The organism is Streptomyces yokosukanensis (genome assembly GCF_001514035.1).
Classification (GTDB): domain Bacteria; phylum Actinomycetota; class Actinomycetes; order Streptomycetales; family Streptomycetaceae; genus Streptomyces; species Streptomyces yokosukanensis.
In genome coordinates, this window is record NZ_KQ948233.1 from 1 (window position 1) to 57,671 (window position 57,671).

Annotated in this window: 50 protein-coding genes and 1 pseudogene (1 of these 51 running past the window's edge); 27 read left to right on the top strand and 24 right to left on the bottom strand. The window is 69.5% G+C overall.

The window, feature by feature from the left end; translation table 11 throughout:
- Positions 1-137 precede the first annotated feature (137 nt).
- A complete protein-coding gene (locus AQI95_RS40550) occupies positions 138-1,115 on the top strand; it encodes an MBL fold metallo-hydrolase (RefSeq protein ID WP_067136108.1) in 978 nt (325 codons plus the stop codon).
- A 557-nt stretch (positions 1,116-1,672) separates the two neighbouring features.
- Here AQI95_RS40550 and AQI95_RS40555 read toward each other — a convergent pair.
- The gene (locus AQI95_RS40555; protein WP_067135986.1) at positions 1,673-1,876 is read right to left on the bottom strand and encodes a hypothetical protein; all 204 of its coding nucleotides are present in this window, start codon (positions 1,874-1,876) and stop codon (positions 1,673-1,675) included.
- A 26-nt stretch (positions 1,877-1,902) separates the two neighbouring features.
- Positions 1,903-2,715, bottom strand: a complete 813-nt coding sequence (locus AQI95_RS40560) for an AfsR/SARP family transcriptional regulator (RefSeq protein WP_067135988.1) — start codon at positions 2,713-2,715, stop codon at positions 1,903-1,905.
- A 333-nt stretch (positions 2,716-3,048) separates the two neighbouring features.
- Here AQI95_RS40560 and AQI95_RS40565 point away from each other — a divergent pair, with 333 nt between their 5' ends.
- The 3 genes from AQI95_RS40565 to AQI95_RS40575 are packed head-to-tail and all read left to right on the top strand — an operon-like array spanning position 3,049 to position 5,874.
- Complete coding sequence (locus AQI95_RS40565) at positions 3,049-5,379, top strand: cyanobactin maturation protease PatG family protein (protein WP_067135990.1); 2,331 nt, start codon at positions 3,049-3,051, stop codon at positions 5,377-5,379.
- Positions 5,380-5,400: 21 nt separating this feature from the next.
- Positions 5,401-5,598 (top strand): hypothetical protein, encoded by a 198-nt coding sequence (locus tag AQI95_RS40570; protein WP_067135992.1) that lies wholly within the window; start codon positions 5,401-5,403, stop codon positions 5,596-5,598.
- Positions 5,599-5,640: 42 nt separating this feature from the next.
- Complete coding sequence (locus AQI95_RS40575) at positions 5,641-5,874, top strand: hypothetical protein (protein WP_067135994.1); 234 nt, start codon at positions 5,641-5,643, stop codon at positions 5,872-5,874.
- Here AQI95_RS40575 and AQI95_RS40580 read toward each other — a convergent pair.
- The 3 genes and pseudogenes from AQI95_RS40580 to AQI95_RS40590 form a co-directional block, all read right to left on the bottom strand.
- Complete coding sequence (locus AQI95_RS40580; RefSeq protein WP_079071876.1) at positions 5,860-7,368, bottom strand: patatin-like phospholipase family protein; 1,509 nt, start codon at positions 7,366-7,368, stop codon at positions 5,860-5,862. The two genes, AQI95_RS40575 and AQI95_RS40580, sit on opposite strands and share 15 nt — an antisense overlap.
- Positions 7,369-7,525: 157 nt before the next feature.
- Positions 7,526-8,038, bottom strand: a pseudogene (locus AQI95_RS50475) (patatin-like phospholipase family protein); the annotation flags it as partial.
- Positions 8,039-8,120: 82 nt separating this feature from the next.
- Entirely contained in the window at positions 8,121-8,909 is a 789-nt protein-coding gene (locus AQI95_RS40590; RefSeq protein WP_067135999.1) for an amidohydrolase family protein, read from the bottom strand.
- Positions 8,910-9,011: 102 nt separating this feature from the next.
- On the opposite strand from AQI95_RS40590, the gene AQI95_RS40595 reads away from it, so the two are divergent.
- From AQI95_RS40595 to AQI95_RS40610, 5 genes are all read left to right on the top strand, one after another.
- Entirely contained in the window at positions 9,012-9,404 is a 393-nt protein-coding gene (locus tag AQI95_RS40595; protein WP_067136001.1) for a MerR family transcriptional regulator, read from the top strand.
- Between the two features lie 328 nt (positions 9,405-9,732).
- On the top strand, positions 9,733-10,353 hold the full coding sequence (locus AQI95_RS40600) for an RNA polymerase sigma factor (protein WP_067136003.1): 621 nt from the start codon (positions 9,733-9,735) through the stop codon (positions 10,351-10,353).
- A complete protein-coding gene (locus AQI95_RS40605; protein WP_067136005.1) occupies positions 10,350-11,021 on the top strand; it encodes a hypothetical protein in 672 nt (223 codons plus the stop codon). The genes AQI95_RS40600 and AQI95_RS40605 overlap by 4 nt, the downstream gene beginning before the upstream one ends.
- Positions 11,022-11,125: 104 nt before the next feature.
- Positions 11,126-11,302, top strand: coding sequence for a hypothetical protein (locus AQI95_RS48170; RefSeq protein WP_167361994.1), 177 nt, complete (start codon positions 11,126-11,128; stop codon positions 11,300-11,302).
- Between the two features lie 163 nt (positions 11,303-11,465).
- Positions 11,466-11,957, top strand: coding sequence for a hypothetical protein (locus tag AQI95_RS40610; protein WP_067136007.1), 492 nt, complete (start codon positions 11,466-11,468; stop codon positions 11,955-11,957).
- 54 nt (positions 11,958-12,011) lie between these two features.
- Here the strand turns inward: AQI95_RS40610 and AQI95_RS40615 are convergent, their stop codons facing one another.
- The 4 genes from AQI95_RS40615 to AQI95_RS40630 all read right to left on the bottom strand — a co-directional run bounded on the left by AQI95_RS40615 (position 12,012) and on the right by AQI95_RS40630 (position 16,452).
- A complete protein-coding gene (locus tag AQI95_RS40615; protein WP_067136110.1) occupies positions 12,012-13,091 on the bottom strand; it encodes a sensor histidine kinase in 1,080 nt (359 codons plus the stop codon).
- A complete protein-coding gene (locus tag AQI95_RS40620; protein ID WP_067136009.1) occupies positions 13,084-13,800 on the bottom strand; it encodes a response regulator transcription factor in 717 nt (238 codons plus the stop codon). The genes AQI95_RS40615 and AQI95_RS40620 overlap by 8 nt, the downstream gene beginning before the upstream one ends.
- A gap of 68 nt (positions 13,801-13,868) precedes the next feature.
- Positions 13,869-14,573 (bottom strand): VanZ family protein, encoded by a 705-nt coding sequence (locus AQI95_RS40625; protein ID WP_067136011.1) that lies wholly within the window; start codon positions 14,571-14,573, stop codon positions 13,869-13,871.
- A gap of 1,447 nt (positions 14,574-16,020) precedes the next feature.
- A complete protein-coding gene (locus AQI95_RS40630) occupies positions 16,021-16,452 on the bottom strand; it encodes a hypothetical protein (RefSeq protein ID WP_067136013.1) in 432 nt (143 codons plus the stop codon).
- A 925-nt stretch (positions 16,453-17,377) separates the two neighbouring features.
- Here AQI95_RS40630 and AQI95_RS40635 point away from each other — a divergent pair.
- Positions 17,378-18,064, top strand: a complete 687-nt coding sequence (locus AQI95_RS40635; RefSeq protein WP_067136112.1) for a hypothetical protein — start codon at positions 17,378-17,380, stop codon at positions 18,062-18,064.
- Positions 18,065-18,340: 276 nt separating this feature from the next.
- Here the strand turns inward: AQI95_RS40635 and AQI95_RS40640 are convergent, their stop codons facing one another.
- On the bottom strand, positions 18,341-19,150 hold the full coding sequence (locus tag AQI95_RS40640) for an ATP nucleotide 3'-pyrophosphokinase (RefSeq protein WP_067136015.1): 810 nt from the start codon (positions 19,148-19,150) through the stop codon (positions 18,341-18,343).
- Between the two features lie 573 nt (positions 19,151-19,723).
- On the opposite strand from AQI95_RS40640, the gene AQI95_RS40645 reads away from it, so the two are divergent.
- A complete protein-coding gene (locus AQI95_RS40645) occupies positions 19,724-20,461 on the top strand; it encodes a hypothetical protein (RefSeq protein WP_159056674.1) in 738 nt (245 codons plus the stop codon).
- A gap of 59 nt (positions 20,462-20,520) precedes the next feature.
- Here the strand turns inward: AQI95_RS40645 and AQI95_RS40650 are convergent, their stop codons facing one another.
- The 5 genes from AQI95_RS40650 to AQI95_RS40675 all read right to left on the bottom strand — a co-directional run bounded on the left by AQI95_RS40650 (position 20,521) and on the right by AQI95_RS40675 (position 25,751).
- On the bottom strand, positions 20,521-20,853 hold the full coding sequence (locus tag AQI95_RS40650; protein ID WP_067136019.1) for a helix-turn-helix domain-containing protein: 333 nt from the start codon (positions 20,851-20,853) through the stop codon (positions 20,521-20,523).
- Positions 20,854-21,094: 241 nt separating this feature from the next.
- The gene (locus AQI95_RS40655; RefSeq protein WP_067136021.1) at positions 21,095-21,658 is read right to left on the bottom strand and encodes a GNAT family N-acetyltransferase; all 564 of its coding nucleotides are present in this window, start codon (positions 21,656-21,658) and stop codon (positions 21,095-21,097) included.
- 448 nt (positions 21,659-22,106) lie between these two features.
- Positions 22,107-22,589, bottom strand: coding sequence for a hypothetical protein (locus AQI95_RS40660; RefSeq protein ID WP_425264966.1), 483 nt, complete (start codon positions 22,587-22,589; stop codon positions 22,107-22,109).
- Between the two features lie 154 nt (positions 22,590-22,743).
- The gene (locus AQI95_RS40665; protein ID WP_159056675.1) at positions 22,744-25,260 is read right to left on the bottom strand and encodes a tetratricopeptide repeat protein; all 2,517 of its coding nucleotides are present in this window, start codon (positions 25,258-25,260) and stop codon (positions 22,744-22,746) included.
- Between the two features lie 74 nt (positions 25,261-25,334).
- Positions 25,335-25,751: a hypothetical protein gene (locus AQI95_RS40675; protein ID WP_067136029.1), complete on the bottom strand. Its 417-nt coding sequence runs from the start codon at positions 25,749-25,751 to the stop codon at positions 25,335-25,337.
- Positions 25,752-26,181: 430 nt separating this feature from the next.
- On the opposite strand from AQI95_RS40675, the gene AQI95_RS40680 reads away from it, so the two are divergent.
- The 4 genes from AQI95_RS40680 to AQI95_RS40695 all read left to right on the top strand — a co-directional run bounded on the left by AQI95_RS40680 (position 26,182) and on the right by AQI95_RS40695 (position 31,765).
- Positions 26,182-27,096 (top strand): hypothetical protein, encoded by a 915-nt coding sequence (locus AQI95_RS40680; RefSeq protein ID WP_244189040.1) that lies wholly within the window; start codon positions 26,182-26,184, stop codon positions 27,094-27,096.
- Between the two features lie 186 nt (positions 27,097-27,282).
- Positions 27,283-29,364: a trehalose-6-phosphate synthase gene (locus tag AQI95_RS40685; RefSeq protein WP_067136031.1), complete on the top strand. Its 2,082-nt coding sequence runs from the start codon at positions 27,283-27,285 to the stop codon at positions 29,362-29,364.
- A 161-nt stretch (positions 29,365-29,525) separates the two neighbouring features.
- Positions 29,526-30,980 carry an AprD4 family radical SAM diol-dehydratase gene (locus AQI95_RS40690; protein ID WP_067136034.1) on the top strand — a complete coding sequence of 485 codons (1,455 nt, stop codon included), beginning with the start codon at positions 29,526-29,528 and terminating at the stop codon, positions 30,978-30,980.
- Positions 30,977-31,765, top strand: coding sequence for an SDR family NAD(P)-dependent oxidoreductase (locus AQI95_RS40695; protein ID WP_067136036.1), 789 nt, complete (start codon positions 30,977-30,979; stop codon positions 31,763-31,765). The genes AQI95_RS40690 and AQI95_RS40695 overlap by 4 nt, the downstream gene beginning before the upstream one ends.
- A 668-nt stretch (positions 31,766-32,433) precedes the next feature.
- Here the strand turns inward: AQI95_RS40695 and AQI95_RS40700 are convergent.
- Positions 32,434-32,871, bottom strand: a complete 438-nt coding sequence (locus AQI95_RS40700) for a hypothetical protein (protein ID WP_067136038.1) — start codon at positions 32,869-32,871, stop codon at positions 32,434-32,436.
- 268 nt (positions 32,872-33,139) lie between these two features.
- Here AQI95_RS40700 and AQI95_RS40705 point away from each other — a divergent pair, with 268 nt between their 5' ends.
- Together AQI95_RS40705 and AQI95_RS40710 are read left to right on the top strand one after the other, a co-directional pair.
- Positions 33,140-36,919: an nSTAND1 domain-containing NTPase gene (locus AQI95_RS40705; RefSeq protein WP_067136041.1), complete on the top strand. Its 3,780-nt coding sequence runs from the start codon at positions 33,140-33,142 to the stop codon at positions 36,917-36,919.
- Positions 36,920-37,340: 421 nt separating this feature from the next.
- A complete protein-coding gene (locus tag AQI95_RS40710) occupies positions 37,341-38,393 on the top strand; it encodes an aldo/keto reductase (RefSeq protein ID WP_067136043.1) in 1,053 nt (350 codons plus the stop codon).
- 444 nt (positions 38,394-38,837) lie between these two features.
- Here AQI95_RS40710 and pyrF read toward each other — a convergent pair whose 3' ends face one another.
- From pyrF to AQI95_RS48530, 3 genes are all read right to left on the bottom strand, one after another.
- Positions 38,838-39,533, bottom strand: coding sequence for an orotidine-5'-phosphate decarboxylase (gene pyrF, locus AQI95_RS40715; RefSeq protein ID WP_079071884.1), 696 nt, complete (start codon positions 39,531-39,533; stop codon positions 38,838-38,840).
- A gap of 312 nt (positions 39,534-39,845) precedes the next feature.
- Positions 39,846-40,223, bottom strand: coding sequence for a fic family toxin-antitoxin system, toxin component (locus AQI95_RS40720; protein WP_067136045.1), 378 nt, complete (start codon positions 40,221-40,223; stop codon positions 39,846-39,848).
- On the bottom strand, positions 40,220-40,468 hold the full coding sequence (locus tag AQI95_RS48530; protein ID WP_067136047.1) for a plasmid mobilization protein: 249 nt from the start codon (positions 40,466-40,468) through the stop codon (positions 40,220-40,222). The genes AQI95_RS40720 and AQI95_RS48530 overlap by 4 nt, the downstream gene beginning before the upstream one ends.
- A gap of 403 nt (positions 40,469-40,871) precedes the next feature.
- Between AQI95_RS48530 and AQI95_RS40730 the strand changes: the two genes are divergently transcribed.
- From AQI95_RS40730 to AQI95_RS40760, 7 genes are all read left to right on the top strand, one after another.
- A complete protein-coding gene (locus AQI95_RS40730; RefSeq protein WP_067136049.1) occupies positions 40,872-41,432 on the top strand; it encodes a cysteine hydrolase family protein in 561 nt (186 codons plus the stop codon).
- Between the two features lie 208 nt (positions 41,433-41,640).
- Positions 41,641-42,690 carry an NAD(P)/FAD-dependent oxidoreductase gene (locus AQI95_RS45770; protein WP_079071886.1) on the top strand — a complete coding sequence of 350 codons (1,050 nt, stop codon included), beginning with the start codon at positions 41,641-41,643 and terminating at the stop codon, positions 42,688-42,690.
- Positions 42,691-42,795: 105 nt separating this feature from the next.
- Positions 42,796-43,572 (top strand): aminoglycoside phosphotransferase family protein, encoded by a 777-nt coding sequence (locus AQI95_RS40735; RefSeq protein ID WP_067136118.1) that lies wholly within the window; start codon positions 42,796-42,798, stop codon positions 43,570-43,572.
- A 908-nt stretch (positions 43,573-44,480) separates the two neighbouring features.
- Positions 44,481-45,641, top strand: coding sequence for a glycoside hydrolase family 16 protein (locus tag AQI95_RS40745; protein ID WP_079071887.1), 1,161 nt, complete (start codon positions 44,481-44,483; stop codon positions 45,639-45,641).
- A 348-nt stretch (positions 45,642-45,989) separates the two neighbouring features.
- On the top strand, positions 45,990-46,223 hold the full coding sequence (locus AQI95_RS45780; RefSeq protein ID WP_079071892.1) for a hypothetical protein: 234 nt from the start codon (positions 45,990-45,992) through the stop codon (positions 46,221-46,223).
- The gene (locus AQI95_RS40755) at positions 46,186-47,577 is read left to right on the top strand and encodes an amidase (protein WP_067136056.1); all 1,392 of its coding nucleotides are present in this window, start codon (positions 46,186-46,188) and stop codon (positions 47,575-47,577) included. Before AQI95_RS45780 ends, AQI95_RS40755 begins: the two co-directional genes overlap by 38 nt.
- Before the next feature lie 690 nt (positions 47,578-48,267).
- Entirely contained in the window at positions 48,268-48,903 is a 636-nt protein-coding gene (locus tag AQI95_RS40760; RefSeq protein WP_067136059.1) for a GNAT family N-acetyltransferase, read from the top strand.
- A 935-nt stretch (positions 48,904-49,838) separates the two neighbouring features.
- On the opposite strand, the gene AQI95_RS40770 is transcribed toward AQI95_RS40760, so the two are convergent.
- Together AQI95_RS40770 and AQI95_RS40775 are read right to left on the bottom strand one after the other, a co-directional pair.
- Positions 49,839-51,161, bottom strand: coding sequence for a hypothetical protein (locus AQI95_RS40770; protein ID WP_067136064.1), 1,323 nt, complete (start codon positions 51,159-51,161; stop codon positions 49,839-49,841).
- 1,074 nt (positions 51,162-52,235) lie between these two features.
- Positions 52,236-52,787 (bottom strand): TetR/AcrR family transcriptional regulator, encoded by a 552-nt coding sequence (locus AQI95_RS40775; RefSeq protein ID WP_067136066.1) that lies wholly within the window; start codon positions 52,785-52,787, stop codon positions 52,236-52,238.
- 178 nt (positions 52,788-52,965) lie between these two features.
- Here AQI95_RS40775 and AQI95_RS40780 point away from each other — a divergent pair, with 178 nt between their 5' ends.
- From AQI95_RS40780 to AQI95_RS40790, 3 genes are all read left to right on the top strand, one after another.
- Positions 52,966-53,619 carry a CatB-related O-acetyltransferase gene (locus AQI95_RS40780; RefSeq protein WP_067136068.1) on the top strand — a complete coding sequence of 218 codons (654 nt, stop codon included), beginning with the start codon at positions 52,966-52,968 and terminating at the stop codon, positions 53,617-53,619.
- Entirely contained in the window at positions 53,616-54,470 is an 855-nt protein-coding gene (locus tag AQI95_RS40785) for an alpha/beta fold hydrolase (protein ID WP_067136070.1), read from the top strand. The genes AQI95_RS40780 and AQI95_RS40785 overlap by 4 nt, the downstream gene beginning before the upstream one ends.
- Positions 54,471-54,835: 365 nt before the next feature.
- Positions 54,836-55,753 carry a LysR family transcriptional regulator gene (locus tag AQI95_RS40790; protein ID WP_067136072.1) on the top strand — a complete coding sequence of 306 codons (918 nt, stop codon included), beginning with the start codon at positions 54,836-54,838 and terminating at the stop codon, positions 55,751-55,753.
- 37 nt (positions 55,754-55,790) lie between these two features.
- Here the strand turns inward: AQI95_RS40790 and AQI95_RS40795 are convergent, their stop codons facing one another.
- The 3 genes in view from AQI95_RS40795 to AQI95_RS40805 are tightly spaced (at most 31 nt apart) and all read right to left on the bottom strand, a layout consistent with a single transcriptional unit that may run on beyond the window.
- On the bottom strand, positions 55,791-56,384 hold the full coding sequence (locus tag AQI95_RS40795) for a TIGR03086 family metal-binding protein (protein ID WP_107121897.1): 594 nt from the start codon (positions 56,382-56,384) through the stop codon (positions 55,791-55,793).
- A 21-nt stretch (positions 56,385-56,405) separates the two neighbouring features.
- Positions 56,406-56,810, bottom strand: a complete 405-nt coding sequence (gene paaI / locus AQI95_RS40800) for a hydroxyphenylacetyl-CoA thioesterase PaaI (RefSeq protein WP_244189041.1) — start codon at positions 56,808-56,810, stop codon at positions 56,406-56,408.
- A gap of 31 nt (positions 56,811-56,841) precedes the next feature.
- Positions 56,842-57,671 carry the 3' portion of a flavin monoamine oxidase family protein gene (locus tag AQI95_RS40805; protein WP_067136078.1) on the bottom strand. It continues 496 nt past the right edge of the window, so 830 of the gene's 1,326 nt are visible here — the last part of the coding sequence; its start codon lies beyond the right edge, outside the window; it ends in the stop codon at positions 56,842-56,844.

Here is a 57,671-nt window from a genome sequence, read left to right on the forward strand (position 1 = left end):
TCTTCACTCCCGAAGCAGAGAAGTTCGAGAGGGAACGGCCGATGGACGCGACGACGCCGGCGGCCTTCCTGCCGGTGGAACGCCCGGCCGGCCGAGGAACCCGTCCCGCTCCACCCGACACGGACCCGAAGGAGAGCATGTACGTGGCTCCGTCCCTGCCGTCCTGGCTGACGTGGTGGCAGCGGCCCTTCCCCGACGCCAACACCCTCCTGCTGCCCGGACGGCAACCGGCCCTGGTCGACACCGGCTTCGTCGGACACGCCGAGGAGACCGCCGCCTGGGCCCGCGCGCACGCCGGGAACGTCGACCTGGTCGTCAACACCCACTGGCACTGCGACCACGTCGGCGGCAACGCCCTCCTCCAGGCCCGGGGCGCCGCCGTCGCCGCCGGAACGCCGGAGGCCGAGGCGATCACCCGCCGCGACGCCGGCTGCTGCGCGGCCGAGTACCTCGACCAGCCGGTCGCCCCGTACACGGTCGACCTCCCGCTCGACGACGGGCAGGTCCTCCGCCTCGGGGACAGCGACTGGGAAGTCGTACGAACCCCCGGGCACACGCCGGGCCACCTCGCACTGTGGCAGCCGGAGGAACGGCTTCTCGTCGTCGGGGACGCGCTGTCGGCCTACGACGTCGGCTGGGTCAACCTGGCCCTCGACGGCCTCGACGCGGCCGCCACCGCGCTCGCCTCCCTCAAGCGGATGGCCGACCTCGTCCCGCGCGTGGTCCTTCCCTCCCACGGCCCGGTCCCCGCCGACCCGGCCGCCGCCTTCGCCGCCGCACTGCGTCGTGCCCAGCGCCTCGTCGACGACCCCGGCGCAGCGGTCTGGTACGGCGCCCGCCGGATCCTCGCCTTCGCCCTGATGATCCGCGACGGCATCCTCGCCGAGGAGATCGAGCCGTACCTCCACGCCCGGACCTGGCTGACCGACGCGGCCCGGCTACTGGACCTCACGCCCGAAGCCCTGGCCGACGAGCTGGTCACCACCATGCTCCGCAGCGGCGCCGTCGTCCTGCGCGACGGGCGGCTGCACGCCGCCGCGGACCACACCCCCGTGGCGGCCGAGACGCTGCGCGTGCCGTACCCGCGGGCTTGGCCGGGCGCGGGGCCGCGCTGAGCGAAGGAAGCAGGGCATCCGGTCTCAGTCGGGCAAGCCCCAGTGATTCCTTCGCTGGGTGGCGCGGCAGTGTCCAGGGTGCGCCTCGGGAAGGCCCAGGGGCTTGAACGCTCGTGCGGGACAACGGGGACGTGACGTCCACCGGAGAGCGCGCCGCCTGCTGGCGGGTTCCCGGGCTTCCACCGGAGGTCATGGACGCCCGCTTCGAGCGGTACGCGTCCCCGATGCACGCCCACGACACGTACTCCTTCGGCGTCCCCGACGAGGGCGCGCACTCCATCGGCCGCGAAGTCCCGGGCGGCGTCCGGCTCCACCGCGTTCCCCACCATGCCCACCGCGCGGCGGAGTTCGGGATTCCCGGGGTGAACGCAGCCCTGGGACGGCCGTCTTCGAGTGCGGTGGCGGCCGAACCGCCCACAGCGGCACGGCCGTCCTCGGTGGTCGCCCCAGACGACAACGGCACGAGCCCGAACAGGGCCCGTGCCGTTGTCCGCCGTGTGGCGCCGGCCTCGGCGAGCGCCGGCTGGGCCGCCCTCGACGGCCGGCCGGGGCAAGCCTCAGAGCATGCCCAGCGCAACCGGTCCGACGGTCTTGGCGACATCGGCGAGCGTGCTCCAGAAACTGCTCGCCTCGACACCCGGCGTGTCACCGTACGCCGCGCACGCCACGACCGCCGTACGGTCCACCGGCGGCGCCTGCTGCGGCATGGCCAGGCCGGACGGCCTGCGCGCGCCCGTCTCACGGTCGACTCGGGTCTCCATGGGGCTCTCCCTTCTCTGAGATGGCGCTACCACCCTCGCCCCTGGCCGTCGTTCCGGTGTGGAAAGGGGCGTGGAGAGACCGTCGCTGCCGCGTCTCGCGGACGTGAGCCGTTGGCCTGGAGGTGCACTGTGCCGGGGGCGGATGCCGGTACGTGCGTGGGCGCGCTGCGTGGCTGCCTGCACCGATCCCCCTGGACACAGGGCAGGCCCTGCAGCAGCGCCTCCATCTGCGGCGACGGGCCGACCCCCAGCTCCCGCTGCAGGTAGGCCTCGTAGTGCTGGTAACACCGGACCGCGCTGGCAACGTTGCCTTCGGCGAGACGGATCTCGACGATGATGCGGTAGGCGCTCTCCCGGATCGGATCGATGGACGTGGCGGCCAGCGCGGCCTGGAGGGCGGGCAGGTACTGCTGGGCGGTGAGCAACCGCTGGGCCAGGCCCTCCAGGGAGTACAGGCGCATCTGCTCCCAGCGCTCGCGGTCCAGGTGCAGCCACTCGTCGGGCCAGCCCGGCAGCAGCTCCCGGGTGAGCTTCTCTATGAGCGCCTCGCTGTCGGAAGACGACGGCGTGAGCCCGTCGACGATCTGCCGGGCCAAGTCGCGTATCCACAGCACGTCCACCCGGACCGCGGGCGACAGCCGCAGGCGCTGCCCCACGGCGTCGATCAGGGGGACGTGGCAGGCGCGCCGCCCCTGGCACAGTGCGGAGCGCAGATTGGCCGCGGCCCGGTGGGACGGGTAGTCGGGCCACAGCTGCTCCGCCGCCGCGCCGCGATGGACACCGTCGGGCCTGAGGCCGAGGAACGCCAGCAGCCGCTGAGCCCCAAGAGGTACGGGCACCCTGCCACCACCGCAGGTGAGTTCGAATGCACCCAGCAGTTCGAGCGGTACCTCGTTCGAAGCTTCGTTCCCAGACACAATCACCACTTTGCAGCTGGCATGTGCCATGCGCATCTGGTTGCTCGGCCGATCGCCGCAGGTGACAGCTCGGTGGGCCCCGTGCCCGTGCTCCTTTCGGGCACCTCCACCAGCCGCCGCTTCCTGCGGCGATGACATGCCGTCGATGTGCGAGCGACGCCCGCTCAACGCATGTTGCACCCCGCGGCCCACGTCGCCCGAACAGCGGCGACGGATGCTCGCCGGGATAAAACAGTGAGCGCGACGGAGGAGCGGATGGAAGCACGGTCGGTTCTTCAGGGACTGAGGGCTCCTCAGGAGGAGCTTCTCGGTGCCCCCGAGGTGTGTGTCGCGGTGCTGGACGGTCCCGTGGACCTGTCCCACCCCTGCTTCGCGGGTGCCGACCTGACGAGAATCGACACGCTGGTGTCCCAGCCCGCCGGCCCCGGCCCGATGTCATCGCACGGTACCCATGTCACGAGCCTGATCTTCGGTCGCCAGGGGACCGTCGTGAACGGCATCGCCCCCCACTGCCGCGGGCTGATCCTGCCGGTGTTCCAGGACGCCGACGAAGCCCGGGTTCCCCAGCTGGACCTCGCCCGCGCCATCGAGCGCGCCGTGCAGGAGGGGGCCCACATCATCAACATCAGCGGCGGCGAACGAGTCCCGGACGGACAGCCGGACGCGCTGCTGCGCCGTGCGCTACGCCTGTGCGACGACAACGGAGTCCTCGTGGTCGCCGCCGCGGGCAATGACGGATGCGACTGCCTGCAGGTCCCGGCCGCCGTACCCGGCGTACTGGCGGTGGGCGCGACCCGAACCGACGGGACTCCCCTGGAGATCAGCAACTGGGGGTCCGCCTACGCGACCAATGGCGTGGTCGCGCCCGGCAAGGCCGTCGTGGGCGCTGCCCCCGGCGGGGGCCGGGCGGCCGCCACCGGCAGCAGCTTCGCCGCCCCCCTGGTGTCCGGGGTGGCCGCCCTGCTGGTGGCCGCCCAGCTGCGCGCCGGACGGCCCGCCGACCCGAAGGAGGCCGGCCGCATCCTCCTCGCCACCGCCTCCCCCTCCTCGTGCACCCCCGCGGACGCACCGGCCTGCCGCCGCTACCTCGCCGGAAGCCTGGACGTCCCGCACGCCTACGCCGTCGTCGGCAGGACTGGAGACTCAGCCATGACGAACCCTGAAGCACCCGCGCTCGCCCCGGACCCCGACCCGGGTGGTGAAGGACCGGGGACGCAGACCCCCGCACATCCGGGCGCCGCCCCCTCCGGCGGCCTCACGGCGGCCGACCAGCCCGTGTCATTCGCCGGGGCCCCGCCCATGCCGGCCACCCCGCCTGCCGCGCCCGCACCGACGGCACCGCCACCGGCCGCCACGTCCGCGCCCCGGACGCCCGCCCCGGCGCCACCTCAGCCCGGCGTGACAGCGCAGGGGACGCCCGCGCCGCCACCAGCCATGGCGGCCACCACGTCGCCCGGGGCCACCCCGCCCCCCGCCGACTCCGGCCCGGGCGTACGTCCGTCGTGCTCCTGCGAAGGAAGCTCCCCGTCGGCCTGCACCTGCGGCTCCGGCAGCGGCACCCGCCGCCCGCTGATCTACGCGATCGGCACGCTCGGCTTCGACTTCCTCACCGAAGCCCGCCGGGACAGCTTCCGCCAGCAGATGCCCAGCCACGTCGTCACGGAGCACGGCCACGACGTCGAACGTCCGCCCAACCCCTATGACGCGTACCAGCTCGCCGACTACCTCGCCAAGAACCCCTGGGCCTCCGACAAGGTCACATGGACCCTGAACATAGACGCCACCCCCGTGTACGCCCTGGAGGCGGAGACACCGGTGGGCATGGACTGGAACGAGCCCATCGAGGTCCCGGACCAGGCCGAGGGGGCCTACAAGAACGCGGCGGCCGACCTCAGGAAGCTGCTGGAGAACCTCTCCCACCCGCCGGTGTCGGTCATCTACCGCAAGTTGCGTGACGCGCTGCGCGGCCAGTTCCTGAAGACCACCGATTCGGAGTACGTCTCCCGGGTGTCCGTGCCGGGTGTCCTGACGGGCCGCACCGTACGCCTCTACTCCGGTCAGCGCGTCCCCGTCGTCGAGGTCAAGAGCCGTGGCGTCTACGCCTGGAACGAGGCACGACTGGTCGAATCGATCATCGAAGGCATCCGGGACGCCGCCGCGGCGGACCGCCTCAAGCCCCTGCCCGACGACGAGGTCCGCCAGCACGTCAGGGCATTCCTGGACAAGGTCTACTACCAGTTCCGCAACCTCGGCCAGAGCTCCGCGGACCGTGCGCTGAACTTCGCCGCGACCAACGGCTTCCTGCTCGGCAGCACCCTCAAGGAGGGCCTGCTGGCGCCGGGCGTCACCCAACGGCCCAGGAAGGCCGACGGCACGGTCGAGCAGCCGAGGCTGGGCGCGCTGGACACCATCAGCGTCTCCAAGAGCCCCTACTGCCGTCCCGGCTCGGACTGCCAGGACGTCACGGTGTCCTTCTTCGACCCGGAGAACGACCAGCGCGCGAAGACCGTGTACCAGTTCACCTTCGACGTCAGCGACGAGCTGCCCGTCAGCCTGGCGCCCGTGCACCAGTTCCTGGACAGGTAGCCGCACACCTGAGGAGCACCCATGACAGACCAAGCCATCGCACACGCCCCGGGACTCGCACTGCCGGTCCAGGCCCACCCGGTGATTCGGGAGGTGAACGCACAATCGCCGGCCGGACCCGTCCACGACGGCGTGGAGGCGTCCAAGACCCAGTGCGCCGACATGACCGGCCCCGAACGCCAGATGTGCTACGCGCACCTGTACGGCATCTCCACCTGACACGGTCCCCGCCGGGGCCGACAATAGAGAAGGAGAAACCCCATGACCGAAAAGCCCGCTCCCACCCCCGAGCGGGGACGCCACCCCTCCGGCTCGTCCCCGGCCCTCGTCGACATGCCTCACCAGGCACTTCCGGTCACCCGGTCCGGTGCCCCGGGCGCTGTGCCCGACGGCACTCCCGGCGTAGAGGCGAGCTTCCTCTTCAACGACATCCTCGGCAAGCTGCCCGGCTTCCCCGGGGTCGTGCCCCCGCCGATCGTGTCAAGCATCTTCTGATGCGCTTCCACCGTCGAGAGCGAGAGGACCATGCGACTCGACCTGCCCGTCCAGGGGGCCGTCGATCGCCGTGTCGGCTTCGAGTTCCCCTTGATCGTGCTTCACGAGGTAAGGGATAAGGACACCAACGAGCTGCTCACGGTGATCGAAGGACTCACCCAGGGCAGCTACGGTTCCGACCCCGGCGACCCCCCGGCCGTCCTGGACCTGGACCGCCGCGGTTGGAACTGCCCCCTGGGCGCGCCATGCACCTGGGCAGGGCTGATCTGACAGAGAGCACCGAGAGTCCGGGAACGACATGCTCCCGGACTCCGTACGCCGTCTCGTCAGGCCAGGCCATAGGTCACGCCGGCGACGACGACCGCGAAGGCCGGCAGCAACGCGGCCAACGTCAGGAGCGCGGCGTTCTTCGTACGTCTCAGCACGGTGCGCGGGTCGTCCAGGCAGGCGTCCCAGGCCGCTCTTCCGACGCCACGGCTCGGGAACCGCAGCCAGACATGTCTCGAGGACGTCCTGGGGGCGCCACCGATCGACCCGCGCGCCGCGCAGCGCGGACACGTGCGCGGCGACGGCTCGTCGGACGATGGAGGCGAGCTGCGTCGGCACCTGCAGATCGTCGAAGGCCTGCTGGAGAAGGTCGGCGGCGACGTCGTCCGACACACCGCCGCCCAAGGGTTTCAGCACCTGCAGGTGTGCGTCCACCGCGTCGAACACCGCCAGGGTCCTGTTGAGCAGGTCGGTGATGCACGCGGCCCCGTGGATCAGCCTTTCGCGCCGCTCCGGAGGCAGGTCGCGGTGGTCGCCGTACAGTTCGTGGAGATCACTTGCCAGGCATTGCAGCACGCGCTCGCATGTGATCAGGCCCCAACGCCATACCTCGCGGGATCCGGCCGGTTTGCAGCTTCCGGCGGGCGGCAGCCAGTTGGGGGCCTGTCCGGCGAGGATCCTGTCGATCTCGGTGATGCCCGTCTCCGGCGCTGCGACGAGAGGCGTCACCGACTCGGTGTCCGCGATCCGCCGACGCACAGCGAACAGGACGGCGCGGGCGTGACTGAAGAGGTCGAACTGAGTGTCCCGGATGGTCGTCTTCAAGCGCGCGTCCAACTCCTCCACGTGGGAGCGGAAGTCGCCCTCCGTCGGATAGCGGAGCGCGCTCGCCGCGACGCCCGGCCAGCGCCGCTGCTCGCACGGAAGCCGGCTCGCACGGTCCCTCAGCCGTCCCGAAGAGGGGACGATGAACACCACCACCCGCTCGCGCACGGGGGCGTCCAGTCTGCGCTCGGTGATGGACTCGAGCACGGGCAGGAACGGGGCATTGTCCAGGACACCACCGTCCATGACACAACTCGTCCGGTCATCGTGGATCAGCTTCGGCAGCACCCGGTTGGCCATCAGCGACTCTTCGCTCACGGGTGGGAAGGCGCCGGGAAAGCCGGCGGTGGCGCGGGCGGCCTCCACCAGGGCCGCGGTGTCGGCCGAGCTGCGAAGTCCCAGCCGTCGCGCGTCCGCTTGTACTCGACCGACTGATCGCGGCGGAACCGGTAGAGCCGGCGGTGGTCACGCACATCGAAACGGTTGTCGAGCCGTCGGTGAACGCCTCTCCGCTGAGCAGACTGGTGGGTGACGCGGGTTCCTGCAGTTCGCTCAGCGAGGCGGACCTGTCCCACAGGTCCCGAAGGTCGGGCAGCTGCGCTCGGCGGCCCAGGGCGGTGGCGAGAACCATGCCGTTGATCCCGCCGGCCGAGATGCCCGCGACGATGTCGACGACCACCCGGGTGTCCACCGTGGCAGCCAGCTCTCTCCGGACTCCGAAGACGGCCGCGTCCCGGTCGCCGACCGGAAGGGCCTCGGGTGCGTCGGCGAAGGCCCGGCACAGCAGATCCAACTCGTGAGCGACTCCGCCCATCCACACCGCGAGGCTCACGCCGCCGTTCATCACCAGTGCGAGGCGGGTCTCCGAGCGGATCACCTGGTTTGCCGCGGTGGGCGGGGAAGTACTCGCCACAGGGGGGAAGACAGGTCGGGGGACATGGACGTGCATCCGAGCCGAGCCTCCACTGCACCGTCCGGCCCAACGTCCCAGAACAGCCGGGCCCGGAGGCAGGCCGGGCATGTGACAGGTACGGAACTCGGCCGACAGCGCCCGCCTGCGGAGAACCGGCATTCCCAGGGCCTCCCCGCACCGCCGGCTCCAGTCGTCGTAGCGGTGCAGGAACCCGGGTCTTGACGTCGGGAAGGGTGTCGGTTCAGAGGATGCCCAGGAGGTTGCCCAGGGTTGCTCCGAGCACCCGGTCACGTACCTCGCCAGGAGAGGTGACCCGTTCGATGGTGGTGCGGGCGAGCACGGGATCACCGTAGGGGGCGTCCGAGCCGAGCAACGTCCGCTCGGGGATCTCACGGATCGCCAGCCGCACGGCGAAGACGATGTTGGCCGTGGACAGTTCCAGGTACATGCTCGGCGTGTCCCGCACCAGTTCGACGGCCTCCATCCAGTTCATCCCACCGAGCTGGCCGACCACCAGCGGAACCGCCGGGTATCGCGCAGCGAGACGGGACAGGGTGCGCAGGTCCTCGGCAGTGGTGGGGGCGAAACCATGGACCACGACAGGCAGCCCGCCGTGGTCGTGCGCCGCCGCGAGCACGGGCTCGATCCGGGCGGCTTGCCCCGCGGGAGGCGTGAGTTCCCCGATGCCGTGCAGCCCGCGCCCCACCACCTCGCGGTCGATCAGGTCCGCGATGTCCTCCTCGGGCAGGTCCAGCGGCACGGAGCCGAACCCGATGAACCGGTCCGGGTGCGCGGCCAGGGCCTCGTGCAGCTCCGCCCAGGCGGTGCGGTAGCCGTCGACGGTGTTGCCACGACCTGCCAGCGCATGGTCGAGGACGCTCATCTCGCGACGCAGTGATGCGAGATCGACGGCCCGTTCCGGATGCGGGCGGGTCCCGAAGAGCACCGCGCGATCCACCCCCGCGTCGTCCAGGGCCGCGAGGTGGCTTCCGACCGGGTCGTGGACATGGCTGTGGGCATCAATGATCACAGGTTCCTCCTGAGGAGAGCGGGCCGGCGGAATGCGGCGGCGCGGACCCACTGTTGCTCCTTGACACCGTGGGAAGGTCAACCTGAGAGGAAGAGGCAGACGGTGCTCATCGGAGAACTGGCCAAGCGGACCGGGACCAGCGAACGCCTCCTGCGCTACTACGAACGCGTGGAACTGCTCCGGCCCGAACGCCGGCCCAACGGGTACCGGACCTACGACGAGACCGCCCCCTCGGCGGTCCTGCGGATCCGGGCCCTGCTCGCGGCGGGACTGCCGACCCGCGTCATCCGCCAGGTCCTTCCCTGCACCGACGCCGAGGCCGCCGTACGGCCGTGTCCCGGCGTCCTGGACGCGCTCCGCGCCCAACTGCGCACCCTCGACGAGCGATCGGCCGAGATCAGCGCGGCCAGGGATGTGCTGCTGCAGACCATCACCACCGCCGAGACCGCCGCCGCGGTCGCCGCGTCCCGAGCCCCGGCGACGGGCACGCCGTGAGCCCGTCGTACACACGCCGGGCGGCGGGCCTGGTGTGACGCAGAACACGGCAGGGATGCGCAGGCCTGTTCGTCAGTTCACTCGCCGGGATCATGCCTGGCCGTAACGCCACCGAGGGTGACTAGCAGTGCTTGTTGAAGGTTGCACGGCGCCGTTGTGTCGGTCCCCTCGGTGATTTTTCTCCGGTGGCCATGAGTGATCCGCCCGCTGAATCACTTAGGTAGGTGTCAGGCCCGACGGGCCCTCGGCGCACACGAGTTGGTGCCGGTCCCAGCCACCCCGCAACGGAGAGGAAGCCTCGCATGTGCCTGACCGACGGGAGGCCCACGTGAGTCACGACGACGCCCTGGAGGGCGCTCCGCCCCCTGCCCAGGGTGCCGGACTGTCGCAGTCCATGTACCTGCCGCTGGACCTGCCGCTGGACTTCGAGGCCTTCTACCTCGGTCACCAGGAGGTGTTCCACGCCTACGCGGAGGTCCACTTCGGTACCCGCGAGACGGCCGAAGAGGTCATACACGAGGTGTTCCTGCAGATCCATGCCGGTTGGATGGAGCTGCTGAGCGCGGGCAACCTCGAGCAGGGCACCTGGGCGATCGTCCGGCGGGCCGTGCACGACCGGCTCGACCGGGAGGGACGGGCGCCGGCCTTCGTCATCAACGGGCCCATAGCCCAGGCGATGGACAAGGCACTGGCCACGGCCCGGGACAAGCTGCACAAGATGGAGTCCAGCAGCGGCCTGTACGAGGCGATCGCGGAACTGCCCAACCGGCAGTTCGAGGTGATCGTACTGCGCTACATCCTCGGCTACCCCACCTCCAAGGTCGCCTGGTACGTGGGCATCGACGAACGCACCGTCGGCCACCACCTGCGCCGCGGCAAGGAGCGCCTGCGCATCAAGCTCGGCCTGCCCGACGAGCGCAAGAAGCCCAAGCAGAGGAGAGAAGCGTGACGACCACCCTCGACGCCCTGCTGGACGGAGCCCGGCTGCCCGTGAGCGCGCCGCGCCGCTTCGACGTCGCCGCCGGCCTGCGCCGCCTCGCCGCCGACGCCTCCCGCCGCACCCCCACCGCGGAGATCGCCCGCGCCGCCCAGGCCGGGCAGCGCCTGGGCGTGGTGTGCCGGTGGGTGCTCAACGAACCGGCCGCCGCCGACCATGTCGCCAAGATCGCCGAGGACCCGGACCGCGGCGCGCTGACCGAAGACCGCATGGACGTCGACGGCGCCCTGGTCTTCGCCTGCCTGCTCCACCTGACGGGGCATCCGGTGTCCGCCCAGTTCTGGTGGCAGCTCGCCGCGGGCGCCGGCAGCCGCGCCGCCGCCTACTGCCTTCACCTGCACCACCTGGTCGCCGGTGAGTCCAGGCGGGCCTGGCACTGGTTCCACCAGCTCACCCACTCCATGGCCGACACCGCCCCGCCCGACGCCGCGTTCCTGGAGGCACTGGAGATCTTCGCGCGCTACGTCCGTGCCAACGGATCCCGCGCACTGCCCCCCACCGGCCGGCTGGAGAACGAAGTGGACCGCCTCGCGGCACGCACGCCCGGCTCGTCCGTCATCGTCGCCCGGCCCGACCGCCAACTGGTCACCCACCTCCAGGAGTTCAGCGCAGGCCGCTGACCGGGACCGAGACGAAGCGGAGAGTCCGGCCCCAGCCACCGGTTCCGGGGCCACCGGCCGGCCGGGCTCCCCACCAAGACGCCGTTCGGAAAGGGACGTCTCCCGTGAACCCTCGTTTCCGCCCGCCTCGCGCAGGCACGCATCGCCGCACCGCCGCCCGCGCGTGGCTCGTCCGTCATCGGCGCGCCGCGCTGGCCCAGATGCTGCGCGGCGCCTGCTACGGAATCGGCACCGGAGCCATCGGCCTCGTCTTCATGTGGGTGGAGCAGCGGTTTCGGTGACCGGGGCAGGCTCCCTGCCGGAGCCTGCGAACGCCGCGCCGGCGGATCGCCTGCGCCAAGTGGCGGTTGTCACCGTCCCGTCACAGCCGGCGATCGGTGAAACCCCTGCCCGCGGTCCGCTATCTCCCTCGGTGTCAGCAGATCTTCGTAGCAGAGGATGCTCATGAACCACCGTTACGTCTCCGGCGCCATCGTCCTCGCCTCCGCCGCCGCGCTCCTCGCCGCCGCGGGCGGGTCCTCCAGCGCCAGCCCGAACGCGGCGGCACGCGCCACGGCCGTGTCCACCAAGGCCCCTTCGGCCGCCGCCACCGGCGCCACGGCCTGGAAGCCGTGCCACCTGCCCGCGGGATACAAGCACTTCTTCAAGCTGGACTCCGCCAAGCACCTCAGCGGCAGGACCGTCGTGCGCGTCACGCCGGAGACATGCAAGGTGAACACGGAGAACGACGAGGACGTCGTCTACACCCCGAGTGGAGCGCCTCGGTCGCTCGTCTTCGCTTCGGGCGCCTCCGTCGAGGTCCTCAGGGACACCACGACCGTGAAGGTCGCCCCGAAGTGGCTGGTGAACCACAAGCTCGCCAACAGCCCGTACTTCTACTACCGCGTCAACGGCCACGGCCAGATCACCGCCATGCAGGAGATCTACCACCCGTAGCGGCACCCGTAGCAGCTCCCTAGCGGAGGAGCGGCTCCCGCTCGGGGACGATGCCTACGGCGTGCCCGGCAGCCGGACCGTGACGAGGAGACCGCCGGCAGGGCGGGGGACGAGGTCGAGTGTGCCGTCGTGGGCGCGGACGACGCTGCGCACGATGGCCAGGCCGAGGCCGACACCGGCGTGCTCGTCGGTACGGATGCGTTCCGTTCCGCGCTGGAAGGGTTCGGTGAGGGTCGCCACCAGTTCCGGTGGGAGGCGCCGGCCCGTGTTCTCGACCCGCAGCACGCTCGTGTCGCCCTCCGCCTCGGTGCGGACCGTCACGGTGCCGCCGACGGGGAGGTTGTGGACGACGGCGTTCTGGACGAGGTTCGTCACCATCCGCAGCAGGAGTTCCGCGGAGCCGCTGGTCCGGGCCGCCCCGCCGGTGACGTCGAGCGCGATCCGGCGCTTCTCGGCGGCGGGAAGCAGAGTCTCGGCGGCCTCTTCGGCGATGAGGGAGAGGTCGACGCTCTCGCGGGTGAAGTTTCCGCGATCGCCGCGGCTGAGCAGCAGGAGGGCCTCGGTGAGGTCGATCGCCCGCGTGTTGGCCGTGTACAGGCGTTCGACGAGTTCGCCCAGGTCCCGCGTGGGGTCGTTGCGGGCGACGTCGAGGAGGGTCTTCGAGATCGCCAGCGGGGTGCGCAGTTCGTGGGAGGCGTTCGCCGCGAACCTCTGCTGCTCGGCGACGTGGGACTCGAGTTGTTCGAGCATCGAGTCGAACGCGTCGGAGAGTTCCCGGAATTCGTCCTGGCGGCCCTTCATACGGATCCGGTGGGACAGCGAACCGCTCCCGGCCGTCCGTGCCGCATCCGTGATCCGGGTGAGTGGTGCGAGCATCCGGCCGGCGAGGATCCATCCCCCGACGAGGCCGAACACGAGCAGGAAGACCATCGCCACGGCCGCGGCGGGGGCGAAGGTGTGCACCAGGAGGTAGCGGTTGGGCGAGATCCCGAGAAGGCCCTTGGGGTTGTCGGGTACGTAGCGCAGCAGATACATCCACACCACGGCCAGCAGCAGAGCGCCGGCGACGGCGAGGAATCCGGCGTAGCTGAGGGCGAGCTTCAGCCGGACGCTGAGCCCTGGACGTCTATGCATGCGCACTGCCGGGGTCGGTGGTGTCCCTGCCGGAGGCGGTGGTGTCCGTACCGGTGTCGATCCGGTAGCCGACGCCGGGCACCGTGGCGATGATCCATGGTTCGCCGAGCCGTTTGCGCAGTGCGGACACGGTGATGCGCACGGCGTTGGTGAGGGGGTCGGCGTTCTCGTCCCACGCTCGTTCCAGCAGCTTTTCGGCGCTGACGACCCCGCCCTCCGCGGCGACGAGGACTTCCAGCACCGCGAACTGTTTGCGGGTGAGCGCGACGTAGCGTCCGTCGCGGAAGACCTCCCGGCGGAAGGGGTCGAGCCGCAGGCCCGCGATCTCGCGGACCGGTGGCCGTGCGTAGGCGCGCCTGCGGTCGAGCGCCCTCAGCCGCAGGACGAGTTCCCGCAGCTCGAAGGGTTTGGTGAGGTAGTCGTCGGCGCCCAGCTCGAACCCGGAGGCCTTGTCGTCGATCCGGTCGGCGGCGGTGAGCATGAGGATCGGGATGCCGCTGCCGGAGGCGACGACGTGCCGGGCGACCTCGTCGCCGGAGGGGCCGGGGATGTCGCGGTCGAGGACCACGAGGTCGTAGGAGTTGACGCCGAGCAGTTCCAGGGCGGAGTCGCCGTCGCCGGCGATGTCGGCGGCGATCGCCGCCAGCCGCAGACCGTCACGGACGGCTTCGGCCAGGTGGGGCTCGTCCTCCACGATCAGTACGCGCATGTCCGAAGCCTAAGCAGCACGACATGTCGCCGACGTATGCGAAGACGTGTACACACCGGACACGCGGCTCACCCTGCCGACGCGGGCACGGGGCGAGGCCGGTCCGCCGGCGCTTGCGCCGTGGCGCGCCACCAGCGGCGCGACGCCAGCCCGGCCAGCACGGCGCCGACGGCGTTGACCAGTACGTCGTCCACGGAGGACACCCGGTCCAGCCGCAGGACGTACTGCGCGGTCTCGACCAGGACCGAGCAACCCGCCCCGAGCGCCAGGATCCGCGGCACCGACGCCAGCGCCGCGAACCGCATCGGGGCGAAGAACCCCAGCGCCGCGAAGACCAGCAGGTTGCCGACGATCCCGGCCGCCCCCATCGTGACCAGGTCCCGCAGCGGTACGAGGCTCACCCGGCCGGGGACGGTGCCGGCCCCGGCGCCCGGCATCATGGTCATCCACAGGAACGGCACCGTCCCGTGGACCATGCCCACCTCCGCCAGCGACATCCGCCACGCCGCCGGGACACCGGCGGCACGCCGACGGCGCGCCAGCGCCCACACCACCAGCGCGGCCAACGGCAGCCCGACCAACGTCATGAGCACCACACCGTTGAACGTGTCGAAGCAGCCGTGCCACCGCCCGGCCATGCACATCGGAGCGGACATCATGAGCGGCCGCCGCACGACGAACGCGGCGCTCGCCGTCCCGAGGATCGCCAGGCCGAGGAGGACGATCGTGCGCGTGCGGCGGGGAGGTGCTGACAGGGATGTGTCGTGGTCCATCCCCCCATGGGAGACGGAGGGACGTTGCGGTGGCGTATGCGGTTTTCGATACGCCCGCGATACACGGAATCGGGCCGCGGTTGCGCCGGGAGCGCGGAGTCCGCTGACACCGGTTCGCCGATGTCCCGCCCGCGGGCACCGAATCAGTCCGTCTGCGTCCCGGATTCGGCCCGCTGCGCGGAAAGGCCGCGCGGCAGGCCATCGTCACCGACTGGACCACCGCGCTCGGCCGGCTCGGTCCCGGCTGACAGGCGGATCGCAAGGTGCTTACGGCGTTCCGCGGCACGACGACGGTTGAGGACCAGTCCGAGGGGCGGAGTTCCTCGTGGGGTTGCCGAATGAACCCAGCAGGTCACCGGGAAGCGGCTGCCGGAGACCGGCGCCCTGGTCGTCGTACCGACCCGGCACCTGCTCGCCTACCCCCCCCGATCGGCGACTGCTCGGTGGTCGAGGCCGTCAAGGCCCTTGCCTCGTATGCCCTCGGCGCCATGAGGGCGGGCCGGGCAGCCAGTCGCCGCGGGTGTACTGGTGGCGCCGAGGCGGCCTCACCTCCCTCACCGCCATCGCCGACGACACCCGTACCTTCTCCATCCAGCTGCCGCCGGAGCTGCTCGGCCTGATGAAGGGCCTGATCGGCCTCGACCGCGCCGCGCGCCCGGGTGCCGCTCGGGCTCCTCGCGCTGGCCGGCATGGCCTACGACTACGATTTCCCCGTCGACACCGAGCGGCCCTACCTGCCCACGTACCTGCTCAACCGTCAGCGGATCGAGACCATCCCCGACTGAGCCCGCCCGCAGGCGCGCTCCGGTGACTGCGCCGCCTGTGAAGGCGCAAAGCGCGTCCCAGGGCGATACCCACGCTCGCGGTACTGGATACTCGATCCGTCACATGATCGGTTCGTAGCTCGGCGAACGCCGTCGCGCCCACCTCAGAAGGCAGCTCCCAGCGTGTTCCAGGAAACCCCGATATTCAACCGTCTTGTCGCAGAACGTGGTGATGTGCCGGCCCAGGCTCGTGGAGAAGCCGACCGTGTACGCCACGAACTGGCGCGGGTCTTGCCCTCCGCTCCCTGGCCCGTCGCCCGCACGGCCCGGCAGCAGCCTCAACTGCCCGGTGGAAGTGGCGTCTTTCCGGCCGCCATGTGAGACACGCAGGCGTCTGCGCACGCCTGTCGCACACGAGACAGGTTCACCTACGACCACGTCCTGAAGGTCTGATGTGAAGGTCTGACGGAACTACCCCGTATGTGTGCTTCCGGGCGGCAGGCACGCGCCGGTGGCCGGCCGCCGGGCCCCCTCCCCGCCGGCACCCTCTGTCGTCCGCCCCGCCAGCCCGCCGCACGGCTGACTGGCGGGAGCCCTTGACGGCGGGTTGGGCGCGATTTCGCCGGGCGTGTGCCTGATCGGCGCGGTGCGCTGTACGCGCCCGCAGGCGCGGCCGAGGAATTCTAGTTGTACCAGGCGCTGCCGGTTTGGGTGGTCCCGTTGGAAATGGAAATGGCGACCTGGTGTTCGAAGTCATGGTAGTAAGGCGAGCCGGCCGTGCCGGTCGAGCCCCCCTGGACACTGAAGCCCTGCGAGATCGGCGGCTTGCCGGTCGTGGTGTTCCGGTCCCAGAACGTCAGCCAGCAGGTGGGGCCCAGGGACTGCACCGAAGCGGTGGCCCAGTTGGACGAGCCGCCACCGTTCAGGTTCAGCAGGCCCACGCAGCCGGGAACGCTGATACGCACCGTCCCGGTCGAACCCGCGTACGCAGTGCCCCCCATTCCCACGACAGCCAGCAGGCCGGCGCCGGCCGTCAGTGCCGCAGCCCTCTTCAGACCGGCGGGCAGGGATGCCGCAACGGCTGCCGAGACGGTGAGTGCCTTCTTGAAACTCATAGGTACCTTCCGGTGTCGAAGCTTTCGCGCAGTTCGCGAGAACGCTGAGCGTGAGTGCCGGGGGAGTCGGCCCTGTCGCTTCCCCCCGTCGGCGGGTTTCCGGTGCCGATCGTCCGTAGCCCTCCACGGCGGTGACCAGGCAGAACAGCCGGAAGAAACACCGGCAGTTCTCCCGGCAGACGCCCAATGACGTACTCACCTGCCCAGGTCCTCTCCGGTGAGGTGTACGCGGGCGCAGGTGCGGAAGGCCGCCACGAGGGGGCGATGAGGTCGAGCATGTCCTCGAAAGCCTCGACGAGGGGTCCGTTGACGGGTCGTCACCGTGGCGCGGGGGTGGCGAGCGGAAGAAAGACCTCGCCCGCCTGTGTGAGGTGGTTTCCGTGCGACGTGCGCTCGAACAGGAGGGTTTCGAAGAAATCTCTCTCTACGGACCCGATAATGCCCAAGTGCCCCTGTGATCAGGCCGATACGCGCGGTGCATCGGCCCATGCAGGACATTCAATAGACCTGATACGTCAGGCGTTCGCACAGTGGAATCGCCGGCAGGCCGGTATCCGGTCCTGTCGGCAGGCCGGCCCTCAGCTGCGCTGCCTCAGGCGTAGAGGCCTGTTTCGCCAACGCCGGAACGTTCGACTTCAACTTGTGCGGGCCCGACACCTGTTTGGCTCGATGCCTTTTCGACGGGCAACAACGTCGTGCAGTACGAGTCGGACGGCAACTGGTAACCCGGTCCGGGCGAAATGATCCGCAGGAAATGCCTGGCGCGACGCCCAGTTCCCTTGTTACCAAGTGCGGACAGAACCCGGCGAACAACTTCTGCACGGTGGCCATCTGACCAGGTGTAGCGAACAACAGTTGCGGCCGGTCGCCCTGCGGGGGCAGGCGGAGGTTCCGCATCCTGACACACCATGGGGGATTTTCGATGATGACCACTCGCCGTGCTCGCCGTACCGTCCGCTCCGCCGGCCTGGTGGCCGTCGCCGCCGCCGCGGCGTTCTCGTTGACGGCCTGCCAGGGAGGGGACAAGAACGGCGCCGCCCCGGAGAAGAAGGTCTCCAGCTCCGCCTCCCCCTCCACCGGTGACGGCACAGCGCTCAGCGGCTCCAAGACCGGCGCGGGCAAGGCCCCGACCGACGCGCGGACCCAGGCGCTCGCCACGCACCACACCACCGCACCGGCGACCACGGCCAAGGCGGCATCCCCGGTCCGCACCCAGACCCTGGCGGACGGCAGCAAGGCCGAGATCCAGCAGCTCGGCGCCCAGCACTACCTCGCCAAGATCGTCCACGGGGGTTCGGTCCTGGCCACGTTGGAGACGAAGCAGCACGACGCCGGGCTCGACGCCAACGACATGTTCGTCGTGCTCACGCTGGATGGCCAGGTCCACTCGTGGATGGGCGGCGGACACACCGGACCGGGCACCTTCAAGCTCGCGGGCGGTTGGACGGCGAAGGTCACGAAGATCGGCGACCTCCGGTACCGCGCGCAGATCCTCGGCAACGACGGGTCGGTGGACGCCACGCTGGAGACGAACCAGCAGGACGTCGGGCTCGACGCGAACGGCGTGTACATCGTGCTCAGCACCGGCGGCGTGATCAGCGCCCACCAGTGAACACCTGACCTGCAGCAGCTCCTCCAGCCGCGCACCGGTGTGCCGGAGCGTCTCGATGACGGCCCGGGCTCAGCACGCCTGGTCCTCGTCACGGGTGACGTCGAACCGCTCCGCCCTGGCCGGATCCTCGATCAGTACCGTCTCCGGCCGGTACGGGAAATCGCTTCAGCGGTCGGCCCTCCCGGCGCCTGAGGCGGCGATGACGCCGGCTTTCGTAGTCGAAGATCCGCGGGGAGGGCAGCCCCCGGCAGGCGGCCGGGGGCTGCGCAGTGGGCGTCAGGCTGCCGACGCCGGACGAGCGGTGGGTGAAGAGAGAGCGGGAGCGCCGTCCGGGACGGGTACTGCGGCGAAGATTGCGTCCTGCTGATGCTGCAGCTCCTTCTTGCGCTCGGGGCTGGTCGACGGCAGCCGCTGCTCCTCGTACAGCTTGTGCGTCGCCTCCTGGGCGAACTTGCTCGCCGGGGTGTGGAACTGCACCTCGAACAGCTGCCGCGAACCGGGCGCGCGCCAGCCCGTGTTGAGACCCTTGTAGCCCTTCTCGCGGCCCCAGGTGTTGGACCACTTCGTGGTGTCGTTGCCCCAGCCGGACAGCACCGTCGAGGCGATGGTGACACCCTTGACGTAACGGCCGTCGGGCCATTGGAGGGTGTAGCGCACCGCGTCACCCAAGCGCGCCAAGACATCGTCGGTGTTGCGTTCCGGATGTTCCTTGAGGTCGGTGGCGACCTTCCGCTTGAGGGAGTCGGGGGACTTGAGGCGGTAGTCGAAGCCGACGAGTTCGGCCTTGCTGAGAACGGCGGCAGCCCGTACCTCATGGCTGATCGACGGCTCCGCCGCGCGGGCACGGGCAAGGTACGCGTCGACCTTGCGGTTGTCCGCGGCGTTCAGGCACAGTCCGTCGCCCTCCCAGCCGTCCGGGGCGTCGTCGCACTGCCCCGCACCGCCATCGCTGCGCATGGCGGTGGCGCGCTTGCCCGTCGTGTCGTAGGGGTCGGCGGCGTACGCGGTGAGCCCGGTAGTGGCCGTGGCCAGGGTGAGAGCGGCGGCCAGTACGGCGGCCGCCCGGCCCAGGTGGTGCGTGCTCATACGGCGGGAGTGTCCCTTCTTGGCGCGTGGCACCGCCTGCACCGGATGAACGGGGCGGGCGCTGATCGTCGCCGGGGACAACAGGAGGAAGGACGGAGAAGTACCGCGAAGCAGCCCCAAGTATGGGGTATTGGCGTGAAGGCACCGTCCGGCGGCGGAATCGTGCCGCGGGGCGGTGTTGCCAGCCGCCCGCCGAGCCGGTGACCGTCTCGGCGGACCTTGGACGCCCGAGCGCGGCAGCCGCGCGCCGACCTGCAGCGGGACCGGCCAAAGTCCGGTGAGATCGGTCAAAGTTCGGTGAGACGGGTCGGCGTGACACGCTGGCCAATTATCGCTCGAAGTGACGGCGTGGTGTCACGTTGGCTGACATCATCGACTCCACTCGCGGCAGCTCTGGAGGACGGGTCGGCGGCGAGAGGGCTGAGCGCTGGCGTGCGAGGTGAGCCGAGAGGGAGGCCTTGTGTCCTCCGCACGCTGATGGCGACTGAGGCCTGTCCGTGGAACGTCTTGGGGGCGCCGTCGATGAGTTGGTCTCACCACACCTGGTTGGTCGATTACGTGTTACCCGCCGGCGTGAGTGCGGCCATCGCATGGGTGGGCCTGGCACGCGAGTTCTCCGGCAAGGGACGGTTGCTGGGCAGCTGGGCGTCGTCGTCCCTGATGCTGCTCGTGCTGGCGCTGATGGGCGCGGTGGCGGCCGGCGCGGTGGTGCTGCTGCCGCACGCGGCGTCGATCCCCCCGGTGATCGCGGGCGCCGCGACGGGAGCCACCGCGCTGCCGAGACGGAAACAGGACGAGACGGTGCAGCCGTACGTCAAGTTCATGACCCTGGGCATCGCGCTGGTCAGGGAGCGGCTGGTGCAGCGTGTGCATCTCGACGCCTGTACCTGGTCGGACCGATTCCTTTCCGGCATCGAAACGTCCGCCCAGCTCAGGGTGTTCGTCCACGATCTCAAGCTGTACCTGCTGGAGCGGCATCCGCTCGCCGCCGAGACGAAGACGATCAACGCCGTCTACGCGGAGGTCCAGACGGCGATCGACGTGGCGCTGGACGTCCAGACGAGAATCGACGAAACGTGCCGACAGGACGAGCGCGGCCCCACCGGGGACGAACTCGTCGCCCGGCGCCAGGCGTTCGGCACCGCACTCGCGCACTGCGGACACCTGCTGCGCTACGCCTACGTGCACGGCCGCCGCAGCGAGAACGAAGAACTCACGACCCTTCGGGCGAAGGCGATGTCCAACGACGCCTTCCACAGCCCGGCACTGCCACCGCAACGCCGCTGGCTCGACCGCTGGCTCACCCGCTGAAGGTACGCGGGCAGGCGATGAAGGGGATGACTCGGCGCCGCATGTGCCGCTCGCGCGGTTCAGCGCCCGGCCGGGAGTTCGCTGCCCCTGAGGGGTGTCGCGTCCATGTCGGCGCAGGCTCTGGCGTCCGTCGACTGTCCCCGGGCACAGAACGTGATCTGGATGTCCGCATCCAGCGCCTCCGCCACGGCGGCGAGTGTCCGCACGGTCAGGTTCGCATCGCCGGACATGATCTGGCTGACACGGCCCGGGCTGACGCCCATGGCCGCCGCAAGGTCGGAGCGGGTCTTGCCCTGCCCCGCCAGCAGGCCGGCCAGGGAGGCCGTCGCCTGCCGCCCTATCCTGGAAGCCGCCAAGGTGGTACGGCTCTCGTCACGGGCAAAGATGCCCATGATTCACCCCCAACTCATGGAGAGACAACCCTCGTTGCCACTCCATCAGCATGCCACCTTTAGCTAGAGCTAAAAACTCGGTTGGTGGAAAAAGTACACCCGAAACCTCCGTCCAAGGGCGTTGACCTGCGGTGGCCCACAGCGAAACTGACGCAAAGTCACCCTGTCGGGTCACTGACGGAGCCGAGGAAGCGGTCGGGTGACGCGAGCGTCGGCGATCATCACCTGGTACCAGTCGCCGTCAGGGCGTCGTCCCGCTCCCGTCATGATGCCGCCCGGGTAGGGGTGCCCAGTCCTGCTTGGCCAGGCACATCTGCAGCGCCGACCAGGACTGTCCCTCCACCTGCTCCACGTCGGGCAGTACTCGCTCCACCTGGAACCCGAGGCGTTCATAGAGCCGGACCGCGCTGTCGTTGTGGCTGAAGACGCCCAGTTCCACGCGCTCCAGACCCAGGGAGCCGAAGGACACCGCCAGCACGTGCGTCAACATTGCGGCCCCCATCCCGCACCCACGCGCCTCCGGGGCGATCAACACCCTCCCCAGCCGCCCTGCGGCGCCGTCGGCGTTCATGCGTACCGAGGCATGACCCACCACCTGCCCGGTCCGCGAGTTGACGCCCATCCAGCTCCGACGTCTTCGTGTCATGGACTCGGCCGCATACGCGGCGATCTGCAGTTTGTCCAGCGGCCAGGTGAACGTCGGTCCGGCCCAGGTCATCAGCTCGACCGGACCGGCGATCCACGACGTGAGAAAGGAGCCGTCGGCGCGGGTGAACATGCGCAGCTCAACAGCAGCACCGGACATGCCCCGACCTCCGCGAGCGATCCTTGGCGATCCCGACCGACTGAAAGACACGGCGTGCATCGCTCACCAGACGTCGACCGATGACGCTGCTGAGGCCGCCAAGCGGGCAGCGTTCCCCGTCGACGAGAGCCAAGGGCGCTGCCTTCACCGACCTCTCCCCTCCAGAGAACGCTGCACGGCCGCCGATGCCCCCGTGCCGGCGCCGGCCCGTGCACCTGAGCATTTCCCGTCGCCTCGCCGCTTGGCAACGGGCGAACGCGCCAGCGCGCCTGCCTGCGCCCCGCACCTACGTCGCCGGCCGCGAACGACCGGCTCCAGTTCAAGGCCGTACTGGCCAACTGCCCCTGGATCGCGCCCTGGACGCCGTCACCGCCAGACTCTCGCAGCCGTGGAACTCCGGATGCCTCGAAGGCCACGCCAACCGAAGCATTCTGCGGAGTCGGCAGTGTCAGGCCGTCCGCTTGTGCATCACGTCGAGGTAGTACCGATCACGGTGCGGCACGTGGTTGTCCCGTCCCGGCAGGCTGAAGACCGCGGTGACGTCGGCGGGTCGGGTGATGAGGCTCGCCTGCCGGCCGAAGGTGAGCGTGCTGTTGACCGCATGCCGGCAGCCTGCGTCGTCCAGGGCGGCGATCAGCTCCTCACGGAGGACGGTGGCGTCGAATGGCTCGGAGTCAGGCAGGACGAGCGGCGGAAGTCTCGCGGTCGAACCGGGCCAGAGGTCGATCCAGATCCCGCTGACGGCCCGCTCAGTGACCACCAGCCGCAGCCCGTCCCAGGAGTACGGGTAGCCGTCGATATCGGGCCCCTTCATGATGTGGGCGGGGTGCGGGCGTCCTGGGCCGAGGAGGTTTTCCGCCTCAGCCAGAGTCATTCCGCAGTTCAGGGGCCCGATCCGGCCAGTGCGGGAGAAGTCGACGAGTGCGTCCATCAAGGCCACGACAGTGACTGTGACACTCTCCCGAGGCAGCTCGCACTCCGATATCAGCCTGCCGCCGGGCCTGCGCCGGCTTGCCGGGGTGCGGGTGACGATTTCCGCCCATTTGGGCCGCCCGATGGCTCTGGCAGACCCCGCCGGCAGGCGGTCATTCTTCAGGGGGTGGGACGTCCTCGGCGATGAACGTGAAGTTGGTCGTCGGGTCGGCCTGGAAGCGGCGGGCGAGGCGGATCTCCATAGCACTGAACACGTCGGGTACCTCGCGGGCGTTGCTGAACTGGATGGGGTCAGTGCGGCGTCGGTCGAACCATTGCCCGGCACGCTCCGCGGCTTCCGGCGTGAGGATGTAACCCTCGGAGGCACTTCTGCGGCGCAGCACCTCGACGAGTTCGTCGGTGCTGTACGGAGGAAACTCCACACGCTCCGTGAAGCGGGAGGCCATGCTGCTGTTGCTGAGCAAAAACGCGTCCATCGTACGCGGGTCGCCGGCGGCAATCACCACAAGTCGGTCGTTCCAGTACTCCATCTCCCCGATCAAGGAGTCGACAGCCTCACTGCTCCTCAGGGCGTAGGCCTCGTCGATGAAGAGCACCCCGTCGAGGGCCTGATGCACAACTGCGCGGACCTTGGACGCGCTCTGGCCGACACACTCGGCAGCCAAGTCAGCGCACGTGACCTCCAGCACGTGGCCCTTGCGTAGCAGTCCCAAGGACTGGAGCCATTCGCCGACATGCCGTGCCACAGTGGTCTTGCCGGTCCCGGGTGGCCCCACGAACAGCAGCGCGGGCAGGCTCTTCCCGCGGGCGTGGTGGAGCCGAATGCGGTTCTTGAGCTCTGTGAGGGCATCGCGCACCGTGCCAAGGCCGGCCATGTCGTCCAACGCAGTCACCAGGGTGCCGTCTCTGATGAGAGTGTCGGGGCGTTCGGAACTGAGCAGCCGTTCACGATCGGCCAGTACCTGCTTTTGCAGGGTGACGGCTTCCCGCATCTGCCCCGTCTGCCAGTAGGAGTGGGCGAGGTTGTGGCGGGCGGTGAGAGTGTCGGGGTGTTCGGAACCGAGTAGCTGTTCACGTTCGGCCAGCACCTGCTCCAGCAGGACGATGGCCTCGTGTGTCCTCCCTGCCTGTGCGTGAGAAAGGGCGAGGTTGTGGCGGGCGGTGAGAGTGTCGGGGTGTTCGGAACCGAGTAGCTGTTCACGTTCGGCCAGCACCTGCTCCAGCAGAGCGATGGCCTCGTGTGTCCGCCCTGCCTGCCCGTAAGAAAGGGCGAGGTTGTGGCGGGCGGTGAGAGTGTCAGGGTGCTCAGAGCCCAAGGTTTCCACACGCTGTGCGAGCACAGCTGTCCGCAGGGGTATAGCATGACCGTCGCGCCCCGGCTGATACAGGTGCTGAGCTGCCGCTTCGTAAGCATCGACGGTGTCGGTGGACGGTGGACTGTGCTCAGGGGCCGAGTCCGCAACCGCCATGAAGTGGGGCAGGAGCCGATGCCATTCCGTGGCGGCAGCCCCTGCAGCAGGAGTGGCCTGCTGGATGAGGCGCTCTGCCTCTTCTCTGCCCGGTCGGTACGCGCCAGGGGCGGTGGTGCCCCTGTGGCGGAGAACCGTCTGCACGAGACGGTGGACATGAAGGCTCTGCTCGGCGCCGTAGGCGATCATGCTGTAGGCGCGGAGTACGCCTAGAGCCTCATCCAGGGCGGCTGGTTCCGGGCATAGGGGAGCGAGCAAGGCCCGGGGGATGTCGGCGGGGGCAAACCAGGCAATCGCGCTCAGCACCGTGACCGACTGCGGATTGCGGGTTTCGACAGCGACGAGACTGTGGTCCCAGATTCGGCCGATGGTGCGTTCGGAGTCGATCCCGCCCGCGTCCGAATCGATGACCTGGCCGAGCAGAGTGCGGTAGTCGGCCAGTGCCATACCGGTCTCGTGAAGGTAGGCACCCGCCTGCTCCAGCGCCAGGGGCAGGTAGCCCAACTCGGCTGCCAGCGCTTCCGCATCCTCTCGCGTCCCCGGCGGGAGCGCGTGCTCGTCTCCGAAAGCGAGGATGCACAACAGCGTGACGGCCGCATCAGGGTCGAGGAGGCCGAGGGGCATAGTGGGAGCGATGCTGTGCCAGCCGGTAGAGATACGGCTGGTAGCCAGGAAATGACCGCCTTGAAGCGTCCCCAGGTAATGATTCAGCTCGCGGGGATCCTCGACGTTGTCGAAGATCAGCAGCCACCCGGGATGGATCTGGAGCCATGAGATGGCCCATGCAGCCCGCGCGTCGGTGCCTGCAGTCACGGCCCACTGCGGGCACAGCCGCATGGCCAGGGCAGCCAGGCCGGACAGGATGTTGTCGGTACCGTCTCCGGTCGAAGCTGCGTCGATCCACCACACCAACGTGTACGCGCTGCGATAGCGGTGTGCGTACCGGGCCGCGAGCGTGGACTTGCCGATACCGCCCAGTCCGTGGATCGCCCGGGTCCCGGACTCCTGCGTGACCGCCGCCCCACCTCCATCCGTCAGATGTCGCCGCAGTTCAGCGAGTTCATCTTCACGCCCGACGAACACACCTGCGGCGGACCGCGGAAGATTCCCGGTGCCCGGCGGCGCCTCGACCTCCTGGACCCAGCACACAGCCTCTGGTGGCAGATGCACGATCCGATTGTTGTCGCCGGTGATCGCCACACCGACCGTCTCCGCGGCAACGGACCGGTCACCTGACGCTTGCGGGCCCTTCGACTCAGGCACGGCCGCTCCCGTTAACGCTGAACCGTGTTGTTGTCTCCGGTGATCGCCACACCGACCGTCTTCGCTGCGACAGCTCTCGTACCAGAGGCCGTCACCTGCACCGGCTCTCCAGTCGGCAATAGGCCGGCCAGCTCCGTCCGCAGGCCGGCGTCGTCCTGCAGCGCCCACTTGATCTGCTGCCGCATCGCACCGACCGCATCGGTGTCATCCGGCGCTTCCGCCACGTCCTGAACGGCGGCCTCCAACTCGGCCTGCCCCCGCTCGTCCCGCCTGCCCCAGACCGCCTGCAACATGCGTCGACCGGTATTCGCCGTCGCGTCCACCGCAGCGTCCTCGGCCCGCTGGAACACCGCCACCCCGTACGCTCCCACGGCACTCGCCACGTAGGGCCACACTTGCTCAACCCACTGCGCGATCTCGGCACTCACCCGTACGCCCCCTCGAATCCAGCCGACGTCCTTGGCTCCAGAGCCTGTGTTGCATCCTGGCAGCTTCGAGAGCAGGCCTTCCTGAAGTGCATGATGCCCCCACCGTCCGCCACCGATGCTGAGGACGGACGGCGCAAGTCGTGGGACCTCGGCGAAGCTGCCCACCACGCGCCATGCTGGTCGCCAGCCACCACGGCTCGAAGATCGAGTGACCACCCCACCTTTGATGATCAAGCCCGACGTTGAGGAACAAGCTGAACCCACTGGTGGGATCGGCTCCGCGAGCGGCGGCTGAGTTCGGCGGCGTGCTGGGCGCGGGTGCCGCCTGCTGCCGCGCGTGGCTGGTTCTCTTCTCGCCTTGTTCCCATAACCCGTTGGAATCGCTGACTCTGGCAAGACGGTACGCCTGGGCTGCGTGAGGAGAACCCGGATGAGCGGTGCGCGGAACACGGGCATGGGAGCATCGGCCGCCGGCGACGCGCGGACGTCGGGGACCCGTGCCCCAGAGGGCATGACGTCGTTCGACCACATCTACGATCAGCCGGATCCGCGGGCCTACTTCCGGGCGTTGGGCCCACTGGAGTACCAGGCGCCCCACCACGGGCAGAACATCTTCCGGCGGGCACTCACGGCCTGCGGGCAGACAGTCCGCCCGGCAGAACCGGTGACAGTGCTGGACATCTGCTGCTCGTACGGCATCAACGCCGCCCTCATCAACCATGAGGTGACACTGGACGACCTCTACTCCCACTACACGTCGCCGCAGGCCACCGAGCTCACCACAGCCGAGCTGATCGAGTGGGACCGCAGCTACTACGCGGCTCGTCGACGCCCTGACGCGGCCCGGGTGCTCGGACTCGACATGGCCGCGAACGCCATCTCCTATGCACGCGCGGTCGGCCTGCTGGACGAAGGGTTCGCCGAAAATCTCGAAACCGCGCCTCCTTCTCCGCCCTTGCGCCGCGCCGCGCAGCACACCCGGCTGATCACGATCACCGGAGGGACGACCTTCCTGTCTCCCCGCACCTTCCAGCGGCTCCTGGCCTGCGTCCACGCCCCAGTGTGGGTTGCGGCCCTCGTACTGCGCACCACCTCGTACACGTCCATCGCGGCATGCCTGGCTGCACACGGCCTGGTCACCGAGAAGGCCACCACGCACACCTTCCTGCAACGACGTTTCACGGACGCGGTCGAACAGCAATACGCCGTCCAAGCGGTGACCGCAGGCGGCGAGGACCCGTACGGAAAGGAGACCGACGGCTACTTCCACACCGCGCTGCACCTGTCGCGCCCCTTCGAGGACGTGAGGGCGTTTCCGCTGACCGATCTGATGCCGAGTCGGTGAGACCGGTCGGACACGCACTACAGGTGAACGGGCGATTACTTCTGGTTGCCGGTGGAGAGGCTTGCTGTCTCAGTCGGTCAGCGGTGACAGGGGGGTGCGGTGTCTGGATCAGCCAGGTGCGGCGAGGAGGGCGGCAGGCCGGGGGACGGGCCGGACAGTCGTTCAAGAACCCCGGATTCGTCACGGGTGCTGGTCACTGATCTGGACGGCACGCTGCTCGGCGGTGCTGCCGGGCAACGCCGGGAGCTCCGCGAGGCGTTGGACCGCCATCCGGAGATCACGGTCGTCTTCGCCACCGGCCGTTCTGTGCCCTCCGTCCGTGAGGTGCTGCGGGAACCGTTCGTGCCGACCCCGCGCTGGATCATCGCCGATGTCGGGGCCAGTGTCGTCGACGGCGACGATCTCACCCCTGAGGCCGTTCTGCAGGAGTGTCTGCGCAGCGGGTGGCCGGGAGCCGGAAGGGTCCGTGCCGCGCTCAGGGGCTTCACGGCGCTCACCTATCAGCGGGTGCCTCAGGAAGGGCGGTGCTCCTTCTACCTCCAGCCGCAGCATCTGACGGCCGAACTGGGTGCGGCGGTGGAGGAGCTGGGCTGTTCCTGGGTGTACTCGGACGGCCGGTACTTCGATGTTCTGCCTCCGAGAGCGGGCAAGGGCAGTGCGCTGGCGCTGCTGGCAGCCAAGCAGGGCTGGCCGATGGAGTCCCTCCTAGTCGCGGGTGACTCACTCAACGACGTGTCCCTGCTCAGGATCGGCGCGCACGCGGTCGTGGTGGGCAACGCCGAGCCGGCCTTGCGTGAACGAGTACCCTCCGGCGCCAGGGTGCAGCACACCCATGAGGAGGGCGCGGGCGGCATCCTCGCAGCCTTGCGCCGCCTCGGCTGGGTGAGCGGCGTCAACCGGCTGGTGATCGGATACCACCGCCCTCCTGCCCAGTGGACCACGGACGGCTGGCTGCCCCCGGTGAGTCCCAACGGCATTCTGCCCGTCCTGCGCCGCGTTGCCGCCGGCACCGCTGACGCCGTGTGGGCGGCCGCCGCGGTCACCGGTGACGCCACCGGCCGAACGGTCCCGCTGGACGGCCGTGGGACGGGACTGCCACTGGCCCTGCTGCCGCTCTCTCCTGCCGACTGGGGCGCCTATTTCCACCGGGCGTGCAAGGAGGTCTTATGGCCTGTCCTGATGTCCCGGCCCGATCTGATGCGTTTCGACGAGTCCTCCTGGGGCCGCTACGAGGAGGTCAACGCCCGTTTCGCCCACCACGTCGCGGCCCACGCCGCGCACGGCGCCACGGTCTGGCTCCACGACTACAACCTGTGGCTCGCCCCCGCTCTGCTTCGCCGGGACCGTCCCGACCTGCGGATCGGACTGTTCCACCACACCCCTTTCCCCTCCCCGGACGTCTTTGCCACGCTGCCCACCGCCACACGGATCCGCGCATCGTTGTCGGCCCTCGACTGGGCGGGCTTTCACACGGACGCATTCGCCGCCAACTTCCGCCGTACCATGGCCGGCTCCTCGCGCATCCCGTGCACCGGCGTCCATCCGCTCGGCATCGACCGCCCCGCGGTCGAGGACCTCGCCCGCGCCCGTACCGCGGCCCACCGGGGCGGGCGCACACCTTCCGGTCCTCTCGTCCTGTCGGTCGAACGACTCGACTACGCCAAGGCGCCGGTGGAGAAGGCCGAAGCCCTGCACCGGCTTCTCTCCCGCCACCCTCACCTGCGGGGCCGACTGCGCTTCCGGCTCGTATGCCCCCCGCCCGAACCCGGCATCCGCGCCTACGACACCACCCGCCGCCTCCTCGAACAGCGCATCGCCGCGGTCAACAGCATGTGGGGCACTGCTGAGTGGCGACCCATCGACTACCGCCCCTGGTCCGTGCCGTTCACCGAGGTGGTCGACCACTTTCTGCAAGCCGATGTCCTGTGGGTGACCTCTCACTCGGACGGCATGAACCTGACCGCAAAGGAGTACGTCGCCGCCCGCCATGCCGTCGGCATGCCCGGGGTCCTGGTTCTGTCACGGCATACGGGCGCCGCAGCCCAATTCGGCGCGGCGGCCCTGCTCACCGACCCCCACGACGGCGACGACCTGGCCCGCACCCTGCACCGGGCGCTCACCCTCCCGCTTGCCCGACAACACGCTCACCTGGAACGCCTCGCCGCCCTCCTCGATCGCCGCACCCCGGTCGAATGGGCCGCAGGGGTCGTCGCCGACATCCGACGCGCCCCCTCCGCCTCGCCCCTTGCGAGCCCTGCCTCCGCCTGAACGACGCCGGCGTCGTCGAGAAGACGCACGGGAAGCCGGCGAATCCGCGATCTGTGGCCGGATCCCGGCCGTTTCGGTGCCTGCGCCGATAGGTAGGGATTGACGCTGACGAACGCAAGCACCTCCTGTATCCGACAGCGGTCCGGCAGAAGGAGATTGCCTTGGCGGATGACACAGAGGCGGCGGGCCGCGAAGCCGCCCAGAGAGTCCTTCTCGTCAGTCCCAAGACGTCGTTCGGGCCCAAGCTCCAGCGCACGTACGCGGGCGGCCTCGGAACCGTCAACCCCGGTGAGCGCAACGTCCTGCCGCCCCTGGATCTGCTCCGTATCGCCGGAGTCCTGCGGGCTGCGGGATGTGTGCCGCGCATCGTGGACGAAGAGGTGGACGGCCCCCTCCCGCCGCTTGCGGATGCGCGAGGGGGACGGGGCGAGGCGGACATGGTGATCTGCCAGGTGTCACTGGCGGCCATGCGCGAGGACGTCCGCAGGCTGACCGAGTTCGCCGCGGCCGGACTGCGGACTTTCGCCTACAGCAGCATCCGCGGACACGACCAGTGGCAGGAGATCCTGACCACCAGCGGCTGCGAAGCTGTGATCCTGCCCGAGGCGATACCGAGCCTGGGACACCTCGTCGAAGCCCGAGCAACCGGTGCCCTTGCGATCCCCGGACTGATCACCGCGGGCACCGCACGCGACCCCGGCCGCCTGCCGCACGTCTACGGCGATCTGGCTGACGAACCGCTGCCGGCTCGAGATCTCGTCGATCACCGCCGATACGTGTTCCCGGCACTTCCCGGAGAACGCATCACCACGATGAACGCCAGCTTCGGCTGCCCCTACCCTTGCGGCTTCTACTGCCCTTACCCCCTGGGCGAGGGCAAGAAGGTCAGGGCGTACCCCGTCGAACGGATCGCTGCCGAGTTCGAGCAGTGCGCGCAACTCGGTATCACGGCCGTGGTCTTCCGCGACCCTGTCTTCACTTTCGAGCGGCGGCGCACGGTGGCCCTGTGCGAAGCAGTCAAAAAGGCCGGGTCAGGCATCCGATGGTGGTGCGAGACCCGGATCGACCGGCTCGACGAGGAACTGATCCGTGTCATGGTCGACGCCGGCTGTGTGGGCGTGGAGGTGGGGGTCGAGAGCGGGGACACGCGCATGCACGACACCGCGGTCCGAAAGCGACTCGGCCTGGACACCGTCAGAGCGTTCCACCGTACGGCGCGGCAGACCGGCCTGAACATGCTCTTCCTCCTGCTCTTCGGTCTGCCCGGCGAGACGCGGCAGTCCATTGCCAACACACTCGAATTCATCCTGGAACTGGGACTGGCGTCCGAGGAATTCAACGTCGGAGTGATCACCCCGTACCCCGGGACGGCTCTGCACGCGCTGGCCCTGGACCGCGGCTGGATCCGCGGCGACCAGGACCAGTTCACCAGTTTCGACGTGGTGATGCGCACGGACGAACTGACCGAGGACGATCTGACCGAAGCACTCGCGCTGACCGAGGAACTGCACCGGATCAATGGTGGCTGTGCCCCGGCCGAGGCCCTGGCCGCCTACCGCAGCCGCGTTCGAAACTGGGCCGGCACGACGCCGGCACCCCACGGGCGCTCGGCATGACCGGCGCCCCCGCGCACGGCGACGCACCTGGCCGGGCCCAACCCGGCTCTGGACCGAACCGCACACGGTACGTCCTGATCACCGGGGCCAACCGCGGCCTGGGCCGCGCAGCCGCCGAACTGCTCGCCGAACAGGGCTGGGTCGTCCTCGCCGGTCACCGCAGGGCCCAGACCACGGACCCGCTTGTGGCCACCGTGGCCGCGCGCGGTGGCCGAGCCGTCCCCGTCCCCCTGGACGTCACCGACCCGGCCGGCCTTCAGACGGCCGCCGAGCGGATCGCCGACCGTACGGGAGGCACCCTTCACGCCCTGATCAACAACGCGGGCGTCTTCCTTCCCGAGGACGCGCGCCTCACCTCTCTCACCCCCGAAGCCTGCCGGACGACCCTGCTCACCAACGTCTGCGGCCCTGTGCTGACCACGCTGGCCTTCCTCCCGCTGTTGCGTGCGGCCGGCGGCGCCAGCATCGTCAACGTCAGCAGCGCAGAAGCCCGAACGGAACGCGCGAACGGACAGTACACCTGCTACCGCGCTTCGAAGGCCGCGCTGGAACTCGCAACAGTCAACCTGTCGCTGGCGCTCCGGCCGGCACACATTGTGGTCAACGCCGTCGAGCCCGGCTGGATACCGACCGACATGGGCGGACCGGACGCCCCCGACTGCCTGCACACCGCAGCCCGCCTCATCGCCTGGACCGCGAGCCTCGCGCATCTGCACCAAGCCGCGTCGGGCGAGGTCTTCTCCGTACATGCTCTGCCGCCCGCCTTGGCCGCACAAGCACAGTGAGGCGTCCCCGGAGTGTGGACACGAGGGTCCACGCCGCGAGTGTGGGCTTACGTGCTCCCCGCCGTGGCGCGGTCCCCGCCGAGACCATGGCCCGCGTGGACCAGGCGCTGCGCGCCGTCCTCGACCTGTAGCGGCACCCCGCCCCTGTCGCAGGGCAGCGGGGCACTCTGCCACGAGGGCCGGGAGGGTCTTCCCCGGTTGGTCCGCGACCATGATCTCCCGCATGCCCGTCAGGAACCGCCGAACGGCACCGGCACCGGCCGGGTCCCGCTCTTGAGATTGCCGGCCGGCACAGACGTCGATCGGGTGGAAGGTGGCTGGGCCGCCGGCCCGACAGAAGCGACCTGTGGCCGTCCCACGTGGGGCGCAAGCGGGTCGGGCGGTTGATGGGCGAGGCCGAGGACGCGGGGATCAGCCCGCGCCGGAGCGGCTTCACGCGCCGTGCCCAAGGCGGGGCTCCATCGGCCCTAGGACGAGGAACAAGGTGAGGACCAAGTCGTAGTCCCTCGGACGAAGGGCCCCGGCGGCACGGATTCGCAGCGTGGCCAAGATGCGGGGTGATGTCATGGTCGCGGTGAACGGCCTGTGTATGCCGGGTGACCTGACGGTTCAAGACGAAGACCCCCGCGGTGCGTTTCCCGACACCGTGGGGGTCTTCGACCGTTCGGTCAGAACGTGCGCGAGGTGGCCCAGGTCGCCTGACTGGAGGGATTGTTGAGGTCGAACGTGGTCCCGGACAGACGCCTGTCCGCGCCCCGAACGCCGGTGTAGCGGCCCACGGCCCCGTTCGACCAACTGATGGTGAAGTAGATGTTCTGGCCGTCCACGGCGCCGTTCAGGAGGGTGCCGACCATGTCGCCCTGGACTGCGGAGCCGTAGAGGTTCCCGCTGCCGTCCTGCGTCAGGTTGACCGTCAAGAAGGCGTTGCTCTGGTAGATGTCCCACACCCCGCCGGCGTAGAACCCGGCGGACCGCACGGAGACGGTCCTGGATGCGGTGACGGTCGTCGCGCTCGCGGGGGCGGCGGCGGCGACCCCGGCGGCGGAGAGGAGAACCGCGACGGCCGTCGCGGTGAGGAGCCTGGGCGTGCGGCGTGATGCGGACATGAGCCCTCCAGAGGAGGTCGGATCGGACGTGGGCAGCGGTGCCGTGGGGACCGCCGGTGAACCCGTGGAGCCACCGCCGACCGCGAGCGCGGTGGTCGCCGGAAGCAGCTTCAGTCTTTTCGCAGCTCTCATGCTTCCCTCCCCCTGGCCATTGCGCGGTTGCGCTGGCTCATGTCTAGCCGCCGAGGGTTGTCCGGCGCCGAGACGTGGACGCCGGACATCAACAACTGGACAATTGCCAGGTATCGCAGCCGCGGAAAGGACGTCCATGCCACGTGCCGAACGCCCGCTCGACCCGGACACCGGTCCGCTGACGCGGTTCGCGGCCGACTTGCGGAAACTGCGTGAAGCGGCGGGACGGCCGACCTATCGGGAACTGGCCAAAAGGGCACACTATTCGTCCACGACACTGTCCGAGGCCGCGGGCGGGCGCACCTTTCCGAGCCTTGGTGTCACGCTGGCGTATGTCGAGGCGTGCCAAGGTGTTTGCCACGAATGGGAAGCCCGGTGGCACGAGGCCGCCGCCGAGATTGCCGCGAGTGCACGTTGCGACGAGCCCGGGGAGAACAGCTCGCAGGGCGCACCGTACGCCGGGCTGTCGGCGTTCCAGCCGGAAGACGCCGACCGCTTCTTCGGGCGCGAGCGGCTGACCGGCGAGGTGCTGGCGAAGGTCCGTGACCGCCGGTTCGTGACGGTCTTCGGGCCGTCCGGATCGGGCAAATCCTCGGTGCTGCGGGCGGGACTCGTCGCCCGCGCGCGGGCATCGGCGTGGCCGGTACTGCTGTTCACGCCGGGTCCGCACCCCGTGGAGGAGTGCGCGATCCGCCTCGCCGCGATGACGGGAGAGGCCCCCGGCCCACTGGTGACCGAATTGCTGGACGATCCTGCGGCGCTGCACCTGCGGATCCGGCAGGCCACGATCGACCGGACGCCGGACACCGACGCGCTGATCGTGGTCGACCAGTTCGAGGAGGTGTTCACCCTCTGCCAGGATCAGGGTGAACAGGACGCGTTCATCGCCATGTTGATCGCTGCCACCACCGCGGCGAGCAGTCGGACCCGAGTGGTACTCGGCGTGCGCGCCGATTTCTACGGCCACTGCTTCCAGGATCCCCGGCTGGTCGAGGCGATGCGCGACGCGCAGATCCCGGTCGGTCCGATGAGCAGCGAGGAGTTGCGCGACGCCGTCACGCGGCCGGCCGTGCTCGCCGGTTGCACGGTGGCCGGACCGCTGCTGGCGGCCGTGGTCGCGGACGCAACCGGTCAGCCAGGCGCGTTGCCCCTGGTCTCGCACGCGATGGTCGAGACCTGGCGCCGGCGTAGCGGAAGCCGCCTGACCCTGGACGGGTACCTGGGGGCCGGTGGAATCCAGCACGCGCTCGCGCAGACCGCGGAAGCCGCCTACGGGGCGTTGTCGCCGGTGCAGCAGGACCTCGCCAGATCGCTGTTCCTCCGGCTGACCGCGCTGGGCGACGGTACCGAGGACACCAGGCGGCGGATGACCAGGGACGAGCTGGACCCGGGCCCTGACACCGCCTTCGTGCTCGAATCCCTTGCCCGGCAACGGCTGGTGACGCTGGGCGAGGACTGCATCGAGATCACTCACGAGGCGATCATCCGGTGCTGGCCGAGGCTGCGCGGCTGGCTCACCGAGGACCGGGACCGGCTGCTCCTGCACCGGCAGCTCACCGAGGCGACCGCCGGCTGGGAGGCGCAGGACCGCGACCCGCACTCCGTGTACCGGGGTGCCCGTCTGGCCGCGGCGCTGGACCTGGCTGCGACCGACGGCAGCCGGCTGACGTCCAGGGAACGGAGCTTCCTTGACGCGAGCCGTGACGCCGAGGCCGGCGAGATGGCGGCGGTCAGGAGACGGGCGGTCCGCCTGCGACAGCTGGTCACGCTTCTCACGGTGCTGGTGGTCATCGCGGCCACCGCGTGCGTGCTGGCCGTCGGTTCACGCAGCTCGGCCATCCGGCAGCGCAACGTGGCCATTGCGCGTAAGGCCGCCGCCGAGGCGGTTGGGTTACAGCAGCGCAACCCCTCGCTCGCCGCGCAGCTGAGCCTCGCCGCATACCGGCTGGCACCCACCGGCGACGTCCGCGATCAGCTGATGAGCGCGTTCGCGACGCCGTACACGAGCCGGCTCACCGGCCATACCTCGGATGTGGTCTCGATCTCCTTCGCCCCGGCGAGCCCGGTCCTGGCCACCGCGAGCTGGGACCGCACGGTCCGGCTGTGGGACGTCGGCAACACCCACCACCCGCTGCAGCTGGCCGTGCTGAATCAGCCGGAGCGGCTGATGTCGGTGGCGTTCGGGCACGGCGGCCGTGTCCTGGCAACGGCGGGCGAACGATCTGTCCGACTGTGGGACGTGGCGAACCGGCGCGCGCCCATCGAGCTGAGCACCCTGCCGGATCAGCGGGCCGCGCCGACGTGGGTGGCGTTCCGGCCGGGCGGCGACATCGTCGCCTCCGGCCACGCCGACGGCGCGGCGCGGCTGTGGAACGTGAACGATCCGCGGCATCCGCGGCTGCTGGCCACCCTGCCGGGCCACACCGACACGGTCACTTCGGTGGCGTTCGCCCCCGACGGCCGCACACTGGCGACCACCGGGGACACCACCGCCAGGCTGTGGGACGTCACCGACCCCGCGAAGCCGCGCCTGCTCGATGTGCTGCGCGGACACACCGACACAGTGACCTCGGCGGCGTTCAGCCCTGACGGCCGAACCGTGGCGACCGGTAGTTGGGATCACACCGCACGGGTCTGGGACATCAGCGGCAGCCCGCGAGCGCGGCGGCCGGCCGTCCTGCTCGGCCATCCGGCGATCGTCTGGTCGGTGGCGTTCAGTCCGGACGGCCGGACGCTCGTCTCGGTCGGCGGGTCCACTCTGTTCTGGGATGTCACCGAACCGGCAAACCCGAAGCGCGTCAGCGTACTTGCCGGTGGGGCCTACCAGGCCGCGTTCAGCCCCGACGGCCGCGTGTTCGCCGACTCCGACCGGCTGTTGGACCTGGGGGACCTGGTGCTCGGGACCCACGACGACGTGGTCACGTCCCTGGCGTTCGCCCCGGGCGGCCACGTGCTGGCCAGCGCCAGCTGGGACGGCACCGCACGGCTGTGGCAGGTCACCGGCGGCAGGGCTCTGTGGCCGCTGGCGGTCCTGCACGGGCACACCAAGTTCGTCCGGTCCGTGGCGTTCAGCCCGGACGGGCGCACCCTCGTCACCGCCAGCGAGGACACCACCGTCCGCGTCTGGGACGTGACCGATCCACGAAGACCGCGGCTCACGTCGGTCCTCACCCCCGACGCCGGCGAAGTCGCGGGCGCCTGCTTCGGCCCGGGCGGCCACCTCCTGGCCGTGTGGGCGCAACACGGGGCCGGATTATGGGACCTGACCGATCCCGGCAAGCCCCAGCCGATGAGCCGGATCGCCGAGGGCGGGCCGGACGTCACGATGGCCTCGTTCCGGCCGGACGGCCGCACGCTGGTGACGAGCACCGGCGAGTCCGGATCGCTGCGGTTCTGGGACATCAGCGATCCGCGCAGCCCCCGCGAACTGCCGTCCCCGTTCCGGTCCGACCCACTGACCGACGGCGTGTTCAGCCCCGACAACCGGATCCTGGCCGCCGTCCACCGAACGGACAAGGCGGTCTGGCTGATCGACGTCACCGACATGGGCCGCCCGGCGAAGGTGACGCACCTACCGGCGTCCGGCTCCTGGCTGTACGCGCTGGCCTTTTCCGCGGACGGCCACCGGCTGGCCGCCGGCGCGGCGGACGGTAAGGCCCTGCTGTGGGATGTGCGCGATCCGACCGATCCTGCCGCCCTGACCGGCCACTCGAACCCGGTACCCGCCGTGGCGTTCAGCCCGGACAGCCACACCCTGGCCACCGGTGGCAACGACTTCACGATCCGGCTGTGGGACACCGGTCTGAACGCGGTCGTCACCCGCGTCTGCGACAGCGCGTACCCCCGGATCACCAGAGCCGAATGGGCACAGTACTTCCCGACAGTCGGCTTCAACCCACCCTGCCCGGCTACCTGACAGCCGCTTGCCCGGCACGGAGCGGGACGGCACCACGTGGGACGGGCCGGCGGGTGCTCGGGCCGCGTGAGGGGTTCGTACGCGTGTGCGCCCGGAGTTGGAGATGGGCTGCCGAACCTGGCGGCCGAGTCGGTGGCACTGCCCTCGAATTCGTTCCATGCGCCCCGAGACCAGGGCATTCACCCCGATCCCGAAGCGCGGGCCGGTCGAGCGGGCCTTGTGGGACTCGGAAAGTCATCGCCGCAGGGCTGCCTCCGCAACCACCGCAGGCAAAGGCGGTGAAACCCGGTCGATGTCTCTCCCCGGGCGAGCCCCCTCTGGTATCAACGCCGCCAACTCCCCACCCCCACAGCGCCCTTGCCTTCGTGCGCGCTCCAGCACCTACCGTCATGGCTACGACTTGTTCGAGGAGGAAACCACCGTGCGTTACACACTGTTCGGCAGGACCGGGCTGCGCGTCAGCGAGCTGAGCCTCGGAGCCATGACCATCGGCGATGACATGGGCTGGGGCGCCGACAAGGAGACCAGCGCCCGGATCCTCGATGCCTACGCGGACGCCGGCGGCAACTTCATCGACACGGCGAACATCTACACCCACGGCAGTTCGGAGCGCATCCTCGGCGAACTCCTCGAAGGGCGCCGCGAGGAGTTCGTACTGGCCAGCAAGTACACCTGCGGGTTCCCCGGAGGTGACGTCAACGCGGCGGGCAACCACCGCAAGAACCTCGTGCAGTCCGTCGAGGCCAGCCTGGAGCGGCTGCGCACCGACCGGCTCGACATCCTGTGGGTGCACGCCCGTGACAACTTCACCCCGGTCGACGAGGTGATGCGCGCCCTCGACGATCTCGTACGTACCGGAAAGGTGTTGTACGTAGGCGTGTCCGACTGGCCCGCCTGGGAGATCGCGCAGGCCAACACCCTTGCAGAGCTGCGTGGTTGGACCGCGTTCGCGGGATCGCAGCTGCGCTACAACCTGCTGGAGCGCACACCCGAACGCGACCTGCTGCCGCAGGCTCGGGCGTTCGACCTGGCCGTCCTCGCGTGGGCGCCGCTGGCGGCCGGGAAGCTCACCGGCAAGTACCGCCGGGGTGAGGCGGGCCGCCTTGATGCCTGGGGCGACAAGCCGAATGCGCAGGAGGAAGACGTCATCACCGCAGTCCTGGAGATCGCCGAGCAGGGCGGCTGGAGCGCGGCCCAGGTGGCTCTGGCCTGGCTGCTCGGCCGCCCCGGCAACGTCGTTCCGATCGTCGCGGCCACCAAGGAGAGTCAGCTCGCCGACAACCTCGGCTGCCTCGATGTCCGACTCGACGCCGACGCGGTCGCCCGTCTCGACAAGGTCAGCGCCGTATCGCTCGGCTTCCCTCACGACTTCGTACGGGAGCCGTCCGTGCTCACCAACATCTACGGCGAGTACTGGCCCAAGATCGATGACCGGCGCTCCGCCTACCGCCGCACGGTCACCGACGTTCGCTAGTGCCGGATTCCTCAAAGGATGCACAGGCAGCGGGGGGGCGTAGGCGGGTGGCGCGGGTCTGCCCCAGGTCCAGGGCCGTGGCACGGTACGGGACCGAGCGAGGCTCCTCGGACAATGCGCGGTGCGTAGAGAACACCGCCGCAACGACCAGGAACCTCGTCTCATCACCCCAGCCAACAGTCCTTCATCGCCTGGGCGGCGTCGTGGACGCAGCGGCTCCGGGGCATCCGCCGTCCGTGGCGCGCCGCGCGCTCTCGAAGGTCCACCACACGCGTGCGCCAGCCGTACGAGCCGAACCATCCCTCCGGTGCGTTCGGACACCCGGCCTCGACCAGCCTCTTGAGGTGGTCGGCCGCCGGTGCCTGATTCTGTGGGTGCTGTCCCGGGCCGCTGGCGGGGTCGGCCACTCGCCAACCCGGCCTGAACCCTCGGAAGATGCGTCGACTACACAACCAGGCCGGCGTGGACGAGACGGAGTGCGGCGGCCGGATCCTGGGCACGTGTGACTGTTCGCCCTACGACGACATGTGAGGCACCTGCGGCGAGGGCAGCCCGAGGTGTCCCGGGGCGGGCATGGTCGAACGGGGTTCCACCAGGCAGTGCGACTCCGCAAGTGACGATGAGAGCATTGCTGCCCAGTGTGCCGCGCAAGGCCGAGACGTCCTGGGGCGAGGCGATCACGCCGTGGCAGCCGGCCTTGCCCGCCAGGCGGGCCAACCGGAGTACCTGCTCCTCGGTCGAGTCGCTGACGCCGATGTCGGCAAGATCCTCGTCGGTCATGCTGGTGACCACGGTCAAGGCAAGGATTCGCAGGTCGGGGAAGTCGCGGGCGGCATCGACAGCAGCAGCCATGATGCCCGTACCGCCCATGCTGTGCACGGTCACCATGGAAACGCCCAAAGCCCCTGCGGCGCGGACTGCCCCAGCGACCGAGTTGGGGATCTCGAAGAGCTTGAGGTCCAGGAAGACCTCCTTGCCCCGCGAGACAAGATGCCTGACGAAATCGGGGCCGGCCGCGGTGAGAAGCTCAAGGCCGACCTTGTAGAAGCGGCACTCGTCGCCCAGCCGGTCGACGAGGTCTTCAGCGGTCGGTCCGTTGCCGTAGTCCAGGGCGACGATGATCTCGTTGTTCGGATCCACGATGGCATTGTGCCCGCCACAGCGAACCGCTGATCGTTTCCGGTCACGGCACCAGGCACTGCCCGGTGGGTCGTCACCGGATCCGCTGCCCCATTCCGGCCTTACGAGATCATCGGCTGAACGGGGCGTCTCACGGCGTGGTGCGGACCGGGCGTGAGGGTCGGCGGTGAACCATGCCAGCGGCCCCCCAGGGCTCCGCTGTCTTGTCGATGACTCGATCACGGTGAAGGCCTCCGGCGCGGTGGATCTGCCGAAAGAGGGGGATCAGCTGCGGGCATCACTCCACTGAACGTCTCCGTCGGACACGGCCCCTCAGCCCTGCGACACCCAGCTCTTGATCTCCTCGGCGACCAGTCGTACGTCCAGCTGTTCGCGAGCGATCCGCTCGGCGAGGTCCCCTGCGTCCTTGTAGTCGACCGTCACCACGGCGCCGGACACCGTCAGGTACGAGGCGGCGCAGATGGCGCCGAACAACTCGTTGGCGTACTCCAGCGCCGGGACGCGGATGAGCTGGTGCATGAGCGCGGCCGCCCGATGATGCGGCTTCGGGTACACGTACCTGTCCATCACCTTGTCGGTGTGCCGGGCCACCGCGGCCTGGAGACTGCCGAAGTCGACCACGTCCGGGTCACCGGGCACGTACCGGTGGGCGACGTCCAGCAGCCACGCTCGATCGACAGCGAGGATCACGCAGCCCGCCCGTCCGCCTGGCCCTTGGCGGGCGCGGGGTGTCCGAACCGCTCGGCGAAGTGGGGTCCCCACTCCTGCGCGAAGTGCGCGGCGGCACCGAGGAACCGGTGCCGCAGGTCGTTGCCCTCGTCGGCGAGGACCTGGCGGGCGTAGTCGGGCACGTCCATGCCGGCCGCCTTGGCGCGTTCCTCGATCGTGGCGTACACGTCGTCGTCCACGCGGACGTTGATCTGCTTCTTCGCCATGAGACAACCGTAGCCGTATGTACGGGCCGCTACACCCGGTTGCGCCAATCCCCGCCTCTTCACGCTCCATGAACAACCGACAGCCGTCCGGCCTGAACCCATCAGCACAGGCTTGCCCAACCGCCGCCCGATCTCCCGAAGGAAGCCGCAGAAGACATCAAGTCGCTCCTGCCCCCGCAACTCCCGCAGGTCAACGTCGAAGTCGACTTCATCGTCACCGTGGAAACAGAAGATGGCCAACACATCCGCAGTCGGCCAGACCCGCAGGTCCGCCACTCGGACTGCCGCCGGTCATCGGCGGCGCACTGCGGCGCGACGCTGATGACGACGTCCGAACTTCCGCCGCAGCTCGGTTGATCCGCCAGACTTGATCTTGTTTCCCGACGGAGCAGGGACGGTAGGCATGGCGAACAGCGCACTTCTGGTGATGGACGTCCAACGGGACATCGTGGCCATCGCCGACGACGGTTCCGGCTATCTGTCGCGCTTGCGCAGGGCGATCGACGGTGCCCGGGCTGCCGGCATCCCCGTGATCTACGTGGTGATCGGGTTGCGGCCGGGCGATCCAGTGAGCCCCCGCAACAGGGTGATGGCACATGCCGTGCGGGCCGGCCTGTTCACCGAGGGCGACCCTGGCACCGAGATCCATCACGAGGTCGCGCCCCAGCAGGGCGACGTCGTGGTCACCAAGAGGCGGGGAAGCGCGTTCTCGGGCAGCGACCTCGACCTGGTGCTCAGGGCTCGCAATATCGACAGCCTTGTTCTCACCGGCATCGCCACCAGCGCCGTAGTGCTGTCCACCTTGTGGCACGCCATCGATCTGGACTTCGGACTCACCGTCCTGGCCGACGGCTGCCTCGACACCGACCCCGAGGTCCACACGATGCTCACCGAAAGGCTGTTCCCACAGTGGGCAGATGTCGTCGCCGTCGAGGACTGGCTCAAAGCCATCGCACCGCAATAGCGGGAGGCGATGCCATCCCGACCCTCGCCCTTGCGCGACCGTCGTCGACGGCCTGACCTTCCAGGGCGCGATCATCCAGACCGGTACCGAATCCTGTCGGCTCGCACCTACCAAGGCCCAGACTGAACGAGCCGAGGCCCGCTGAGCAGGAAGAGCCGGACCCAAATTCTGTAGTCTGAGGGATCATTGGCCTGGCGAAGAGGCGCTGATGTCAGCCGTTGTTGTCGTCGGGGCGGGCATCGTCGGCGCCTCTGTGGGCTACCACCTGGCACGCCAGGGCGTCCCTGTGACCCTGCTCGACCAGGGGCCGTCACCGGCTACGGGAGCGACGGGCGACTCTTTCGCCTGGATCGGTGGCTGTGGAGGGGACTGGCCCGGCGGAGCGCAGGACCTGCGCGGATCCGTACTTGCGGACTACCGGCGATTGGAGACCGAGCTGCCTGACGTCTCCGTCCGCTGGACAGGCTCGCTGACGTGGGCCGACGCCCAGGCCAAGCGCGACTCTCCGTTGGGACCCGGCCGGTTCTGGGTCGGAGGAAGTGACATCGCGGCGCTGGAGCCCAACCTGCGAAACCCTCCCGAGCAGGCCATCCATGCTCCAGGCGATGGAGGCGTCGATCCGACAGCGACGACCGACGCACTCGTGGATGCTGCTCGTGCCCACGGAGCAACAGTGATCCACAACTCGGTCGTGACTTCTCTTGAAATGACAGGAGAACGCGTCGAGGGCGTACGGTCTTCCACCGGTTTCCACGCGGCCGTAATGGTTGTGCTCGCCGCTGGAACCGGCATCCCCAAGATGTGCGAGCCGTTGCCGGCTCATCTGCCCGTTGCCGCGTCTCCAGCCTGCCTAGTGCGGCTCACGGCACCATCCGGCCTGGTCAAGACCATCGTAGCCAGCCCGGGTTTCGAAGTCCGAGAGGTCCGTGACGGCGACCTCTTACTGACTCTCCCGCGGGTCGGAAGCACGTCAGCTACATCACTTCAGCAAGCCGGGCAAGACGCGCTCCGCCGTTTGCAGACCGCCTTCCACGGAAGCGACCGTTGTCGCGTGCTGGGCTGTCGCATCGGCAGCCGACCGATTCCCGCTCAGGGACCGGTCATTGGATACGTGTCACGAGATCGATCCGTCTACGTCGCCGTCATGCACTCGGCCATCACCCTGGCGCCCACCATCGGACGACTCATTGCCGACGAACTCGTGACCGGCAGACCAGCCCCCGAGCTACGACGCTGTCGTCCGCGCAGCCTTCCCTGACAGAGCTGCCGCACGAGCCGCCCTCAAGACAGCTGGAAATGCCTCCGAGTGGCCCTCGGCAATTTCACGTGCCGCGCCGACTGCGCTGTATGTAGCGTCACGCCGGTGGCGAGCGAAGACGTTGTGCAAGAGCACCCCCATCGACGCATCGTGCGGATCGGCGACACCGTCCGAAGGCCGGTCCAGCCCTGGACGGCGACGGTCCATTCGCTCCTGCAGCATCTGGAAGCGGTGGGTTTCCCCTATGCGCCCCGGGTGTTGGGCTTCGACGAGCAAGGCCGCGAGGTCCTGAGCTTCGTTGAAGGAGAGTCGGGGCCGGCGGGCTGGGCCAAGGTCGTGGATGACCGGGGGCTGTCCGCCTTTGCCCAGCTGCTGCGGGACTATCACGACGCGACGACTGACTTCTCACCGCCCGCGGGGGCGGCCTGGGCGGTCGCCCCAGGTGGCGGACCCATCGATGGCGAGGTGATCTGCCACGGAGACTTCGGTCCCTGGAACGTTGTGTGGCAGGGACACCGGCCCGTGGGGATCATCGACTGGGACTTCGCCCGCCCGGCTGCTCGGCTGCACGATGTGTCCTACGCACTCGAGTACGTGTCGCCGTTCCGCGACGATGCCGAGTGCCTTCGGTGGCTGCGCTTCCCGGCACCGCCTGACCGTCGTAGGAGGTTGGAGCTGTTCTGCGCCGCGTATGGGCTCTCCTCGGCAACCGGCATGGTCGATGCCGTCATTGCCAGGCAGCAGGAGAACATCGAACTCGTCCGCCGACTGGCCGGGGAAGGCCACGAACCCCAGGCGACCTGGGTCGCCGATGGCCTGCTCCAGGAACTCGACGCCAGGGTCGCCTGGAGCCGGGCGAACCGCCCGCTGTTCGAGCGCTGACACCCGTCCGGGCGACCCGGCCGACGAATGACATCAGCCCTGATCCGCTGCCCGCCGATGACGACGATCCGGTCGGACAGCAGCTGCTGCGCCGCCATCCCACCGCCTACGAGCCTGCCGCGAGCGCGGACCTGCGGGACGTCGACCACAAGCGGGGCGGCGGAAGCAGTTTCGCCCGGACCGATTGCCGCGACCTGCTGACGCCGCCCGCCAACAGTCACGCGCGCCGATTGTGCTCGTCCGGGACAACCTCGACACGCACAAGCACGCCCGACCGAGGGCCTTCCCCGACAGCTCGAGATGCTCGCCCACCGCCGCGAACAGCCACTTCGCCGGCTGCGTCGACGTAGCACACCCACCCAGGTTCACGCTCAGCCTGTCGAAGTCCTTGAACTGCGGCGGCCGTTCGGCCATGCCGCGATCGGCGCCGAGGCGCACCACGAAGTCCACCGGGTCCACGCCCCGCACCGCCGTGAGGCTGATGTCCGAGAGCATCCCGTCCTTGGCGATCGCACCGCTGTACCAGTGCTCGCCGATCCACCCCAAGCTGTCGTCCGTCACCGTGGCGACCCCTCTCCTCATCGACCCTCGCGCACACGTTGGCCTCCGGCCGTCCAAGGTGATGTTGGATCACCGGGAGTCGGGCCGGTGCCGGCCATGAAGCCGTCGAGGGCGTCGGGCCGGTACGGGAGGAGTCAGAGCCGGTTGCGGAGGAGGGCCTTGGCTGCCGGCCAGCAGCCCCTGTCATCGCTGTGAGTCAGATCTCGTTGTCCGTGCACGGCCGATCTGCCTAGCCTGCGGGGGTCCGCCTCGGGTGGACCTGCTGCCGTAACGCCGAGTCCTGCGGGGACGCGACAGAGCTCCGTACCGAACCCTCACCTCGCAGGCGCCGTTGAGGAAGCCACACCATGCGCCTTTTCGCCTCTCCCGCCCGTCTGGGCCTGGCCGGCGCAGCCGCCGCGCTGCTGCTCCTGCCGTTCGCCGACCTGGCCGGCGCTGCCACCCCCGTCAGCCAGGACCGGGTGACCCCGACCACGATGACCGCGGGCGTCGCCGCCTCGGCCCGGCTGACCGTGCACGCGCCCAGTTGCCTCACCGCCAAGACACTCGGTGTCGGCGTCCGGGACGCGGCCGGCGACAACTTGGACTTTCCGGGTAATGCATCAAACGTCCTAATATGCCCTAATGGCACACATTTTACGAGTGCCCCGCGGACGCTGCCGGCAGGCACGTACACCGTCTTCGGGTTCTGGCAGGACTCCGGCGGGGCCTGGCACAACCTGCCGTCGCACCAGCTGACCGTCAGGGCAGGTTCGACCGCGACGGGTGCGAAGCCCCTCGCCACCTCGGGGGCGTCGGCGTCCGATGGCGGCGGCTCGCCGGTCTCCGGCCAGTCCGCGGTCTGGTCGGACGACTTCTCCCACGGCATCGACTGGGGCACGAAGTGGGCCGGCGACAAGACCTCGTCCTATCGCTACGGCAACCACAACCCGGACGACAACAAACTCGACTGGCTGGACCAGAGCGACGTCACGGCCTCGAACGGTGTCGCGACCTTCACCGCCCAGCCCTCCTCGCACACCCTGGAGAACGGCAAGCAGGCGTGGACCACCGGTCTGCTCACCACTGAGGGCTCCAGCGAGGGCTTTCAGGTACGTACCGGCGACTACGCCGAGACCCGGGTCAAGCTGCCGTCGGACCCCGGCGCCTGGCCGGCCCTGTGGACCTGGAAGAACGGCAACGGTGAGATCGACTCCTTCGAGTACCACCCGGACAACCCGAACCTGCTGGAGCTGACCAACCATGTCACCTCCGGCGCCGACTACTACACCGGAACCGGCACGGTCGCACCCGGCCAGTGGGTCACCATCGGCACCCACTACGGCGCCGACTCGGTGGACTGGTACGTCAACGGGCGGAAGGTGTACTCCGACAGCCACGGCGTGGGCAGCAGCTTCTCGGCCTACCTGATCCTCAACCTGTCGGTCAGTGCCGGCGCGTACCACCCCGCACCCGCCGGCTCGACGCCGATCACCATGCAGGCGCAGTACGTGAAGGTGTACCGCTGATCCGGCTGAACGGCAGACGGTCGGCGTGAGAACGGCCCAGGGCGTCATCGGGGCGGTGCTGGGCGGGTCTGCCGGCTCCCGGACCTCTTGCAAGGTCACGTAGTCGCAGGTCACGTTCGTGGGCAGCAGCGCGACCCCATCGAGGCGGTGGATCGCGGGGCCTTCATGGTCTCTTCTCTCCTTCGCGCACACGGGGCACGGGGCACGGGGCATAAGGAGTGTGCCCCCCGCTCTAAAGGCAATGAATTTGCTTTAAGTCGCCACGGGTCCTACAGTTCACCTAACGCAAACTCTTAGCTTTTGTTGCTTGAGGGCTTGTGCCGCTCCAGCTGATCAGGAGACAGAACTGTGTCCGCCGACGAACTCACTCCGCCGGAGGCGGCCCGCTGGGCCGCCCGTGCCGGACTCCCGCTGCCGGCCGACCGCCACGACGCGGTCGCGGCCACCGCCAACCACATCCATTCCGTCGTCGCCGTCCTGCGGGAACTCGACTTCGGGGACACCCCGCCCGCCCTCGCATACCGCGCGGGAGAGGAGAAGCACCATGCAGCCGTTCGAACTGCCTCTGACCGCCGCCGCTGACGCGATCCGCGCACGGCAGCTGTCCCCCGTCGAGCTGGTGGACTCCGTCCTCGACCGCATCGAGAAGGTGGAACCGCACCTTCAGGCCTACGTCGCCGTCACGGCCGAGCAGGCCCGCCGGGAAGCCCGCGAGGCCGCGGACGAGGTCGCGGGCGGCCGCCTCCGGAGTCCGCTGCACGGCATCCCCATGGGACTGAAGGACTTGATCAACGTCGCCGGTGCGGCGACGTCAGCCAGCTCCAGGGTTCGCACGGGCCACCGCGCAGAGGCCGACAGCACCGTCGCCGCGCGCCTGTCGGCAGCCGGTGCGGTCCTGTTGGGCAAGACCCACACCCATGAGTTCGCCTACGGTCTGACCACCCCGCAGACCAACAACGCCTGGAACCCCGACCGGATCGCGGGCGGCTCCAGCGGTGGGTCCGCCGTCGCCGTCGCCGCCGGCGCCGCGACCTTCAGCCTGGGCACCGACACCGGCGGATCCATCCGGGTGCCCGCCGCGCTCAACGGGGTCGTCGGGCTCAAGCCGACCTACGGCCTCGTCCCCCGCCCGGGCATCACGTCACTGTCCTGGTCGCTGGACCACGTCGGCCCGATCACCCGGACCGTGGAGGACGCGGCCCTGGTCCTGTCCGTCCTCGCCGGCCACGACCCCCGCGATCCCGCCTCGCTGGTCGTGCCCCCGGCGGACTACCGGCCGGATGCGGGTGCGGACCTGGCCGGGCTGCGCGTCGGCGTGCCGCGCAACTACTACTTCGACCACGTCGATGCAGAGGTGGAAGCCGCCGTGCGGCACGCCATCGACCAACTTCAGGCCCTCGGCGCGCAGCTCGTCGACGTGGAGATTCCGATGACGCGCTACATCAAGGCCACCCAGTGGGGCCTGATGGTGCCGGAGGCCACCGCCTACCACGAGCAGACCCTGCGCACGGTTCCCGAGCTGTACCAGGCGGACGTCCGCATCCTTCTCGAGGCCGGTCAACTCATGCCCGCCGGGGACTACTTGCACGCCCAACGCTCCCGCACCCTCATGCGGCAGGCCTGGGCCGGCCTGCTGGACGAGGTCGACGTCATCGCCGCCCCCACGGTCCCGGCCACCGCGGTGGCAGCCGGCGAGGAGGTGATCACCTGGCCCGACGGCACGGTCGAGAGCGCCTCCGACGCATACGTACGCCTCTCGGCCCCGGCCAACATCACCGGCCTGCCGTCCTTGTCCGTCCCGGTCGGCTTCGACGCGGCGGGCTTGCCGGTAGGCATGCAATTGCTCGGCCGCCCTCTCGGGGAAAGCACTCTGCTGCGGGTCGGTCACGCCTATGAGCAGACCCAGCCGGCCCGTGAACTCGCGCCGGTGGCCTGAGCAGGTGACGCTGTCGGGGATCTTGGAGACTGGCAGCTCTGGGGGCGTGGCCGGCTGTCGGGTTCCGTCTTCTCTCGCAGATCCTCTTCCGCGGCCCAACGGGGTGTTCGTGGTCCCCGTGAACCCGTGATCACGACGCCTGTAACGGTTTTGCGAACGCCAGAGCTGCGCCGTGTGGTGTTGAAGTGGCGGGGGGTGCTTACGCCAACCCCCACCGAGATGTAGCCCTTGCGGTGTCAGCTCGAGCGAACTCTGCTCCGCGTTGCGGGCGCTGCTGCGACGGTGAAGCTCCGTCCCACCGGAGGAAACGGAGTTGTGCATGGCGCCCCGTTCCGGCTCCGGGGCGCCGGAGCTGACCGCGAAGGTCGCCCGCGGCCCCCACCTCCTGAGTGCCGTCCGGGACAGGACGCGCTTTGAGATGGTCATCAGCTTCCGTAACCCCTCTGGGCGCACACCCGCCACCCGGACCGCCGAACTCCCCATCGGCGTCTTCACCCCCTTCTACGCCGAACGCGGCATCTTCATCCCTGAGTGGTCGACTCCGGGAGTCCTTCGGGAGGTCGACTCCCGTCCTTCAGGATGTGCGTCCGGGCAAAACAGATGCCGCAGACTACACGGCGACGTAATGTGTGATCCCGTCTGCTGTCTATTACCTGGCCGTTGGTGCGGCCACAGCTTCGGGAGGGCTTGATGGTTGCGGACGTGGTCAGGACTTGGGTGGCGGGCTGGGCCGTGTCCCGGCGGACTCCTCCGCCTGTCGAGAAGCCCTGGGGGTTCTATGTCGAGGTGGCCGGCAACGCCGGCGAAGTGGGGCGCCATGTCCTGCCCGAGGCCGAGGAGCTGTTGGTCCGCAGCGCCGCGGCCTCGGTGTGCGTGCCGCGGACTTGGATGAAGATGCCCGCGGAGCCGCAGGAGATCGAGTCCTGGCTGCCCCAGGGGTGGGTGGTGGCCTGGGAGGAGACCGGCCACCTGATGGCCGTTGACCTGATGACCACGCACCCGGTCGCGCCTGAGGGGTACACCACGACCATGGAGACCGTCGGGGCTGTCACCTACGCTCGGGTGCTCGATGCGGCGGGTGAGCAGGCGGCCCAGGGGCAGATGGCATCCCTCGGGGAAGCCGTGGTGGTGGACCGGGTGATGACCGAGGAGGCCCATCGGCGGCGCGGGCTGGGCGACTTGGTGATGCGTACGCTTGCCGACCACGCTCTGGAGACGGGGGCGGTCCTCGGGGTTCTCGGCGCGACCGACGCCGGGCGCGCGCTGTACGAGACGCTGGGCTGGAAGAAGCACGCGACGCTGGCGGAGTGCGTCTACCGGCCCTGAAGCAGGAGCACCGGCCGTACCCGCAGTGCCCAAAGAGTGCCCAACAGCCCTCGGACGTCGCGGTCCTGGCCTTCACGCAACTGCGGTGAGGGCCATCTCGTCCCCCCGCGTGCTGATGGCGCGGAATGCCGACGCCGGCCACAACGGGACCACATCAGGAGGAATCGCCAGCTCGGACGGGGTGTCGACTGTTGCTCGCGCCCAGAGACCGTCGGCACTCCCGCCATGACTGAGAACGACTCCTTGCCGCCGCGCCTGCGTGCGTGCCGCTGTCGCGCAGCCCTGAGCCCTCGTGCCCGCCTGAACCAGATGGTCGCCGAGCCCGCCCGGGAAACGGGCGCTTACGGCCGTGCAGAGGGTGATCGGACGAAGGTCACCGGTGGTCTCAGAACCCATCTTTGAACCTCACGGAGCGGTGGAGCGCCCGGGGCGATGACGTGACCTGCTGGCTGATTAGGTCTTCGGACGAGGTGACGCTCGTGCGTTGGCCCGCCCCTGCATCGGGTTGCGGTGCCCAACCATTAAGCACTCGATGGCCGCTATCGACATGCTAGGACCATGCCGGCCCGAGCCGTGTGGTCGGCCAGGCTGTGCTACTGGCCGACCACACCAGGGTCCAGAGATGTCAGACCTTCGGGTCAGAGGAGGTGGGGATGCAGTCGGAACCGTTGCTGATGAACATGGACGACTCGTCCTGTACGCCCACTCCGACTCACCAATTGGACTGGGGCAGCGTGCCTCCAACCCTGGCCATCTTCGGGTCCGGCACGTCGGGCCTGTAGCCGGCCTTTTCGAAGCGACTGCGCCTTCTTCACCACCGACTTGGGATCGCTGCCGCCACCTCCTAGCGCTCCACAGCCCGTTGTCGTCGCCAACGCCACCACGGCGGCGGCAGCAGCTCCCTTCGACAGCGATTCCCTCATCTTCACAGCTCACTACTTCGGCCAGGTGCAGGTGCCCGTGTCGGTTTGGCCGCCTTTGCCGGCGGTGGTTGCCGAGGCTGCCAAGTCGTCGCTGTTGTGAGGGAGTTGACTCCCGGGAACCTGCAGGACGTTGCCGTGCGCGGTCCAGTGGTCGCCGGTGGCCGGGTCGACGAGGCGAGTGGTTCCGGCGGTAGTCGGGCTGATGACGACGATGCCGGTGGCGCTCTTGAGGCAGCCGACGCTGGCCGCGGTCTCGGGCGTGTTGCTGTTCTCGTAGTTCGAGACGAGCGTGTTGAACACGGATGCCTTGTGGACGCCGACCTCGATCATGCCGTCACGGTTGTGGTTCAGATAGCCCTGTCCTTGGGGGTATGACACCTCCTGGTCAAGCACGGCCACCTCGTCCCCGCCCCCATCGGGGGTGCCGCGCCACAGCGGACGCCAGATGACCTCCGAGGCGGGCCTGAACCTGTCGATGCCCGGCCCGTCGCACAGCAACGCCCCGGCCGTCCGGCGGATGTACTCCTGGTCCAGGGGCGCGGCGCCGTGGTACTGGTTGTGGTCGGCCAGGTAGGTCAGGCGCACGGCGTAGGGCCAGCCCGGGCGGTAGGCGAACGTCGCCGTCTTGTCGCTGCCCTCTTCGAGGGTGTTGTCGGCCCTGATCAGTGCCCCGTAGCCGCAGTCGCCCTGTGCGTCCACCAGATCGGAGCTGCCAATGGCGGCCTTGAACTGCGGTATCGGTGCGGTGAGTCCGTCGGTGACCTTCAGTGGCCGCCAGGTGGCGTCCTTGCCGCTGATGCCCTCCACTTGCAGGTGAGTCAGCCACGGCGGCACCGCCAGCGGGAAAGGCTCGCCGGAATCGGTGTTCCAGTTCAGCGCCAGCGGAGGAGTCTCCATCGCGACGCCATCCGCCCGGGGGTCGGGCGCGGTGTAGACGGCCTTGACCGGCACGTTCCCCGTGGCGTAGCGCAGCAGCTGGCCCCCGCTGTCGACAAGGGTGACGCGTGGCAGGCCCGGAACCGTGCCGGAGAACAGGACCTGACCCGAGGGCTCGTACAATCCATAGTACGGCGCGCTGCGGCTGTCCTGGCCGGTCGCGATGAGCCTGGAGTGCGGGCCGTAGCCGCCGGAAAGCCATATCTCCATCGCCTCATGGCCCGGTCCGCGGTCACCGGCCCGGTTGCCCAGCGTCGGCCAGACGTCGCCGTTCTTCCAGTCCCGGGCATGCGTCCCGGTGACCACGACCGGCTGCGAGGCCGGCACAGCCGGCGTGTACGTGAGGTCGGGCCGCGCGGCGAACCAACCCCCGGCGAACGCCCCCGCCACTGCGGTCATCGCGACAGCGGCGCTCCATCGCGGATGCCGCCGCCACCACGAACCCACCACAGACAACCCGGTCCCCCTGGAACCGGCTTCTGCCGAGCTGGAATTTCCGGAGTCAGCGGGTTCTCCCGGGCGCTCAGTCTCGGCCCCTTCACCCGGTATCGACGCCGCATCGATCCCGTCCGACGAGTCATCCATCCGCTTACCTCTCCCCGCTGTGCACACTCTGCTGAAACGATGGAAGATCGTACTCGCGCCCTCACAGGCCTCCTTCGCCCCGCTGACAATCCGCATTCAGCGGATGCGGGCACGTGCCACCACGGCGCGTGGAGCACTGAAAAGCTCTCCGCAAAACTCCCTGCCACATCCCTGAGACTCCACTGCCTGGATGGCCCGATGCGCACCAGACCGTCGAACGAGGCGCGAGAACGAGATCATCAGAGGTTCATAGATGGGTTCTCAGCAACGAACGCTCAGCGGATGAGGCCCCGCTGGGGACGGCCGCCGAGCGTGACACCATCGGCGGCACGGACGCGCCCTGGAACCCCGAGTATCTCCGCAAGACGGCTGAAGCCGTCGCCGAGTTCAAGGAGGCGCTCGAGGCGTTCCTGTCGCTTCACGTAGAGACGAAAGAGGCCCCTTTCAGGGCATGTCCTACAGCCCTTTGTGAAGGCCGTCAGTTAGCCGGCAGAACTGGAACCTGAGAGGTGGGGCAGGTCAACCTGTGACCCAAACCTGCAGCAGACCCGCCAGGGCAAGGGGCGGGGCGAGCTGTCCAGGGTGGGCGAAGCTCAGTGCATCGCGCCGCCGAAGGCGCCTGATCCGCACATTCCATAACTGTTCGTCCGGACGTCCGGGGGTCTGGGGGTGGGCGTCCCGACCTGGGGCGGAGCGGTTCGGTCGCCGAGCCTCGGACGGCCCCCGACGGGGGTGAATGCAACCGGAACTGCAACCAGAACTGCAATCAGGACAGGGTGTGTTCCGCCTGGCCAGGTGGTGTCGAAGCGCGTCACAGGGATGGCACCACACGGTACCGGCAGGGCGGTCCCGCCGAGTTGGACGCCTTCCGGATCCTGAGGGAGAAGATCAGGGTGCTGCCGCGTCGAACAGGCTGGCGCGGGCGGCGAGTAGGGCGGCGGCGGCCGCGCGGTGGGCGGCTGGTTCGTCGAGGGGCTCGCCGGTGATGAAGAGTCGGTGGTAGAGCGGGGCGGTGGCCGCCCGGACCAGTTCTACCGGGTCGACGCTGGCGGGGAGTTGGCCCCGTTTCACGGCGCGCGTCACGATTTCGGCGGCCTGCTGGTGGCGGGCGGTGAAGAAGGCGCTGAGTGCCGCCGCGCCGAGGGTGGAGCGGAGGGCCGCGCCGATCAGGGCGGTGGGGGTGGTGCGCAGGTCAGGGTCGGTGAAGGTGGTGTACACCTCGAGGGCCAGCAGTTGGATGTCCTCGTCTACGTTCCCGGTGTCGGGGATCGGCCAGGGTTGGTCGGCGGAGAGCGCGAGTGCGTCGGCGATCAGGCCGTCGACGCCGCCCCAGCGCCGGTACACGGTGGCTTTGTGGACGCCGGCGCGGTGGCAGATCGCGTCGACCGTGAGCTGGTCGTACCCCTTCTCGGTGAGCTCGGCGAGTGTCGCGGTGACCATGTCGGTGCGGACCCGGGCACTTCGCCCGCCGGGCCTGGTGCCTGTCTTCGCGGCCTTCGGATCATTAGGCAAAGTCGACTCCAGTCGCTTTAGGGCTTGCATGCGGGCAGGTGTACTGCCAGAATACTAATGCGACGTAGGTCGCGTTAGTTGTTGCAGTGAAGGAAGGACTCAAGTCATGACCGCGTCGATCCCGAACCCGGAGGCCCTGCACCCGCTGCCCGGGCAGGACCGGGTGGTCCTGCTCCGCCCGCTGGTCACCGACTCGCGGATCGAGGTCGGCGAGTACACCTACTACGACGACCCCGACGGCGCGACGGAGTTCGAACGCCGCAACGTGCTCTACGGCTACGGGCCCGAGCGGCTGGTGATCGGCAAATACTGCGCGATCGCCGCCGGCACCCGCTTCCTGATGGCGGGCGCCGCCCACCCCACCATGGGCGTCTCCACCTTCCCGTTCACCATGTTCGGCGGCAGCTGGACGGAACGGACCCTCGACCTGGTCACCGGCATGCCCAGCCGGGGCGACACCGTGATCGGCAACGACGTCTGGATCGGCTACCAGGCTCTGATCATGCCGGGCGTGCGGATCGGCGACGGCGCGATCGTCGCAGCCGGCGCGGTGGTCACCGCCGACATCGAGCCGTACACCGTGGTCGGCGGCAACCCCGCCCGCCCGATCCGCCGCCGCTACGAGGACGTCGACATCGAGCGGCTGCTCCGGGCGGCGTGGTGGGACTGGCCGGTGGAACTGGTCACGGAGCACCTGCGCACCATCATGGCGGGTACGCCCGCCGAGATCGAGCGGATCGCGAAGGAGGTCACCACATGACCGTGGAGACGCGAATCGACGGCATCGCTGTCCTCGACCACGGCGGGGAAGGGCCTGATGTGGTGCTCCTGCACGGCGCCAACCGCACGGCGCTTGACTGGGAGCCCGTCCGGCCCCACCTGGCCGGCCTGCGGCTGGTCGCCATGGACCTGCGCGGGCACGGACGTTCGGCATCGGCGTCCTCGTACGAATGGGAAGACCACCTGGCCGACGTGGACGCCGTGGTCCGCGCGCTGGGGCTGCGTAGGCCCTGGCTGGTCGGGCACTCTCTGGGCGGCATGATCGCCGTGCGGTACGCGGCGTCGAGGAACTGCGCCGGCGTGGTGGACCTGGACGGCTTCGGCGGCGGGGTGTCCACGCTGTACCCCGGGCTGACACCCCAGGAGGTGCGGGAGCGTCGAGCCGAGCAGATCGCCCTCTATGCCGGTGCCCCGGCGGTGACGGATCCCGGGCAGGCCGAGGCGCAGGCGCGGGCGATGGCCGAGCGCTTCGGATGGGACGCGGACAGCGAGGCGGCGCGTGCGCGGCGCGCCGAAGGGCGTCCTCTTCCAGGTGAACTGCCCGCGCTGATGGCCCCGCTGGAGGGCTACGACCTGTTCGCCGAGGTTCGCGGACTGCGCGTACCGGTGTTGCTCGTCGCAGGCGCGCGTACGCCGGACCTCGACCACCTCCCGCAGCGCGTCAGGGAGTTGACCGAGGCGCTGGTGCGCGGCATCGGACGGGAGCTCGCGGCGTTGCCGGATCGCGTCGGCGCGGTCCGGCTGGAGTCGGCCGGACACATGGTCCATCTCGACGAACCAGCCCGGGTCGGCGAGCTGATCCGAGAGTTCGTGCAGCCGTCCGGGAACTGACTGCGGTCTTGGACAGCCGCTCCTGCGGCATCAGAACAGGTGCCTGCTTTCCCACCCATCCACCCACCGTCGCGGCGGAAACTGCAACCACGGAACGATGAGGTCCCGGACTGCATGGCTGTCCGGAACCTCGTTCGCCCAGGCGAGCAGAGGCGGAGGGTACGAGATTCGAACTCTTGAGGGGTTGCCCCCAACACGCTTTCCAAGCGGGCGGATCGGCTCAGTACCGGTTGTTTTCAGAGAGGTTCTCATCATGAATGAGGAGTCGCCGGCATCTGTGCCTGTGGAGAGAGATACCGACCATGTCCCTGGTTGCGTCCACTAGGGGCCTTCACGTGTGACGCATGTGAAATCAAGGAGCAAACATGCTCGAACTGCGTGAAATCGAATGCCTTATCACTCTCGGCGAGCAGCTCCACTTCGGGCGGACGGGTCGCAAGCTGCGCATCTCGCAGTCGCGGGTCAGCCGCATGCTTCAGGATGCCGAGCAGAAGATCGGTGGCCAGCTCTTCGACCGGACCAGCCGGGAGGTGCGGATGACCGCCCTGGGGAAGCTTCTGATCGACAGACTGCGGCCGCTGTACGGAGAGTTGAACGACGTGTACGCCGATGCCGTCGCCCTGTCGCGCGGCGCTACGGGCACCACGCGGCTGGGGTTCACTGGTGCAGCAGGCGGGGGATACGCGGCTAGGCTGATCCGGGCGGCACGCACGTACGCCCCTGAGTGTCACGTCGTCCTGCGCGAAGTGCCGTGCGGCGACCTCCTGGGGCCGCTGCGACGCGACGAGGTGGACCTACTGGTGGCCCGACTACCCGTGATCGAGGCCGACTTGACGGTCGGTCCGGTGCTCGGCACGGAGCTGCGGGTGCTAGCCGTCGCACTCGACCATCCCCTGGCGAACCGGAGCTTCGTCCGTATCGAGGACATCGCCGACGAGACGGTCTTCCGTCTTGCCAGCACGGCGCCCGACTACTGGCAGGACCACCAGGTGCCGTTGGTGACCCCGGCCGGCCGCACCCTGCGGCTCGGGCAGGAGGTGCAGACCTGCCAGGAGATCCTCTGCCTGACGGCGGCGGGCCAGGGCGTCGCACCGCTGGCCAAGTCGGTGGCGCGCTACTACGCCCAGCCGGATGTCGCCTTCGTCCCCATCCAGGATCTGCCGGCGACGTCTGTCGCCCTGATCTGGCGCACCGCCGAGGAGAACGCGCGTATTCGTGCCCTCGCCTACTGCGGCCGCCAGATCGGAGGCGAACAAGACGTCCTGGAAAGGATGTCGGCCTAGAAGCCGGCCCGGAAGGAGCTGACCACGCCGTCGTCGGTCACGCGGGCCATTTCGGCGAACGTCCCAGCATGGCCAGGATGCGGTCCAGCAGAGGGCCGCCGTCCGGCACCAGGAGGCCGGGCCTGAAGGACGCGCCCGGCTCGCGCCGATTCTGCCCGTCCGGCACTTCCTGCGCGTACGGCAGGACGGCGGCGAGCGTCTCGTCGTCGAAGTGGGCAGGAACGCCCAGGGTGGCGGCGACGTCCCAGCCGTGCACGACGTAGTCGACGAAGTGGAAGCCGATGGCGGTGCGGGCCGGGAACATCTGCCCGCCCCGCACCTCCGGCAGCCAGAACTCGCCGTCGAGCACGCCCTCGCGGGCAAACGCGGCGGTGACGCGTGCCGAGGAGGCCCGGAAGACCCCCGCCGGATCGTCGTCCACGACGCGGTCCGCCCAGACGGAGGCGTCGGTGACGTCCCCGTCGGCGGCGGCCGCGAACCCGTGGTTCTGGCCGGCCATATGGGCCAGGAGTTGCCGGAGCGACCACTGCGCGCAGGGCGTCGGCAGGCCAAGGTGCTCGGGCTCGACCTGCTCGATGATCGCTTCGGTGACCTTCAGTGCCTGGCGGTTGAAGGGACGGATGTCAGTCATCACACTCATCTCGTGTATGGGTCACCTGGGCAGGGAACGGCTCTGGCCCCGGAACTCGGCGATCACCGTGCCGTCGGTTCGGCGGACAGCGACGTCGTAGATGCCGTTCGTACCGAACCGGGAGCGCTCGACGGCCTCGGCGACGAGTTCGTCACCGGCCGAGGCCGGGCGGAGGAACACCACCTGAGCCGCCTGCGCCACGGTGGTCGCGCCCCGCGTGTTGCAGGCGTAGGCGAAGGCCACGTCGGCGAGCAGGAACAGATAGCCGCCGTGGGCCGTGCCGTGGCCGTTGACCATCGCGGGCGGCAGGCGCAGATGGGCGGTGGCGCGGCCCTCCGCGACCGAGTCGATCCTGATGCCGAGCTCCTGGCAGGTCCGGTCCGCGCGGTACATCGCGTCCGCGCGGCTCTCCGGCGTCTCCTCCACCTGATTCCCCCCAGTGGGAATTGACGATGCCTCAGTCAACGTATGCCTGCAGGACCTCGGCCGCGGCACGCTGCCCGGATCGGATGGCGCCCTCCATGAGCCCGAAGAACTCGGTGCTGGTCTCGGTGCCGGCCCAGTGGATGCGGCCGTGCGGCGCGGCCAGGTGCGGACCGAAGGAGACCCAGTCTCCGAGGCCGAACAGCGCCGCGTAGCAGCCCTTGCTGTACTCCTCGCCGATCCAGTCCGTGATGTGGTGGGCGATCGGCTCGGGCAGTTCCGGGAAGAGGCGCCGGGCCTGCGAGACGGCCGTGTCCCGCTGCTCCTCAAGGGTCAGGGCCGTGTACTGACGGGCCTCGCGTCCCGTGACGAACCCGGTTAGGATGCCGACGCCGTCGCCGGGCGGGGAGTCGTCCACCGTGGACAGGAGTGGACCCTCGGCACTCACCGACCAGCCGGAGAGCCCGTGATCGCGCCAGAGCGGGCGCGGGTACACGAGGTGCACCTTGACGGCACAGCCCGGGACGGTGGTGGAGCCGGCGCGGCGGAAGGGCAGCCCCGGACGGTACTCGATGGAGTCGGCGAGCAGCGGGGGCACGGCGATGACGAGGGCGTCGGCCTCGTGGACGCCCCGGTCGGTGTGCACGCGCACCGTGGAGCCGCGCTCCTCGACCACGCGCGCGGGCTCCCCGAGAAGGACCCGGTCCCCCAGCTTGGCGGCGAGCAGTTCGCTCAGCTGATGGGCGCCGCCGTCGACCCGGTCCTCCTGCGCGCCGCCCGCGAACGCGTTGAGATAGCGGATGCCGCCGCCGGACTTCAGATAGAAGGCCATGTGCAGGACGGATACGTCGGCCGGGTCGGCGG

What these genes read in the sequence shown, in the direction of transcription:
- AQI95_RS40660 (WP_425264966.1), bottom strand. Translation starts at nt 22,589, where the DNA reads ATGGACGCACTCGTCGACTTCTCCCGCACTGGCCGGATCGGGCCCCTG.
- AQI95_RS40775 (WP_067136066.1), bottom strand. Translation starts at nt 52,787, where the DNA reads ATGGTCACCGCGACACTCGCCGAGCTCACCGAGAAGGGGTACGACCAG.
- AQI95_RS40555 (WP_067135986.1), bottom strand. Translation starts at nt 1,876, where the DNA reads ATGGAGACCCGAGTCGACCGTGAGACGGGCGCGCGCAGGCCGTCCGGC.
- AQI95_RS40655 (WP_067136021.1), bottom strand. Translation starts at nt 21,658, where the DNA reads ATGTCCGGTGCTGCTGTTGAGCTGCGCATGTTCACCCGCGCCGACGGC.
- AQI95_RS40650 (WP_067136019.1), bottom strand. Translation starts at nt 20,853, where the DNA reads ATGGGCATCTTTGCCCGTGACGAGAGCCGTACCACCTTGGCGGCTTCC.
- AQI95_RS40640 (WP_067136015.1), bottom strand. Translation starts at nt 19,150, where the DNA reads ATGAGCACGCACCACCTGGGCCGGGCGGCCGCCGTACTGGCCGCCGCT.
- AQI95_RS40615 (WP_067136110.1), bottom strand. Translation starts at nt 13,091, where the DNA reads ATGCATAGACGTCCAGGGCTCAGCGTCCGGCTGAAGCTCGCCCTCAGC.
- AQI95_RS40565 (WP_067135990.1), top strand. Translation starts at nt 3,049, where the DNA reads ATGGAAGCACGGTCGGTTCTTCAGGGACTGAGGGCTCCTCAGGAGGAG.
- AQI95_RS40755 (WP_067136056.1), top strand. Translation starts at nt 46,186, where the DNA reads ATGCAGCCGTTCGAACTGCCTCTGACCGCCGCCGCTGACGCGATCCGC.
- AQI95_RS40785 (WP_067136070.1), top strand. Translation starts at nt 53,616, where the DNA reads ATGACCGTGGAGACGCGAATCGACGGCATCGCTGTCCTCGACCACGGC.
- AQI95_RS40795 (WP_107121897.1), bottom strand. Translation starts at nt 56,384, where the DNA reads ATGACTGACATCCGTCCCTTCAACCGCCAGGCACTGAAGGTCACCGAA.
- AQI95_RS48530 (WP_067136047.1), bottom strand. Translation starts at nt 40,468, where the DNA reads ATGGCGAAGAAGCAGATCAACGTCCGCGTGGACGACGACGTGTACGCC.
- AQI95_RS40570 (WP_067135992.1), top strand. Translation starts at nt 5,401, where the DNA reads ATGACAGACCAAGCCATCGCACACGCCCCGGGACTCGCACTGCCGGTC.
- AQI95_RS40575 (WP_067135994.1), top strand. Translation starts at nt 5,641, where the DNA reads ATGACCGAAAAGCCCGCTCCCACCCCCGAGCGGGGACGCCACCCCTCC.
- AQI95_RS40610 (WP_067136007.1), top strand. Translation starts at nt 11,466, where the DNA reads ATGAACCACCGTTACGTCTCCGGCGCCATCGTCCTCGCCTCCGCCGCC.
- AQI95_RS40790 (WP_067136072.1), top strand. Translation starts at nt 54,836, where the DNA reads ATGCTCGAACTGCGTGAAATCGAATGCCTTATCACTCTCGGCGAGCAG.
- AQI95_RS45770 (WP_079071886.1), top strand. Translation starts at nt 41,641, where the DNA reads ATGTCAGCCGTTGTTGTCGTCGGGGCGGGCATCGTCGGCGCCTCTGTG.
- AQI95_RS40625 (WP_067136011.1), bottom strand. Translation starts at nt 14,573, where the DNA reads ATGGACCACGACACATCCCTGTCAGCACCTCCCCGCCGCACGCGCACG.
- AQI95_RS40730 (WP_067136049.1), top strand. Translation starts at nt 40,872, where the DNA reads ATGGCGAACAGCGCACTTCTGGTGATGGACGTCCAACGGGACATCGTG.
- AQI95_RS40705 (WP_067136041.1), top strand. Translation starts at nt 33,140, where the DNA reads ATGCCACGTGCCGAACGCCCGCTCGACCCGGACACCGGTCCGCTGACG.
- AQI95_RS40680 (WP_244189040.1), top strand. Translation starts at nt 26,182, where the DNA reads ATGAGCGGTGCGCGGAACACGGGCATGGGAGCATCGGCCGCCGGCGAC.
- AQI95_RS40760 (WP_067136059.1), top strand. Translation starts at nt 48,268, where the DNA reads ATGGTTGCGGACGTGGTCAGGACTTGGGTGGCGGGCTGGGCCGTGTCC.
- AQI95_RS40700 (WP_067136038.1), bottom strand. Translation starts at nt 32,871, where the DNA reads ATGTCCGCATCACGCCGCACGCCCAGGCTCCTCACCGCGACGGCCGTC.
- AQI95_RS40620 (WP_067136009.1), bottom strand. Translation starts at nt 13,800, where the DNA reads ATGCGCGTACTGATCGTGGAGGACGAGCCCCACCTGGCCGAAGCCGTC.
- AQI95_RS40695 (WP_067136036.1), top strand. Translation starts at nt 30,977, where the DNA reads ATGACCGGCGCCCCCGCGCACGGCGACGCACCTGGCCGGGCCCAACCC.
- AQI95_RS40770 (WP_067136064.1), bottom strand. Translation starts at nt 51,161, where the DNA reads ATGACCGCAGTGGCGGGGGCGTTCGCCGGGGGTTGGTTCGCCGCGCGG.
- AQI95_RS40780 (WP_067136068.1), top strand. Translation starts at nt 52,966, where the DNA reads ATGACCGCGTCGATCCCGAACCCGGAGGCCCTGCACCCGCTGCCCGGG.
- AQI95_RS40635 (WP_067136112.1), top strand. Translation starts at nt 17,378, where the DNA reads ATGACCACTCGCCGTGCTCGCCGTACCGTCCGCTCCGCCGGCCTGGTG.
- AQI95_RS40630 (WP_067136013.1), bottom strand. Translation starts at nt 16,452, where the DNA reads ATGAGTTTCAAGAAGGCACTCACCGTCTCGGCAGCCGTTGCGGCATCC.
- AQI95_RS40745 (WP_079071887.1), top strand. Translation starts at nt 44,481, where the DNA reads ATGCGCCTTTTCGCCTCTCCCGCCCGTCTGGGCCTGGCCGGCGCAGCC.
- AQI95_RS40550 (WP_067136108.1), top strand. Translation starts at nt 138, where the DNA reads ATGTACGTGGCTCCGTCCCTGCCGTCCTGGCTGACGTGGTGGCAGCGG.